General features: G+C 70.5%; 42 protein-coding genes and 4 pseudogenes. 17 read left to right on the top strand and 29 right to left on the bottom strand.

The annotated features are described in order from the left end of the window. Positions 1 to 36 precede the first annotated feature (36 nt). Entirely contained in the window at positions 37 to 1,026 is a 990-nt protein-coding gene (gene argF, locus ACFXMF_RS22025; RefSeq protein WP_360321974.1) for an ornithine carbamoyltransferase, read from the bottom strand. A 211-nt stretch (positions 1,027 to 1,237) separates the two neighbouring features. On the opposite strand from argF, the gene ACFXMF_RS22020 reads away from it, so the two are divergent. Beyond that, positions 1,238 to 2,398 carry a glutamate--cysteine ligase gene (locus ACFXMF_RS22020; RefSeq protein ID WP_379989920.1) on the top strand — a complete coding sequence of 387 codons (1,161 nt, stop codon included), beginning with the start codon at positions 1,238 to 1,240 and terminating at the stop codon, positions 2,396 to 2,398. Positions 2,399 to 2,460: 62 nt separating this feature from the next. Here ACFXMF_RS22020 and ACFXMF_RS22015 read toward each other — a convergent pair whose 3' ends face one another. The 4 genes from ACFXMF_RS22015 to ACFXMF_RS22000 form a co-directional block, all read right to left on the bottom strand. Then, positions 2,461 to 2,895, bottom strand: a complete 435-nt coding sequence (locus tag ACFXMF_RS22015) for a VOC family protein (protein WP_360321980.1) — start codon at positions 2,893 to 2,895, stop codon at positions 2,461 to 2,463. 344 nt (positions 2,896 to 3,239) lie between these two features. Continuing rightward, complete coding sequence (locus tag ACFXMF_RS22010) at positions 3,240 to 3,884, bottom strand: dihydrofolate reductase family protein (RefSeq protein ID WP_360321983.1); 645 nt, start codon at positions 3,882 to 3,884, stop codon at positions 3,240 to 3,242. Positions 3,885 to 4,222: 338 nt separating this feature from the next. Further along, the gene (locus ACFXMF_RS22005) at positions 4,223 to 4,879 is read right to left on the bottom strand and encodes a tetratricopeptide repeat protein (RefSeq protein ID WP_379991966.1); all 657 of its coding nucleotides are present in this window, start codon (positions 4,877 to 4,879) and stop codon (positions 4,223 to 4,225) included. 297 nt (positions 4,880 to 5,176) lie between these two features. Beyond that, positions 5,177 to 5,731, bottom strand: coding sequence for a peptidoglycan-binding domain-containing protein (locus ACFXMF_RS22000; RefSeq protein ID WP_360321989.1), 555 nt, complete (start codon positions 5,729 to 5,731; stop codon positions 5,177 to 5,179). A 430-nt stretch (positions 5,732 to 6,161) separates the two neighbouring features. On the opposite strand from ACFXMF_RS22000, the gene ACFXMF_RS21995 reads away from it, so the two are divergent. After that, complete coding sequence (locus tag ACFXMF_RS21995) at positions 6,162 to 7,982, top strand: sugar-binding protein (RefSeq protein WP_379991965.1); 1,821 nt, start codon at positions 6,162 to 6,164, stop codon at positions 7,980 to 7,982. 259 nt (positions 7,983 to 8,241) lie between these two features. Continuing rightward, positions 8,242 to 9,414: an ATP-binding protein gene (locus tag ACFXMF_RS21990; protein ID WP_379991964.1), complete on the top strand. Its 1,173-nt coding sequence runs from the start codon at positions 8,242 to 8,244 to the stop codon at positions 9,412 to 9,414. A gap of 100 nt (positions 9,415 to 9,514) precedes the next feature. Here ACFXMF_RS21990 and ACFXMF_RS21985 read toward each other — a convergent pair whose 3' ends face one another. The 12 genes from ACFXMF_RS21985 to ACFXMF_RS21930 form a co-directional block, all read right to left on the bottom strand. After that, positions 9,515 to 11,557: an acetoacetate--CoA ligase gene (locus ACFXMF_RS21985; RefSeq protein WP_379991963.1), complete on the bottom strand. Its 2,043-nt coding sequence runs from the start codon at positions 11,555 to 11,557 to the stop codon at positions 9,515 to 9,517. Next, positions 11,554 to 12,423, bottom strand: coding sequence for a fumarylacetoacetate hydrolase family protein (locus tag ACFXMF_RS21980; RefSeq protein WP_360322000.1), 870 nt, complete (start codon positions 12,421 to 12,423; stop codon positions 11,554 to 11,556). Before ACFXMF_RS21980 ends, ACFXMF_RS21985 begins: the two co-directional genes overlap by 4 nt. A gap of 10 nt (positions 12,424 to 12,433) precedes the next feature. Further along, entirely contained in the window at positions 12,434 to 12,817 is a 384-nt protein-coding gene (locus ACFXMF_RS21975) for a Dabb family protein (RefSeq protein ID WP_379991962.1), read from the bottom strand. Further along, positions 12,814 to 16,335: an indolepyruvate ferredoxin oxidoreductase family protein gene (locus ACFXMF_RS21970; protein WP_380017694.1), complete on the bottom strand. Its 3,522-nt coding sequence runs from the start codon at positions 16,333 to 16,335 to the stop codon at positions 12,814 to 12,816. The genes ACFXMF_RS21975 and ACFXMF_RS21970 overlap by 4 nt, the downstream gene beginning before the upstream one ends. 58 nt (positions 16,336 to 16,393) lie before the next feature. Next, positions 16,394 to 16,993 carry a VOC family protein gene (locus tag ACFXMF_RS21965; protein ID WP_360322009.1) on the bottom strand — a complete coding sequence of 200 codons (600 nt, stop codon included), beginning with the start codon at positions 16,991 to 16,993 and terminating at the stop codon, positions 16,394 to 16,396. A gap of 100 nt (positions 16,994 to 17,093) precedes the next feature. Next, a complete protein-coding gene (locus tag ACFXMF_RS21960) occupies positions 17,094 to 18,869 on the bottom strand; it encodes an FAD-dependent monooxygenase (RefSeq protein WP_379988820.1) in 1,776 nt (591 codons plus the stop codon). A gap of 303 nt (positions 18,870 to 19,172) precedes the next feature. Further along, positions 19,173 to 19,523: a tyrosine-type recombinase/integrase gene (locus ACFXMF_RS21955; protein WP_379988821.1), complete on the bottom strand. Its 351-nt coding sequence runs from the start codon at positions 19,521 to 19,523 to the stop codon at positions 19,173 to 19,175. A gap of 498 nt (positions 19,524 to 20,021) precedes the next feature. Continuing rightward, a complete protein-coding gene (locus ACFXMF_RS21950) occupies positions 20,022 to 21,788 on the bottom strand; it encodes an alpha-L-fucosidase (protein WP_379988822.1) in 1,767 nt (588 codons plus the stop codon). Positions 21,789 to 22,085: 297 nt separating this feature from the next. Then, positions 22,086 to 23,192, bottom strand: coding sequence for an acyl-CoA dehydrogenase (locus tag ACFXMF_RS21945; RefSeq protein ID WP_360322021.1), 1,107 nt, complete (start codon positions 23,190 to 23,192; stop codon positions 22,086 to 22,088). Between the two features lie 1,025 nt (positions 23,193 to 24,217). After that, positions 24,218 to 25,138, bottom strand: a complete 921-nt coding sequence (locus ACFXMF_RS21940) for a serine/threonine-protein kinase (protein WP_379988823.1) — start codon at positions 25,136 to 25,138, stop codon at positions 24,218 to 24,220. Between the two features lie 261 nt (positions 25,139 to 25,399). After that, complete coding sequence (locus ACFXMF_RS21935; RefSeq protein ID WP_379988824.1) at positions 25,400 to 25,963, bottom strand: hypothetical protein; 564 nt, start codon at positions 25,961 to 25,963, stop codon at positions 25,400 to 25,402. Then, complete coding sequence (locus tag ACFXMF_RS21930) at positions 25,927 to 26,430, bottom strand: hypothetical protein (protein WP_379988825.1); 504 nt, start codon at positions 26,428 to 26,430, stop codon at positions 25,927 to 25,929. Before ACFXMF_RS21930 ends, ACFXMF_RS21935 begins: the two co-directional genes overlap by 37 nt. Positions 26,431 to 26,798: 368 nt before the next feature. Here ACFXMF_RS21930 and ACFXMF_RS21925 point away from each other — a divergent pair, with 368 nt between their 5' ends. Further along, positions 26,799 to 27,791, top strand: coding sequence for a phosphotransferase (locus ACFXMF_RS21925; RefSeq protein ID WP_379988827.1), 993 nt, complete (start codon positions 26,799 to 26,801; stop codon positions 27,789 to 27,791). A gap of 313 nt (positions 27,792 to 28,104) precedes the next feature. After that, positions 28,105 to 28,674 (top strand): hypothetical protein, encoded by a 570-nt coding sequence (locus ACFXMF_RS21920; protein WP_379988840.1) that lies wholly within the window; start codon positions 28,105 to 28,107, stop codon positions 28,672 to 28,674. Between the two features lie 294 nt (positions 28,675 to 28,968). Here the strand turns inward: ACFXMF_RS21920 and ACFXMF_RS21915 are convergent. Continuing rightward, a pseudogene (locus ACFXMF_RS21915) lies at positions 28,969 to 29,214 on the bottom strand (DNA cytosine methyltransferase); the annotation flags it as partial. A gap of 616 nt (positions 29,215 to 29,830) precedes the next feature. On the opposite strand from ACFXMF_RS21915, the gene ACFXMF_RS21910 reads away from it, so the two are divergent. Beyond that, a complete protein-coding gene (locus ACFXMF_RS21910) occupies positions 29,831 to 31,003 on the top strand; it encodes an MFS transporter (protein ID WP_379988838.1) in 1,173 nt (390 codons plus the stop codon). Here ACFXMF_RS21910 and ACFXMF_RS21905 read toward each other — a convergent pair. Beyond that, a complete protein-coding gene (locus ACFXMF_RS21905) occupies positions 30,986 to 31,684 on the bottom strand; it encodes a tyrosine-type recombinase/integrase (protein WP_379988828.1) in 699 nt (232 codons plus the stop codon). The two genes, ACFXMF_RS21910 and ACFXMF_RS21905, sit on opposite strands and share 18 nt — an antisense overlap. A 915-nt stretch (positions 31,685 to 32,599) precedes the next feature. Here ACFXMF_RS21905 and ACFXMF_RS21900 point away from each other — a divergent pair. After that, complete coding sequence (locus ACFXMF_RS21900; protein WP_360314099.1) at positions 32,600 to 32,896, top strand: hypothetical protein; 297 nt, start codon at positions 32,600 to 32,602, stop codon at positions 32,894 to 32,896. A gap of 8 nt (positions 32,897 to 32,904) precedes the next feature. Beyond that, a complete protein-coding gene (locus ACFXMF_RS21895) occupies positions 32,905 to 33,057 on the top strand; it encodes a hypothetical protein (protein WP_360314301.1) in 153 nt (50 codons plus the stop codon). Positions 33,058 to 33,527: 470 nt separating this feature from the next. Here ACFXMF_RS21895 and ACFXMF_RS21890 read toward each other — a convergent pair whose 3' ends face one another. The 3 genes from ACFXMF_RS21890 to ACFXMF_RS21880 form a co-directional block, all read right to left on the bottom strand. Beyond that, the gene (locus ACFXMF_RS21890; protein ID WP_379988829.1) at positions 33,528 to 33,956 is read right to left on the bottom strand and encodes a nitroreductase family deazaflavin-dependent oxidoreductase; all 429 of its coding nucleotides are present in this window, start codon (positions 33,954 to 33,956) and stop codon (positions 33,528 to 33,530) included. Between the two features lie 150 nt (positions 33,957 to 34,106). Beyond that, complete coding sequence (locus ACFXMF_RS21885; protein ID WP_360314103.1) at positions 34,107 to 35,942, bottom strand: glycoside hydrolase family 15 protein; 1,836 nt, start codon at positions 35,940 to 35,942, stop codon at positions 34,107 to 34,109. A 568-nt stretch (positions 35,943 to 36,510) separates the two neighbouring features. Continuing rightward, positions 36,511 to 36,882: a MerR family transcriptional regulator gene (locus ACFXMF_RS21880; RefSeq protein WP_379988839.1), complete on the bottom strand. Its 372-nt coding sequence runs from the start codon at positions 36,880 to 36,882 to the stop codon at positions 36,511 to 36,513. A gap of 164 nt (positions 36,883 to 37,046) precedes the next feature. Between ACFXMF_RS21880 and ACFXMF_RS21875 the strand changes: the two genes are divergently transcribed. Beyond that, positions 37,047 to 37,994: a chlorophyllase gene (locus tag ACFXMF_RS21875; protein WP_360314289.1), complete on the top strand. Its 948-nt coding sequence runs from the start codon at positions 37,047 to 37,049 to the stop codon at positions 37,992 to 37,994. A gap of 550 nt (positions 37,995 to 38,544) precedes the next feature. Here the strand turns inward: ACFXMF_RS21875 and ACFXMF_RS21870 are convergent. Continuing rightward, a complete protein-coding gene (locus tag ACFXMF_RS21870) occupies positions 38,545 to 39,246 on the bottom strand; it encodes an SDR family NAD(P)-dependent oxidoreductase (RefSeq protein WP_379988830.1) in 702 nt (233 codons plus the stop codon). A 133-nt stretch (positions 39,247 to 39,379) separates the two neighbouring features. On the opposite strand from ACFXMF_RS21870, the gene ACFXMF_RS21865 reads away from it, so the two are divergent. Both ACFXMF_RS21865 and ACFXMF_RS21860 read left to right on the top strand, forming a co-directional pair. Next, a complete protein-coding gene (locus ACFXMF_RS21865; protein ID WP_379988831.1) occupies positions 39,380 to 39,736 on the top strand; it encodes a helix-turn-helix domain-containing protein in 357 nt (118 codons plus the stop codon). Between the two features lie 2 nt (positions 39,737 to 39,738). Continuing rightward, positions 39,739 to 40,235 (top strand): annotated as a pseudogene (locus tag ACFXMF_RS21860) (hypothetical protein). A 211-nt stretch (positions 40,236 to 40,446) separates the two neighbouring features. Here ACFXMF_RS21860 and ACFXMF_RS21855 read toward each other — a convergent pair. Further along, entirely contained in the window at positions 40,447 to 40,623 is a 177-nt protein-coding gene (locus ACFXMF_RS21855; protein WP_379988832.1) for a hypothetical protein, read from the bottom strand. Positions 40,624 to 41,123: 500 nt separating this feature from the next. Here ACFXMF_RS21855 and ACFXMF_RS21850 point away from each other — a divergent pair, with 500 nt between their 5' ends. The 6 genes and pseudogenes from ACFXMF_RS21850 (at position 41,124) to ACFXMF_RS21825 (ending at position 47,535) form a co-directional block, all read left to right on the top strand. Then, positions 41,124 to 42,947, top strand: coding sequence for an ATP-binding cassette domain-containing protein (locus ACFXMF_RS21850; protein ID WP_379988833.1), 1,824 nt, complete (start codon positions 41,124 to 41,126; stop codon positions 42,945 to 42,947). 110 nt (positions 42,948 to 43,057) lie between these two features. Next, the gene (locus ACFXMF_RS21845; RefSeq protein ID WP_360314115.1) at positions 43,058 to 43,261 is read left to right on the top strand and encodes a hypothetical protein; all 204 of its coding nucleotides are present in this window, start codon (positions 43,058 to 43,060) and stop codon (positions 43,259 to 43,261) included. Between the two features lie 2 nt (positions 43,262 to 43,263). Further along, entirely contained in the window at positions 43,264 to 44,652 is a 1,389-nt protein-coding gene (locus tag ACFXMF_RS21840; protein WP_379988835.1) for a hypothetical protein, read from the top strand. Between the two features lie 392 nt (positions 44,653 to 45,044). Beyond that, a pseudogene (locus ACFXMF_RS21835) lies at positions 45,045 to 45,203 on the top strand (ATP/GTP-binding protein); the annotation flags it as partial. Positions 45,204 to 45,834: 631 nt separating this feature from the next. Beyond that, positions 45,835 to 46,464 (top strand): annotated as a pseudogene (locus ACFXMF_RS21830) (helix-turn-helix domain-containing protein); the annotation flags it as partial. Positions 46,465 to 46,710: 246 nt separating this feature from the next. Continuing rightward, entirely contained in the window at positions 46,711 to 47,535 is an 825-nt protein-coding gene (locus tag ACFXMF_RS21825; RefSeq protein ID WP_379988836.1) for a TetR/AcrR family transcriptional regulator, read from the top strand. A 427-nt stretch (positions 47,536 to 47,962) separates the two neighbouring features. On the opposite strand, the gene ACFXMF_RS21820 is transcribed toward ACFXMF_RS21825, so the two are convergent. The 5 genes from ACFXMF_RS21820 to ACFXMF_RS21800 all read right to left on the bottom strand — a co-directional run. Continuing rightward, positions 47,963 to 48,985, bottom strand: a complete 1,023-nt coding sequence (locus tag ACFXMF_RS21820) for an ornithine cyclodeaminase family protein (protein ID WP_360314121.1) — start codon at positions 48,983 to 48,985, stop codon at positions 47,963 to 47,965. A gap of 96 nt (positions 48,986 to 49,081) precedes the next feature. Beyond that, positions 49,082 to 50,314, bottom strand: a complete 1,233-nt coding sequence (locus ACFXMF_RS21815) for a helix-turn-helix domain-containing protein (protein WP_360314123.1) — start codon at positions 50,312 to 50,314, stop codon at positions 49,082 to 49,084. Between the two features lie 583 nt (positions 50,315 to 50,897). Next, positions 50,898 to 52,154, bottom strand: a complete 1,257-nt coding sequence (locus ACFXMF_RS21810; RefSeq protein ID WP_380020735.1) for a hypothetical protein — start codon at positions 52,152 to 52,154, stop codon at positions 50,898 to 50,900. Next, positions 52,154 to 53,383 carry an amidohydrolase family protein gene (locus tag ACFXMF_RS21805; protein ID WP_360314127.1) on the bottom strand — a complete coding sequence of 410 codons (1,230 nt, stop codon included), beginning with the start codon at positions 53,381 to 53,383 and terminating at the stop codon, positions 52,154 to 52,156. Before ACFXMF_RS21805 ends, ACFXMF_RS21810 begins: the two co-directional genes overlap by 1 nt. Continuing rightward, the coding region (locus ACFXMF_RS21800; RefSeq protein ID WP_380020733.1) for an alpha/beta hydrolase family protein at positions 53,376 to 54,302 on the bottom strand (927 nt) is incomplete at its 5' end. The genes ACFXMF_RS21805 and ACFXMF_RS21800, both read right to left, overlap by 8 nt.

The raw sequence follows: 54,302 nt of genomic DNA, 5'->3' as shown, positions 1-54,302 counted from the left end.
GGCCCACCCCCGCGGAGCCGGGCGGGCCGGTTCACCTCACCCGCGCGCCCGGGAGCCCGTGACGAGGGTGTGGAGGACGGCTTGGCTGGTGGGGAGTCGGTTCGCGGCTTGGCGCCAGGCGAGGCATCGGGGGCCGTCGAGAACGTCGGAGGTGATCTCCTCGCCGCGTACCGCCGGCAGGCAGTGCAGGACGGTGGCCTCGGCGTCGGCGTGGGCAAGGAGTTCGCGGTCGACCCGGTAGGACGCGAACACCCGGGCGCGTAGCGCGCTTTCGTTCTTCCTGTCCATCGGGACCCACACCTCGGCGTAGACCGCGCGGGCGCCGCGGACCGCCTCCGCGGGCTCGATGACCACGTTGACGGAGCCGCCGGTCGTCCGCATCGTCGCGCGGGCCCGGGCCAGGACGTCCGGGTCGGGGTCGTACCCGGGCGGGTGGGCGATGTTCAGGTGCATTCCGGTGGCGGCGCACGCCTCCGTGAACGAGTTGCAGGTGTTGCCTCGGGCGTCGCCGACGAATGCCGCGGTCAGTCCGCGGAGGCTGCCGAAGTGCTCGGTGAGGGCCAGGAGATCGGCGAGCGACTGGCACGGGTGGTGCGTGTTCGACAGGGCGTTGACGACCGGGATCGAGGCGTGGTCGGCGAGTTCCTCGACCACGTCGTGCCCGTGGGTGCGCACGGTGACGGCGTCGAGGTAGGAGGAGAGCACCCGGGCGGTGTCCGCGACGGACTCACCGTGTCCGAGTTGCATCTCTTCTCGGCTCAGCAGCACGGCGGTCATGCCCAGCCGGTGGGCGGCGACGGCGAGCGAGACACGGGTACGGGTCGAGGGCTTCTCGAAGACGCAGCCCACGGCGCCGCCGCGCAGGGTGTCCTGCCAGCCGAGGGGGTCCTGTTTCATTCTCCGTGCCAGTTCCAGGATGTCGACCAGCGCGGTCGGCTCCAGGTCCGCGACCCGCAGCAGGTCCTTCGGCGTGGCGTCGCGGCCGGCGGGCTCGGACGGGCTCGTCGACGTGTGCACGTTCGTCATCGCACGCCTTCGGGTCGGGAAAGGGGTCGTCGCTCCGACCAGCATGCGATGCGGCCGTCGTCGGGGCATGCCGGCGGACGCGGTCGGGTGAACATGGGCCGGATCGGTGGTCTTCGTGTCGACCACGACGCCAGGGGGCACCGTCTCGCCGAACACGGGTCCGCGGCGCATGGCGCAGCGCGGGCGTCCGGGCGAAGGGACGGCACACGAGATGGCGGCAACCACGGACGGTCCCACGATGGGTGTCGAGGAGGAGTACTTCCTCGTCGACCCCGCCGACGGCACCGTCGCGACCGGCGGCTCGCGCGTCCTGGCCCGGGCCCGGGGCACGCTCGGCGACCTGGTCTCGGGCGAATTGACCGAGTACCAGATCGAGGCCAAGACCCCACCGTGCGCCGGTCTGGGCGAACTGGCGTTCCATCTGGCCCGGATGCGCGCCGCCGTGGTGCACGCGGCGGGCGCCGAGGGCTTGGCGGTGGCCGCGTCGGGCACCCCGATCCTGGGGGCGCGCGAGCCGGTACCCATTCGCCCCGATCCGCGCTACCGCGACGGTCTGGAGGAGTTTCGCGCGCTGAACGACACCTACGCGCTGTGCGCCCTGCACGTCCACGTCCACGTGCCCGACCGCGAGCACGCGGTGCTGGTCTCCAACCACCTGCGACCCTGGCTGCCGACCCTGGTGGCGATGGCGGCGAACTCGCCGTTCTGGGCGGGCCGGGACAGCGGATACGCGAGTTGGCGCACGATCGCGGGAGCGCGGTGGCCGGTGTCCGGGCCGCCGCCGTACTTCTTCTCGCTCGAACACCACGATCAGCTCGCCGACACACTGCGCGAGAGCGGGGCGGCCCTGGGCGAGCGCACGCTGTTCTGGGACGTGCGTCCGTGTGCGCACCTGCCGACCGTCGAGATCCGCGCGATGGACGTCACCGCCGATGTCGACGAGACCGCCGCACTGGCCGTGCTGGTCCGGGCCCTGGTCCTTCGCGCCCTGGAACGTGTACGGCGCGGGGACCCGGGCCCGCCGTTGGCGGAGCCGGTGCTGCGGGCCGCTTACTGGCGTTCCGCCCGGGACGGATGGTCCGGCCACGGCCTGGACCCGTGCAGCGGGCGACTGCTGCCCGCCGCGACCCTGGTCCGGCGACTGCGCGACCACGCCCTGCCGGTGATCGAGGCGCTCGGCGAACTCCCGACGGTGACTGCGGTCCTCGACCGTCAGGCGAGCGCGGGCGGCGGTGCCGAACGCCAACGCGCGGCCTTCGCCCGCCGCCGCGACCTGCGCCACGTGGCGGACCACCTCGTCGCCCACACCGCACGCCCCGGCGAGGCCCCCACGGCCCTGCCGCATCCCGACCTCGTGCCACGATCGGGGTGAGCGTCACCACGGACGCCGGGGGTGCGGTGCCGGTCGAGGCCCCGGGCATCCGGGCCGGGCGCTCAGTCGAGACAGAACTCGTTGCCCTCGATGTCCTGCATCACGAGGCACGACTCGTTGTGCTCATCGGCAACCAGTAGCTGCACCCGGACCGCGCCGAGCGGGACCAGTCGTGCGCACTCGGCCTCGAGTGCGGCCAGGCGCTCCGCACCCACGAGTCCGGTGCCGACCCGCACGTCGAGATGCACCCGATTCTTGACGACCTTGCCTTCGGGAACGCGCTGGAAGTACAACCGCGCACCCACACCCGAGGGGTCGGCACAGGAGAAGGACGAATCCCGCTGCTCGGGGGGCAGCGAGCGATTGAAATCGTCCCAAGTGGCAAACCCCTGCGGCGGCGACGGTACGACGTACCCCAACACCTCGCACCAGAAACGAGCGAGGCGCTCGGGTTCCGCGCAGTCGAAGGTGACCTGAAACTGCCTGATCGACGTCATCCGCCCACCGTATGGGCGCGGGCCGTGCACCGAACCCCCGGGGGGTGTCGTCGGGGTGTGGTCCCGTTCCATTCGGCCTGGTGCTGGTGGCCGCCGGTTGGTCCGAGGCGTCCGACCGACCCCGACAACGCATACTCCCAGGCGATCGACGGCCGCGAGGAGGACCACCCCGAACGCGCGCTGTGCCGCGCCGCGTTCACCTCCTCCGATGCAATATGGGTCCGACGACTCCGCGACGACGAAGCCCTCTTGATCGAAACCGGGCTATACCCCGAAGTGTCGAGCCGCGTACCGCCCGGGGCCGCGTCGCGGCTTCCGGGCGGTACGCGTGCAGGGGGGTTGTGTCACTTTCGCCAGAACAGGTGGTGAGAGACGCCGCTCGGGCTGGGCACGACCTCCAGATGGAACCGGTCGAGCAACTCGTCGGGGGATCCCCACAGGCGTAGTCCGGAGCCGAGTTTCACCGGCGAGACCACCACGTGCATGGTGTCGACGAGGTCGGCGTCGAGGAACTCCCGGATGACGGTGACCCCGCCGCCGAGTCGCACGTCCTTGCCCTGCGCCGCCTCCCGCGCCTGTTCGAGGACGGTGGCCGGGTCGGCGTCGACGAAGTGGAACGTGGTGTCGGAGAGCGAGAAGGACGGACGCGTATGGTGGGTCATGACGAACACCGGGGTACGGAAAGGGGGTTCGTCGCCCCACCAGCCACGCCACTCGTAGTCCTGCCAGGGCCCGCGCTGCGGCCCGAACTTGTTGCGGCCCATGATCTCGGCACCGATGTTGTGGTTGTAGTCCCGCGTGAGGTAGTCGTCCAGACCTCGACTGCCTCCCGGGTCGGTACGCATGGGCCAGCTCGCCGTGGCACCGGCCCAGGCGAACAGCCGTGCGGGATCGACGTGACCGAACGGATGCTCGAGGCTCTGATCCTCACCGGCACCGATGCCGTCCTGCGAGATGTTGAAATTCTGGACTTTCAGTAGCTGAGTCACGTGTTCCTCCTGTGCTGACGACAACGGTGGCGGGTCCCCGTCCGGAAGCGGTCGGCGCCCCGACGGATGCCCTTCCCGCTGCGGATCCGCGCGGCTCGGCTCGGCCGATGTCGTTCGAACAGGCTCGACCGGGCTCGCGCGCGTTGCTTTCACGGGTGGGTCGGAGTCGACTTCCCGTTCTCGACATCGGGTCACGCGTTTTCCCGAAGAATCTTTCGGGCCCGCTCTTCACCACGGCCCGCCCGGCGCGGATCGGCCCGGCGAGTCGGGTCCCGGGCAACGGGCGGCGCAGCGCAACGGCCCGACCCCGGCAACGCGTGGTCGGGCCGTTGCCCCGGTCAGCGGATGTTCGCCTGGGCCTCCTCGATCTGGAGCACGATGTTGTGTGCCCCGTGCGCCCGCGCCGGCGTGTGGGCCTCGGCCAGGATGGCCGCCGCGTCGTCGTGGCGCCCCTCGGCGGCGGCGATGTAGCCCAGGCCCACCATGTTCGACGCGACGCCGTCGAGCAGTCCGATCTCCCGGCGAATCTCGGACGACGCGGTCAGGTGTTCCCGAGCCGACACCAGGCGACCGGCGGCGTGGTCGGCGATGCCCAGGTGCCGAAGTGCCTCGGCCCGGGTCTCCTGGTCCCCGACCCTCGCCGCGAGTTCGCGGGCGCGTTCGAGCAGGGGTACGGCCGTGTCGTGGTCGCGTCGTACGACCTGATGCACGATATCGATCCAGAACAACGACTCGCCTTCACCACGCACATCGCCCAATCCCCGGAACAACTCCAACGCGCGCTCGAAGGCCGCCAGTTCGGCCGGATCCTCGGTCTCGTCCCCGGCCCGCCGCGCCAGGAACCGGCCGTGTCGGATACGTCCGCGCGCAAGGGCCAACTCGGCCTCCACCGCGTCCAGTTCACCATCGGCCTGGTCGAGCGCCGGGTGCTCTCCCCCCATCACACTGCGCCGATAGAGGTCCTGGGACCGTTCGATCCGAGCGTCCACAACCATGCTTCGCCCCCGCGTCATCCGACCGTCGACGCGGGAAGCGCCCACAGTTCGTATCGAATGGATCCACGGCCACCACCGTACCCACGGACCGGACCGACGTCCCGACCTCGCACACACCGAGTGTGGCCTTGTCGAGGGACGAACGCCCGCGTGGTGTCCAGCGGTTGGCGAGGTGGCCTCGCACCGTCCGGGTGCACGCCGCCGTCGTGGCGCGGCGTGCACCCGGGTGTTCCCGCGCGCTCGCCCGGCCGGGCGAGAGTGTCGCGGACCGTCACGGCCTCGGTGGGCCCGGTCGAGTCAGGTGCACTTGTCGAACGTGGACTTCTCGTACCAGACGGTCTTCCAGTCCCCGCTGATCGACATGTTCCACTTGCCGTTCGAGGACCGCGAGAAGCTGATGTACTTGCCGTCGACCCCGACGTAACGGAAGCCGCCCTGGACGCCGCGGAGGAAGGTGGCGGCCTTGGTGAAGGTCTCACGGCCGACCTTGCCGTCGTCGTCCACATTCCAGTGCCGCTGCCACTTCACCGTGGCGTCCCTGGTCTTGCTCCCGAAGTGGCAGTCGATGTCCCCCCAGTTGAGGAAACCGTCCGCCCACAGGATCTGCTGCCACATCGCGGCCACGTTGCTGTTCGCGTAGGAGTTGGTCGCGATGACGCCCTCGTTGTTCCAGTCGTCCTGCCAGGCGCCGCTGCCGCTGATGGCGTCCTCCGACCCCGCAAGCGCGACGGAGCCGTCCGCCGGCGCGGCCGACGCATCGGCGTGGGCCGCCGTCGTACCGGACAGCGCCAGCACCGTCGCGGTGAAGGCGGTCACCGCCGCCACCGACAACCTGGTCCTTGTGTTCCTCACGGATGTACCCCCGGTCGATCGTGAATTCCGCGCCGCGCGATTGCGGCGCCGACGTCAGGATCCCCCGGGCCGTCGGCCCCGAGCGTCAACCCCGGGTTCGAGAGTCGCCCCCGACTTCGGCGGTATCCGGGCGCGTCCCTACCGTTCGGGTACCGCGATCGGGCGGGCCGGTCCGGTTCACCGTCGCCGGCGGCTTACGACCCGTCGGGGAGTCGGGATGCAACCGCGGTTCGTGCGATGAGCGGGCAATTGCTCCGGGCGGGTGGTGTGCACGCGGCATCCCGGCGAATCGATACACGTGGTTGGCGGCAGTGGTTGAGTGGACTCCTTCGCTCGGCCCGACGGCCGGCCGCCGCAGCCCCATCCGGAGCCGGGGCCCGCGTGACGGTCCGGTCACCGTCCCGTCCGACCGATTCGTCAGGAACATCGCATGACCACGTCCCGTGCCCACCGCCCGTCACGGCGACCGCGCCGGGTGCGGGCCGCACTGCTCGCCGCCGCCACCGCATTGGGCGTGGGCGCCGCCCTGTCCGGTGCGGTGGTTCTCGCGGACGGGACGCCGCCGATCGAGGAACGGGCGCACCACGACGTGCTGTTCGTCGGCGCCCATCCGGACGACGAGTACCAGTCCCTGGCCGCGTTCGGGCAGTGGAACGAGGACGACCACGTCAGCGTCGGCGTCGCCACCATCACCCGCGGCGAAGGCGGCGGCAACGCCGCCGGCCCGGAGGAGGGTGCCGCCCTCGGCCTCGTCCGCGAGACGGAAGAACGCCGAGCCGTCGAGATCGCCGACGTCCGCAACGTCTTCCATCTCGACAAACCCGATTTCTGGTACACCCTGTCCGCGCCGCTGACCGCCCGCGTCTGGGACGGCCCGCCCCGCCTCCCCGACACCCTCGAACGGCTCGTCCGGCTGATCCGCGCCACCACCCCCACCACCGTGGTGACGATGGACCCGCGCCCGTTCGACCAGCACGGCGGCCACCAGCTCGCCGGCCGCCTGACCATCGAGGCGTTCCGCCTGGCCGGCGACCCCGCCGCGTTCCCCACCCAGGTCACCCACGAGCGATACCGGCCCTGGCAGCCGACCCGATTGCTCACCCAGAACTGGGGCTTCCGCGGACCCACGGGGCCCGGCTGCGCCGGCGCCGACGTGCGCGACCCGGCCACCGGCCTGCACCAACTCGGCGTGTGGGAGGGCACGTTGTCCCGCCGACACGGCACCACGTGGGCCCAACAGGAACGCAACGCCCAACGCGTCTACCGCACCCAGGGCTTCGCGTCGATCCCCGCCGAGGTCGACACGCCCCGCCACCGGCTGGGCTGCGACTGGTTCTCCGTCCTCGCCGAGAACGGTGAACCCCTCCCCGCCCCGGTCGAACAACAGGGCGAACTGCTGCCCCTGTACGACGATTTCCGCGCCTGGGCCACCCGGGTCGGCCTGCCCTGGCTCGCCAACCGCGCCCAACCCGCCTATCCGCTCCCGCCGACCACCACGGTCCCGACCACGGCGCGGCCACCCGCCGTCGACGGTGTCGCCACACCGGCGGAATACCCCGGCGAACCGCTCACCCTGACGCACTGGCAGGGCGAGGTGTGCGCGTCGCCCGCCGACTGCTCCACCGTCGCGCGGTTTTCCCGCCACGCCGACGACCTCCATGTCGCGGTCGAGGTCACCGACGACGCACAGGGGGCCGCGCTCCCGACCGCGGACTGCAAGCGGCACTGGCGCACCGACTCCGTCGAAATCGCCGTCGACCCGCGCGGCGACGCCGACGACACCTCCACCACCTTCAAGGCCGCGATCCTCCCCTTCACCGCCGAAGGCCCGGCCTGCGCCGCCCGGGACGCCGACCAACACCAGGGCCCCGCCGCCGACACCGCCCCCGGCCTGCACTGGGCCGCCGGCACGCACCCGCGCGGCTATACCGTCGAGGTGAGGATTCCACTGTCCGCCCTGCCCGGCACCGTGAACCCCGCCGCGCTGCGCGCGAACGTCCTGGTCTACGACTCCGACACCCCGGACCGAACCGGCCGGGCCCGGCTCGCCTGGTCCACCTTCGGCAGCGCCCAGGCCGACCCGCACACCTGGGGACACACCCCGCTCGACGGGCCGGTCCTCGGACCGTCCGGCCCCAGCGAAGCGGTGATCCCCCTCAAAGCCACCGACAGCGCCGACTCGCCGGCAGCCGTCGAACAAAGCCACCGCACCGGAATCCCACTCGCGGTCGGCCCGTCGGGTCGTCGGTGAAGCGGACGGACGCGACGCTGGGGACCGGTCTGCGATACCGCGAAATTGGTGACCCTGTGTCCGCCGGAAACAGTGCCGCACACGGTCTCGACGGCCCCTCGGCCGCCCTCCGAAGCCGATCGCGGCCGTGGGGGTCGACCGCCTCCCGGCAGGCGCCGACGAGCCGCTGCACACCTCCGGCAAACAGCCTCCGACCTGGTCCTTTCCTGGGATTCGCCTACGCTGGGGACTTCCGCCGCACACCCTGGGAGGGAACATCGTGAGTGGGGAAGCCATCAGGTACGACGCCGCCGGTATTCAGGTGCTGGAGGGGTGGGAAGCCGTTCGGAAACGGCCCGGGATGTACATCGGCTCGACGGATGAACGCGGCCTGCACCACTTGGTGTTCGAGGTGGCCGATCGGGCGGTGAACGAGATCCTGGCCGCTCGTTCCGGCTCCATCGACATCACTCTCACGCCCGACGGGGGCGTGTGTGTCGCCGACGACGGGCCGGGCGTTCCCCTCGACCGAGCGGAGGGCTCCGGCAGTCCCGGGCTCGAAGCCCTGCTCACCGGCATGCATGTCGGGGCGAGACCCGGCGACCGCCGCGACGTGGCGCTCGGCTTCTGCGGCGTGGGGCCCGCCGTCGTCAATGCCCTGTCGCGCCGAATGACGGCCGAGGTACGGCGCGAGGGAGTGCGCTGGGTCCAGGAGTACGCGCGCGGCGTGGCCGTCACCCCGCTCACCGAGGCGGGGGCAACAACCGGTAGCGGGACTGCCATTGCCTTCCGGCCCGACACCGATATCTTCGGGACCGCAGCGTACTCGTTCGATCGGCTGGCCGAGCGCTTCAGGGAACTGGCCTTCCTGAACCGGAGTTTGGACATCTCGCTGACCGATCGGCGCGACCCGGCCGCGTCCCGGTCGGAGCGGTTCCGATTCCCGGGCGGGGCACGGGACTTCGTTGTCTTCCTCGACGGCCACCCGACCGAGCCCGCGCCCACGGACGTCATCGCCTTCGAGCACGAGGACCCGCGGATGGCGGGGGTGCTGGAGGTGGCCTTCCGTTGGCACGGCTCCCGCGAGGGACAGGTCCGGAGCTTCGTCAACAGTCGGCCCACCATCGACGGCACGCACGCGGGGGGCTTCCGCCACGGGGTGGTGGCCGCAGTCGACGCGTACGCACGGAAGCGACGGCTGCTCAAGGCAACGGACCCCGGCCTCGACACCGACCGGATCTGCGCCGGCCTGACGGCCGTCGTATCGGTGAAACTGGACCGTGTCGAGTTCGAGGGCGCCACGCTCGGCATGCTCGGCAATCCGGAAGTACACGGCTGCGTCGAACAGGCCGTCCGGGAACACCTCGGCAGGTGGCTGGAGGAACACCCGGAACGGGCCGCAGCCGTGCTCGACCGGATCATCCGGACGGACCACGGCGCCGACGACGATTGACCGACCGCGGACCGCCCCGCCGGTGTCCACCTTTGGGCGGGACCGACGGGGCGACCGACGACGCCGGTGCCCCGGCCGGGTCGTCGGGGAATGGCCGGGGTCAGTCGGTGTCGGGGTGGCCGGTGTGTCGACCGGCCAGGCCGAGGTACCAGGCCAGGAGTGTGGGCTCGTCCACGCCGGCGGGGTCCACGGCCTCGTCGACGGGTGTGCCCTGAAGGATGCGCTTGATCGGGATTTCGAGCTTCTTTCCGGTGCGGGTGTGCGGGATGCCGGGGACGGCGTGGATGTCGTCGGGCAGGTGACGGGAGGAGACCTCGTCGCGGATCACCGCGTGGATGCGGGCCCGCAGGGCGGAGTCGAGCCGGGCGCCCGCGGCGAGGGTGACGAAGAGCGGCATCCAGTAGGCGCCGTCCGGACCGTCCACGCCGACCACGAGCGCCTCGACGATCTCGGGGAGTGCTTCGACGGCCTGGTAGATGTCGGCGCTGCCCATGCGCACGCCGTTGCGATTCAAGGTGGCGTCGGAGCGGCCGTGGACGAGGATGCCGCCGTGGGCGGTGACGGTGATCCGGTCCCCGTGCGTCCACACGCCCGGGTGGGTCGCGAAGTAGGCGCGGTGGTACCGGGATCCGTCGGGGTCGGCCCAGAAGGACACCGGCATCGAGGGCATCGGTTTGGTGATCACGAGTTCGCCGGGTCGATCCAGCACGGCCTGCCCGGACCCGTCCCACGCCGCCAGGGCCACGCCCAGACACGGCGCCGAGATCTCGCCGGCGCGGACGGGTACGGTCGGCACGCCGCCCGCGAAGCCGGTCACCACGTCGGTGCCGCCCGTGGTGGAGACCACCCGCACACGCGGCGAGACGTGTTCGGCCACCCAGTGGTGCGCCGAGGCGGGCAGGATCGCCCCGGTGGACCCCAGCAGCCGCAGCCGGGACAGGTCGTGGTCGATACCGGGACGGGTGTCGGCCCGGGCGCAGGCGAGCAGGTACGCCGGGCTGGTGCCCAGGACCGTGACGCCCAGGTCGGCCGCCACCGCCCAGAGCCCGTCGGCACTCGGCCGAGTCGGACTGCCGTCGTGGCACACCGTCGTCGCACCCGTGAGCAACGCGGAGACCTTGAGGTTCCACATCATCCAACTCGGCGTGGTGTACCAGAGGAAGCGGTCGCCCGGACGCAGGTCGAAGTGCAGCGAAAGGGTTTTGAGGTGCTCCAGCAGGACTCCTCCGTGGCCGTGCACGATGCCTTTGGGCAGACCCGTGGTGCCGGAGGAGAACAGGATCCACAGGGGGTGCTCGAACGGAACGGCCACGGGCCGCAGGACGTGCTCGCCGGCACTCGCCTCGGCCCAGGTCAGGGTCTGCTCGGAGACCGGGCGATCCGCGGGATCCGCGGCTTCCCCCGAGTCCGCGAGTCGCTCGACCACGATGGTGGCACGCAGGTTCGGCAGGCCCGCGCGCAGCCGGGCCACCGCCGAGCGCCGATCCTGCGTCCTGCCCCCGTGGCGGTATCCGTCCGCGGTGACCAGGACGACCGGGTCGAGCTGCGCGAAGCGGTCGCGGGCGGCGGTCGGAGCGTAGTCCTGGCCGCACACCGACCAGGTCGCGCCCAGGCTCGCGGTGGCCAGGAACGCGATCACCGTCTCGGCGATGTCGGGCAGGTAGCCGACCACGCGGTCGCCGCGGCCGACGCCGAGCCCGTGCAGGGTCGCCGCGACGGCCGCCACCTGGCGACGCAGCTCCGCCCAGGAGAGTTCGCGGCGCACGGCGGTGCCGCCGTGGTCGGGCCCCGGCTCGCCCGTCTCGACGACGGCGGGCGTGTCGGGCGTGGCGTACCGGAAGACGTGGTCCACGTAATTGAGCGTGGCGCCGGGGAACCAACGCGCGTACGGCATCGGGTCGTCGGTGAGCACCTCGGCACCGACGCTCGCCGCCCGGATGTCGAACCAGGCCCAGACCGCGGCCCAGAATTCCGACAGATGCTCCGTCGACCAGGTCTGTAGCGACCTGTAGTCGGACATCGGTTCGGCGTATCCCTCGGCCGTGAGCCACCGGGCGAACGCGGTGATGTTCGCGGCCTCGACGCTTTCCCGGTCCGGCGACGGGCGGGCGGTGGTCGGCTCGGGGTATCGGTCGAGGGTCATCGGGCCGGCTGCCGGGCGATCAGTGGATTGCGTAGCTCGCCGATGCCCTCGATGCGGCTGACCAGGGTCTCCCCCGGGCGCAGGAACCTGGGTGGGGTCCGGGCCGCGCCCACCCCGGCGGGGGTGCCGGTGAAGATCAGGTCGCCGGGGAGCAGCGGGCAGAACATCGAGAGCCTGGAGACGAGTTCGGCGACCGGGAAGATCATCCGGGCCGTCCGGTCGGCCTGGAGCACCTCGTCGCCGATCGAGCAAGCGATGCCGAGGTCGTCGGGATCGTCGAACTCGTCGGGAGTCACCAGCACGGGGCCGATCGGGCCGAATCCCGGATACGACTTGGCCAGGGCGAGTTGCAGCACCGGCAGGCTGAACTGCACGGCCCGCTCGGACAGATCCTGCCCGACCGTCAGGCCCGCGACATGGGCCCAGCCGTCCGCGACCGCGACGTGGTCGGCGCGTCGGCCGATCACCACGACCAGTTCCACCTCCCAGTCCACCGCCTCGCTCGGCAGCGTCACCGGGTCGTGCGGGCCGGTCAGGCAGCCGACGAACTTGCCGAACACCAGCGGGTCGGCCGGTGCCTCGATGCCCGCCTCGTCGGCGTGTTCGTGGTAGTTGGCCCCGATCGCGAACACCTGCCGAGGACGCGCCACCGGCGGCCCGACCCGGCGGTCGCCCAGGGGCACCGCGCTCGCGGGGTCGACCGTGTCCGCCCAGGCGCGAAACGTGTCCCACTGTTCGAAGAGCGAATCCGGTTCGGCCGGAAACCGGCCCGCGCTTGCCGTGTGCACGTCGATCGTCGCGTCGCCGGCGCCTTCGTGGGCCGGGACGAGGAGGCTTGCTCGTCCGTCGAGTGTGATCATCCGCATGATGCCCTCCTCAACCCACGGGTTCGGCGCCGGCGAGCGGGAACTGGATCCGGTGGACCGAGGCCACCAGCGGAGCCAGCCGCGCGGACACCCGGACGTGGGCCGGGTGTTCGACGAAGCGGTCCAGCGCATCGACGTCGGCGAAGACCGCGGTCATCGCGAAGTCGGCGTTGTCCTCGCGCAGTCCCAGGTCGGCGCCCGCCCGAACATCGCGGATCCCGGGAATCTCCTCGGCGAACCGCTCGACGGCGGTCCGGATCCCGGCGATGTCCGACGCGCTCACGTCGGGCTTCCAGGTGGCGAGCACCACGTGCATCAACATGGTCTTCCTCGTCTCGTTCTCGCGATGGTCGGTCTCGAACAGGGCGGTTCCGTGGCCATCGATGCCGCTCACGCGTCACCTGCGGACAGTTGCTCGCGCAGCGCGCGAGCGCGGTCCCGGAAGCGTTCGACGCCCGCGAGCTTGATCTGCTCGTAACCACGCACCACGTCGGGCAGATCGCAGAGTTCGGCGACCAGTTCGCGCGACCGCGGGGTGAGCACCCGCAGCCCTTCCTCGACGTGGTCGAGGTATTCGCCGATCAGCGCCCGCTCGGTGCGCCGGACCGGGCCGAGGCCCATCGGATCGAACCTGCTGCCGCGCAACCGCCGTGCGCCGTACAGGACTCGAAACAGGGGTGTGCTCCACGGGCCGAGCTTGATCTTGCGTTGCATGCCCATCGCGCGCAACACCGGCGGGTGCAGGTGGACGGCGAAGCGCGAGCCCGCGGGCAGCGTCTCGATCATCCGCAGATGCAGCCGGGCGACCTCGTACTCGTCCTTGTAGGCCATCAGCTTGAACAGGCCCCGCGCCACGGCTTCGCCGACGGCGGTGGAACCGGGCACGCGCCGCGACTCGATCTCGTGGGCGTGCGCGACGAATTCGAGGTATCGACGGGCGTATCCGGCGTCCTGATAGGCGATCAGTTCCGGAACTCGAATCTCCAGAAGCCGGCGCAGCTCGCCACCCTCGGCGGCGACTCGGTCGATCATGGCCGCGACGACCGGATCCGGGACCATGCCCGGATCGGCCGGATCCAGGGCCCGCCGCACGACCTCCGGCATGGCCACCACCGCGCGACCCCACGCGAACGCGGCCAGGTTCTGCTCGACGGCGGTGCCGTTGACCCGGAACGCCTCCCGCATCGAGTCCAGCGAGATCGGCAACATGCCGTGCTGCCAGGCGACGCCCAGCATGATCACGTTGGTCGGCATGTGGTCGCCGAACACCCGCTCGGCGAGCGCCCGGGCGTCGCAGTAGAGGTTGTCCGCGCGGCGCGTGCACGCGTCGACCACGGCCCTGGCAGCCGCCGGATCGGGGGCCGGCGCGCTCACGTCCACGGCCATCCGGCCGGTGGGCACGATGCTGTCGCAGACCACGGCGATCGTGTGTTCGGCGCTCGCGTTGGCCAGGTTCGCGGCGGACGCGGTGCCGAGCAGGTCGAGCCCGAGCAGCAGGTCGACCGCGCCGATCGACACGGTCGCCGACTCGGTCACCGGGCCGGCGGCGATCCGCAGGTCCGACACCACCGGTCCGGCCTTTTGGCTGAGCCCGGTCTGGTCGAGGCCGCCGGTGTGCAGGCCGTCGAGGATCGCGGCGGCGCCGAGCACCTGGGCGACGGTGACCACGCCGGTGCCGCCGATGCCGACCATCCGGACCCGGACGTCGGCGGCGGGCAGTCGAAACCGCGGCAGCGGCAGGTCCGCGTCGTCGGGTCGCGTCGGCCGCGGCTCGGCCGGTGCCGTGCCCGCGTTTCGGCCCGGCGTCACCGTCAGGAAGGACGGGCAGTCGCCCCGCAGGCAGGAGAAGTCCTTGGTGCACGACGACTGGTGGATCCGGGTCTTGCGGCCGAACTCCGTGTCCACCGGCTCCACCGACAGGCAGCCCGAGACGTCGCCGCAGTCGCCGCAGCCCTCGCAGATGCGCTCGTTGACGAGCACCCGCTCGGCCGGGTCCGGGAGTTCGCCGCGCTTGCGCTTGCGGCGCTTCTCGATCGCGCACAGTTGGTCGTGGATGAGCACGGTCACACCGGGGATCTCGGCGAGTTCGCGCTGTACGTCGGCCAGTTGCTCACGCGGACGCACCCGCGCGATCCGGGCCAGGCGTACCCGGCGGTAGCGCCTGGTGTCCTCGGTAGTGATCACGATCCGCCGTACGCCCTCGGCTTCGAGCAGGCGGGTGATCGCGGGTACGGACAACTTGCCCGGCGCGCTCTGCCCGCCGGTCATCGCGACGGCGTCGTTGTACAGGAGCTTGTAGGTGATGTCGACGCCCGCCGCGACGGCGGCCCGGATGGCCAGCGAGCCGGAGTGGGCGAAGGTGCCGTCGCCGAGGTTTTGGATCAGGTGCCGACGGCTGACGAAGGGGGCCATCCCGATCCACTGCGCGCCCTCCCCGCCCATCTGGGTGACACCGGTGATCTCGCCGTGGCCGGCCTGGTTGACCATGACCATGCCGTGGCAGCCGATGCCCGCGCCCACCAGTGCGTCGTCGGGGGTCTTGGTCGAGGTGTTGTGTGGGCAGCCGGAGCAGAAGAACGGCGTGCGTTGGTCGATCAGCGGCAGGGTGCGCCGCCGGACCGTCTCCGCCTGTGCCAGGCGCGGATGCGGCAACGGCACGTCGGTGTGCACCGCCAGCCGGGCCGCGACCACCCGGCCGACGGAGGTCGCGTCCAGCACGCCGGCCCCGGGCACCAGCGGCGCCCCGCGCTCGTCGCGCCGGCCGGTCACCCTGGGCGGCGTCGGCGTCGCGTACAGCGCCTCCTTGACCGACCGTTCCAGGAACGGCCCCTTCTCCTCCAGGACGAGCACCTCGGCCAGGCCGGCGGCGAAGTCGCGGACCGCGTCCTCGTCGAACGGGTGGATCAGCTCGACCTTGAGGATCCGCACCAGCCCCTCGTCGATGCCCAGATGCCCGATCGCCTGCATCAGGTCGTAGTAGGCGGTGCCGGCCGTGACGATGCCCAGCTTGGCGTCCGGCGCCGGGTGGGTGAGGCGGCTCAGGCCGTGGCGTCGGCCGTAGGCGCGGGCACGTTCGAGGCGGGTCTCGACCAGGTCGCGTTCCAGTTCCACGAGCCTGGGCCCGATCATCAGCGCGTCGGGTCGATGCGGCTTGCCCGCCGGCGGCTCCGGGTGGAAACGGTCGGCGCCCACGGCCACCGTCGCGGTGGCGTCGGCGACGCGGGTGACCACCTTCAACGCGGTCCACAGGCCCGAGTCGCGCGAGCACGCGATGGCGTGCCGGCCGAGGTCGATCAGCTCCTGCACGTTGCCCGGGTGCAGGACCGGCACGCCCAGCGCGGCCAACATCGCCTCGGAGGCCCCGGGGACGGTGGAGGACTTGGCGGCCGGGTCGTCGCCGACCAGCATGAGTACGCCGCCGGCCCCGGCGCCGACCAGATTGCCGTGCCGGATCGCGTCGGACGCTCGATCCAGCCCCGGCGACTTGCCGTACCAGACCCCCAACACACCCTCGACCGTGTGCGAGGGAAGCGTCGCCGCCAACTGGCTGCCGGCCACCGCGGTCGCGGCGAGCTCCTCGTTGACCGCGGGGCGGAAGACCACGCCCAGGTCCGCGACCAGCGCGCGTTGTCGGTCGAATTCCAGGTCGACGGTGCCCAGCGGGGAGCCCTGGTATCCGGACACGAACGCGCCCAGCCCGGCTCCCGGCACGGCGTCGGCGCGGCCCAGGTCCGCTCGGCGTTGGTCCAGGATCAGCCGGACGAGCGCCTGTACGCCGGAGAGGAACACCTGCCCCTCGGGCTCGGTGTAACGGCCCGTCAGGCCGGCGCGGCGGACGACCGTCGCCGTCGGCTCCGCGGCCGTCACGTCCGCGGCCGTGGCTTCCGTGGCCGTCGCATCTGTGGCCGTCACTTCGATCCTTCCCGAATCTCGCGGACGAATCGCCGCCCGCACCCGTGGTTCCGGCGCATCAGTCGGCCGACACCGGGTGGGCGGGGCGGTCGGAGCCCAGCGCCGCCAGCGGGTGGCTCATCTCGGGGCCGGCCAACGCCCAGGTGCGGCCGGTGAGCACCGTGGTGGGGGTCCCGCCGGCGTAGTCCGTCAGGAGTCGCTCGGGGTCGAACGCCGGTCCGATCGGGTCGGCGGTGAACTCCGGCCCGGCCAGGTACTCGTTCACCTGCGCCGTGGTCGCGAAGACGTCGATCTGCAACTCGACCAGGTTGCCGTCCGGGTCGCGGTAGTACAGCGAGGTCGTGGGGCCGTGCGCGACGCACACGTGCGGACGGATGCCCGCCTCGCGCAACTCCACGTAGCGGTCCAGCAGATCGGTGAGCGAACCGAACGTGTAGGCGGCGTGTTGCATGCCCACGGTCAGCGGGGTGCGCTCGGTGAGCTCGATCGGCGCGCCGATCAGCGCGAGCCGGTGGTGCTCCTCGTCGAAGGTCAGGAACGTCACCTGGTCGGTGCGGTGCACGACATGGGCGCCGAGAACCCGGCAGTACCACGCGCACATCTCGTCCTTGCGATTGGTTTGCAGCACCACGTGCGCGAGGCGTTGGTTGGCGGCCACGATCGAACTCCCTGCTGTGCGAATGAAGAACGGACGAAAACGAACGAAAAGCTGGGCGGACCCGCCGTATTCGCGGCGGGGTCCAACGGCCGGCGGAGCTTCACCCCCGGCTCGGCCGGGGGCTCTTCGCGAGTACTCGGGAGAGCACCGAGACGAGGTCGGCCCGCGTCCCGGGGTCGGCGTGCGCGCTCCGGAAGGCCACGTGGCCGTCGGGGCGCACCAGGACGCAGCCGGTGGGGCCGACCCCGTACAACTCCTGCCAACCACCGCCCTCGTCCTCCAGTTCGGCGCCGGGGCCCACCCGGTAGGCGGCGATCTCCACGCCCAGGCACGACTCCGCCTGCCGGGCGGCGGCCAACCAGTCCTGCCCCAACGGGCCCGCCAGCAACAGGAATCCGCCCCGCACCAGGTCGACCGAGGCCAACCGCGTGCCGTCGGGGGTGCGGAACCACGTGTGCGGCGCGAGCGCGCCGGGGCGGGCGTTCGCGACGTAGTCGGTGATCGTGGAGCGCCGCGCGAGCGTGCCGTCGGCGACCACGCCCGCCGACGAGTAGGTGTAGCCGAACACCTGCCCGCGGAAGAAGAAGTGCTCCCGTTGCGCGGGGATCCCGGCGGCCAGCCGGGCCCGCAACGCGTCGCCGTCCGGCTGCCCTTCGGGCTCCTCGATGGCGGACAGCGCCGCCGCGTCGGTGAACATCGCGCCGGTGGCCGCCATCCGCTCGGCGTTGCGCATGCTCTGCGCGGCATTGAACTCGGCGACCTCCATCCGCTCCGCCTCGTAGGTGTCCAACAGGCCGTCGCCGGCGTGTCCGCGCAGCACCGCGGCGAGTTTCCAGGCGAGGTTGTGCGCGTCCTGTACACCGGTGTTCATCCCGAAGCCGCCGGTGGGCGGGAACCGGTGCGCCGCGTCGCCCGCGAGGAACACCCGCCCCGCGCGGAACCGTTCGGCGATCGCGATCTCCAGCGTCCACGGCAGCGTGCTGCGCACGTCGACCTTCAGGTCGGGCACGCCGACCGCGCGACGCACGATCTCCGCGCAGCGCTCGGGGGTGTACGTGTCGCGGTGTTCCCGCTCGGGGTCGAAGGCGAAGTTGTAGGTCCAGCGGCCGATGCCGTCCAGGGTGATGAAGGCGCCCTGGGTGTCTCCGTTGAGGATCCACCAGACCAGGTAAGGCCGTTCGCGGGCGAACTCGGTCAGGTCGGCATGGAAGTAGACGTTGATCAGGTGGCCGGCCGGCGCGAGCGCGGCGGCGCGGATGCCCAGATGCTCGCGGACGGGGCTGCGGGCGCCGTCGGCGGCGACCACGTAGCGGGCCCGGAGCGTTTCCACCGACTCGCGGGCGGCTTCCCCGCGGGCCTGCCGGAGTGTGGGCTCGGGCGCCGGCTCGGCGGTGCCCGGTCGACGGCGCACCGTCACGTCCACGCCGGTCTCGTCCTGTTCGACGCCGATCGCCTCGACGCCGAAGTCCACCCGGATCCCCAGTTCGCGCACGGCGGCGAGCAGGATCGGTTCGAGGTCGTCCTGCGGACACGAGAGCGCCGGCTCGCTGGAGTCGGCGGAGCCCCCCGCGGGTTCGCCGGGCTGCTCGTCCGCCATGATCCGGCCCAGTTCGAGGCCGGCCATCCGCGTCATCCAGCCGATGCCCACGGCCCGCTCCACCGGCAGCGCGGCGGCGCGCACACGCTCCGATACGCCCCAGTCGCGAAAGAGCTCCATCGTCCGCGCGTTGACCACGTGTGCCTTCGGGTGCGTCGAGGTCGACCCGCGGCGCTCGACGACCCGGGTCGTGACCCCGAGCCGCCCCAGTTGCAGGGCGGTGGCGAGACCGACCGGTCCGGCACCGATCACGAGTACTTCCACCTCTGGACTGTCCATCGTTGCGCTCCCCGGAGTTCGCCGTGTGAGGACTTCACGGTCACATGACTTTGACTTCGAGTCAATGATTCTTTGACTTGGAATCAAAGTCGCGGAAACATACCTCGGGTAGTGCTGCGGCGGACCCGCCCCGGAGCGGGCACAGGCCGCTCACCTGCGACGGAGCAGGTGGGCCCGGTCGCGATGGGGCATGCCTTGACTTGGAGCCGAGGGGGCGCAGATTCGAATCCTGACCCCGACAGTGCTCAAGAGGCGCCGACAAGAGCAAAAGCCCAGGTCAGCGCCTCTTGTAGGTTTGAACACTTACCGGTTGGACGCATCACCCGAGACCTCTTGGGGACCATGTGGGGACCAGCCCGGGTCCGGATGCACCTGAAGCGCCTCCGAAGCGTCGGCAACCTGCCGGAGTTCGGGGTGCCGATACCGCTGCGTCGTCGACAACGATCCATGCCCGGCGATCTTTTGCAGCACGTGCACGGGGACGCCCGCGTCGGCCATCCAGGTCAGCCCGGTGTGCCACAATCCGTGCCGTACCAGGAACTCGCAGCCCCGGGCGGCGACAACCTCGTCCCAGTGCGTGGCGTCCCGCAGGATTGCCGTGGTGATCCGCCCTCCCCTCGGCCCGGTGAACAACCGCATCATCGGGTCGGGCATCCACGAACACCCCGGCGGGCGGGGGCCGCTGGGGGAGATCACCGCGGACGACCACCGAGGCGACGACCGGGTCCAGACCTTCGAGGACACCACTCCGGTCGAGTTGGTCCACGCGTTCGTAGCCGCCCGTGCGGGAACCCCGGCTGCGCGGGCAGGACTCGAGCCGTACACGCGAACAGCGTGTGCGGCTCTCGCCGTTCCGGTCAACGCTACGACGAGAAGGGCCCGCCTCCCGACGCCCTACCAACGAACCATCGCGAGAAGTCCTCGAAGCGCTCGCATCCCGCGAACGAACGCGGTCTGCAATACGCTCCGCCGTTCGCCTCACGTCGCCCCGGTCCGGGGCCGCCGACGCCGGCCCCGACTGTTCGGGGTGGGCAGGGAGCAGTCGGCGGGGTCGGGTGTGTCCGGGGTCGAGCGGGCGAACCGGAAGGTATTCGTGGGCCCGGATCGCCGAATCGACCCGTTGCCGGGCCGGTTGGGCGCCGTTCGCCCGGTTCAGTCGATGACGTGGCCGAGGGGGCCCTCCAGAACGTAGCGACTCGGATCCTCGCAGCCTGGATCGGTGGTGACCAGGTGTTGGCGGGTGCCGGGGCTGAAGCACCGGTAGAGGGGAACCATGCCCGTGACCCGGTCGCGGTAGACGTGGCCGAGGAGGCCCTCGAAGGAGTAGTGGCTGGGGTCCTCGCAACCGGATTCGGTGGTCACCAGGTGATCGTTGGTGCCGGGGCTGAAGCAGCGGTAGAGGGGAACCGTGCCTGCGGCCTGGTTGCGGTGGACGTAGCCGAGGGGGCCTTCCAGGGAGTAGCGGCTGGGGTCCTCGCAGCCGGATTCGGTGGTCACCAGGTGGTCTTGGGTGGCGGGGTTGAAGCAGCGATAGAGGGCGACGGGTCCGGAGCGGTCGGCGACGGTGAGTTCGATCGCGGTGTCGTTGGCGTCCCAGGTTCCCGGGATCGTCAGGGTCACCCGGTTGATGTCCCGGTCGAGCGTCACCGGTGTGCCGTCCTTGACGAGGGAGGCCGCGGAAAAGACCTTGCCGTCGCGGGGCAGCGGGAGGACGAGGGTGCGTCCGGCGGGCGGGTTGAGGACGTGGAGGTATTCGGTGCGGTCGTCGGGTGATCTGGTGGCCACACCCCAGGGCAGGTCGGTGATGCGGGTTCCGGGTTTGGTGGGGTAGGAGGTGCTGGGTCGGGTGCCGAGGACGGACTTCTTGATCGGGTCGATCCAGGCACCGACTTGCCGGAGTGCGGGCATGACGCCGGGTTCCCAGCCGCCGCCGGCGTAGGGGCCGGCCGCCCAGGCCGTGCCGCCGCCGTCGGTGTTGGTGGCGGCCTCCAGGACGGTGTAGCGGAACAGGCTCCGCGGCCCGTACTTCACGGAGCCGCCGGTCTCCGACGCCCACCACGAGGTCCCGGTTCCACGCAAGGTCGCCGCCACCGGCTCGGCGCGGCCGGGCCACAGGTCACCGTCGGACTGCGCGAACTCGTCCTGGCCGAAGTACTCCTTCATGCCCTTGTCCAGGCCGTACAGGTTGCCGTAGTCATTCTGGATGAGGACGGCGCGCGGATTGACCGCCTTGATCGTGGCGCGCAGTCGGGGGTAGTCGATGACGGTCTGGCTGTCGCCCTGGGGGCTTCCCTCGTCCATGTACAGGCCGTCGATGCGCGCGCCGTAGCGTTGCATCAGCTCCTGGTAGACGTCGTTGACGAACGCGTTCCAGGTGGGGCGGTCGAAGTCCGCTCCCGGGTTCCAGGGCTGGTCGGGCGGGTGGGGTTGGGTGCCCCAGCCGGTCCTCTGCCTGTCCGCGGCGGTGAACTCCATGCCGTCGCGCGGATGGGTGTAGAGGTAGACGTGGATGCCCTTGGCCTTGACCGCGGTGATCATGTCCGCGATGAGGTCGCGGTCGACGCGGTGGTCGGGCAGGCCCCAGTCCAGCATCTTCCGGCTCGGATACAGGGCGACCATTCGGGAGTGCCAGGCGGTGAAGACGATGTACTGCACCTTCGCGGCGGCCAGATCGTCGGCGAACCCGGTCGCGTCGAAGCCGTTCGCCAGGGCGTCGGGGTCGGCGACGACCGCGCCGCCGGGATTCACCGTGAGGCCGGGCACGTAGTGAACGAAGAGACCGTACTTGTGATCGAGAATGTTGGTCGTTCCGTCGTCCGCATAAGCCCGTTGCGTCGGGAAGGGCCCCACGAGGAGGGCCGTCAGCAGGGCCAGGGCGATGAACAGGCCCGTCGTCCTCCGCCTGCCGGATAAGTACACGAGCAAATCCCTTCGTGTGGTTGCAGGGCTTGCGGGAGCAGCAGGAGGCGGTTACCCACGCGACGGCAAACGGTGCACGGCGAGGGTGACATGGATCCGCCGGCGTCCCGCCCCGGTCGCCGATCCGTGGGCGCCACGGGTCCGCGTCCGTGCGGTACGCAACGCCGGGAATCGACGGCCGGCCGGGGACGCACGCAACGACTCGGAGCGTGGCGACGGACTCGGGCAGCGTTCACGGTCCGTCGTCGGGTGCGGTGCGCGACGGCCGGTCGGGGCCCGCGCCGGGGCTGCTCGCGATCAGGTGAGGGTCAGGGGCGCGTCGAGCAGGTACGCCGCCAACGGGCCGGTCATCCGGGATCGGGTCGGCGCGCACAGGGCGAGCGCGTCGGCGACACCGGCGAGGTGGGCGACCTCGTCGGCGTCGGCGGTGTCGAGGCGGCCGAGAAGTTCGACCGCGCGCGGGACGATCCGGGCCAGGGCGTCCTGGACGCCGTAGCGCACGTACAGCGCGTGGGCGAGTGTCGCGTCGTCCGGGTCGCCGCCGTCGATCCGCAGGGCGACACCCTCCACCGCGGACATCGCGCCTTCCGTTTCCACCAGCAGGGCGATGCGTTCGGACTCGGGCACCCCGCCGTCGCGCAGCACCCGTTCGACCAGCGCGTCGACGGCCCCGACGTGGGCGACCGTGGCCAGCAGCTGGTACAGGGCGAAGCCGGCCGTCAACACGGAGTCCAGGGGTTTGTCCAGGGCCGAGGCCCGCACCAGGAACTCCGGGGCCACCACGACGTCGTCGAGGGTGACCCGCTCCCCGTCCGTCCCGTCGACGTTCACGCCCTCGCTCTCCGCGGGCACCAGCACCACCGCCGACTCCCGGCCCCCACCGTCGGTGCGCTCGATCGTGACACCGGCAACGAGCATGTCCATCGACCGGGCCAGGGCGCCCACGCACGTGGCACCGGTCACTCGTACCCCGTCCGGTGTCACCTCGGCGGTCATCGACGGCGCCAGGACTGCGCCGTCGGGACCCTCGTAGGGGAAGTCGCACGCCACGAGGCTGTTGCCACCGGCCAGACCCTGGACGAGATACGACTCCACGCCCCCGTCGTCGACGGCGGCCAGGCCGAGCAGGACCGCCACCGAGAAGTGATGCACGGCGCAGGTCGCCGCCAGCGACGGCGACCTGCCGGCCAGCGCGCGCTGCACCCGCACCGCCTCCACCGCGCTCGCCCCGCGCCCCCCGTAGGAGGCCGGAACCACCAGCCCGGGGCCACCGCCGTCGCGAAAGAGTCCGATACCCGGTCCCGCCGGATCCTCCAACTCCCCCGCCGGCACCGCCTGCAGACTCTCGTCCAGCCCCGGCAACAACTTCGCCGCGGCGGCCCGCTCCCGCTCCAGAAAACGCATGTCCCCCACTCTCCCCCGCGGCGGCCGGTCGGCCGGCGGCTCGAACCGTCCACGACGCCCGTGCGGCGCGCGGCAGTTGCCACACCTACCGGGGCCGCACCGACCCCCGGAGGGCAATGTACCCAGGCGGCGTCCACGGACACCGCCCGTTCCGAGCCGGCCACCCCGGAAGCCGTGGTCCACGCCCCTGCCGCCTGGCACGGATGCGATCGGGTGGCACTCGACGGCCTGGCTCGCGGAGCCGGGGCGGCGGCGCCCACCCCGCCGGTCCCGCAAGCGCGGTCGCGGTCGCGGTCGCCGAAGTCGTCCGCCGCGGCGCGGTGTACGCGACGGTGTGACCGGGGTCGATGCCGAAGCGGTCACGTCTACCGCGACCGGGTCACGGGCACCGATCCCCGTTGCCTCGGCCCCGGCACCCGCCAACACCTGGCGACCACCGATCCCGGCTGAAAGACCCCGGCCGCTACACCCTCGAGGGCCCCTCGGCACGTCATCGACTGAACCGGGTCTTTGACCTCCGACGCGTCGCACGACGCCTTCGGCCCCTGGCCCGTCGTCCACGCCCGCGCGTGCAGCCGCGCCGTCGATTCGTCGGCGACCGCCCCGAAGTCCCGCCGTTCGTCGTTCCGCCGGCTCTCCCCGGTGTGGGTGCGTGTCGTTGCGTCCCGCCCGCCGTACCCGGCGATGCGGACAGGACCGCGGTGCCCGACTCCGCCCTGCGGTCCATCGTGGGCCGGGTTCGTTCACGGGGCCGCGCGGCGTCGCATGGCCTGGATGTCCGACCTTGTGTCAGCCAACCTTTTGGCGCGGCTGTGGCGTCGAAAACGCCTTCCGATACTGGCACTTGGCCACCGCGAAGCACTCACCGATCGCATGTCCGTGACGCTCCCGGAGGAGACGCCATGCCGCTTCCCGATCAAGAAGGGCCATGGCCCGTTGTTCGAGTTGTCATGTGCGGCCAGGGCGATCGGTCGCGCGGTGCCTTCGCCGTACGACCGTTCCGCGTCTCGTTGCCCTTGCAGCGATCAGGATGCGACTGTCAGGGCAGCTTCCACATTCGGTTCACGAGGGGGTTGACGGCGCGTGCGCGTGGCGGTGGCGTCGAGTCCTTGGGTGCCGGTGTCGTGTAGGGCGAGCGTCGCGCGCAGGAGCCGGGCTGCGGTCGCCGCGTCCGGGCGTGCGGAAGGAAGCTTGGCCAACAGGGCGGCCAGGAGTTCGCCCAACGGTCCCGCGTGCGGTGCCGACGGCGGCGGACTCGTACGGAGGGCCTCGTTGATCTCGATCCATGTCCGGCCGGGGTAGGGCGGATGTCCCTCCACGGCGGCGTACAGCGTCGCACCGAGGGCCCACAGGTCGGCCGGCGCCTCCACCGGGTCGCCGGCCAATTGTTCCGGGGCCATGTACTGCAGGGTTCCCATGATGACGCCGACACTGGTCAACGGACCCGAGGCATCGAGGATCCGGGCTATGCCGAAGTCCGTGATGACGGCGCGGTCCCCGTCCATCAGGACGTTGTCGGGCTTGAGATCTCGGTGGACGATCCCGGCGGCGTGCGCGTGCGCAAGCGCGTCTGCGACATCCGCGCCGAACGCGGCGACCCGCCCCCGATCGAGCCGGCCCTCGTGGGCGATGAGTGCGGCGAGGGATGGCCCGGGCAGTAACTCCATGACGATCCACGGCACCCCCTCGTGCAGCGTCACGTCGTGGACGGTGACGATGCCGGGGTGACGCAGTCGGGCCGCAGCCCGTGCCTCGCGCATGGTCCGGGCGATCTGCCGCTCGCGCGCCGTGCTCGGCAGGTCGTCCGACAACAGGACTTCCTTTACCGCGACTTCGCGGTCGAGGCGCTCGTCGCGACCGCGCCAGACCCGGCCCATCGCGCCCGCTCCGACTGCTTCGAGCAGTCGGTAGCGTCCATCCACCAGCAACCCCGTGACTCCCGTCATGGCGATCACCGTACGACAACGCACCCCAACCGACGGTCGACAATGACCTGCAGCCTGGGGCCGGCCGTCTGTCGACTGGCACGTGCCCAGAGGTCCAAGTCGGCCCACCACTCTGGCAGGGAGTCGGTCCGTGACGGGACCGACTCCCGTGGCCGGTCGTTATACCGGTGGAGATCACGTATTGCTCGGTGTCGTATTCCTGGGCGCGACCGGCCCTGAAATCGCTGTCATTCCCCGCTGAGACAAAGGAATATCGCGCAGTCACCTCGGAGGAGTGGGGCGGGGGTCTCGGACCGTCGGGTGCGACCCGAATCCTTGGCGTTTGCCGCTGAGATCGACGGTGAGGTCGAGGCGTTCGCAGGGTTGGCCCCGGTCGGGCTCGCAGTCGTCGGGGCAGAGGTAGAGGCCCGGTTCTCCCGAAGCTACGGCGAAGTGACAAGTAGCAGGCGGGGTCGGGGACTTCGCCGGCTTGGAGGGCGGCGAAGTCGGCGGGGCCTTCTCGGCAGCTTCGGGGGACGCCTCGCGTTTGGCGTACTCGGCCAGTGCCCGGTGGATGCCGGCCACCGAGGGGTTGTGCCCCTTGCGCTTGCCGGTGGGGATGATCAGGTCGGGCCGGATCTGCTCGGCGGACTCGCCGTTCGCGCGGCGCCGCAGCACGGTGTGCGGCATGTCGTCGGTGACGACCGGCGGTCGGCCGCCGTGCCCGCCCTTGCGAGAGGCGGTGTCGAGCCCTTCCGGTGTGGACTCGCGGATGTTCTCCCGCTCGGCACCCCGTGGGACCTGGCAGCTCAGCCGGCGCGCGCGGTCCACCGCGGCGGCGTCCACAACCGGGCACCGGCGCCGCCGACCTGGATCAGCGTTCCGGTATGTCGATCCTGACGCGCCGGGCGGAACCCGTCGATCGCGAACACCCGCTGTCCGCCGGTGATGTCGACGCCCTGCAGACCGGCCTCGTCGGCGATCAGCAGATGCTCTCCGTCGGTGAAAAAGCCGAAATCGCCGACCGACCAGGGGAACGTCGCGACCGCCTTGATCCACCGGACGCCCGCCGAGCGCAGTTCGATCGAGGTGGGGTCGAGGACGTGGACGGTACCGCTGCCGGCATCGCCCCGGTCGTACACCGCGATCCGCCCGTCGTCGATCCACACCACCGGCCGGTTCCACTCCGAGACCTCGGGATACACCGCACGACTGGGCCCGTCCTCGGACTCGTACGGGTTCTCGCGCAGCCAGGCGGTCAGGCTCCACACCGCCGGCATCCCCCACGGCTGCCACAGCGGTGAGGTCGGCACGGATCCGGTCCATGTCGGGCTCATTCTCGCGCAGGTCCGCCTCGGTATCGTCCAGCGAGAAGCCCCCTCCGGTCGTCGGCACCGGACCAACCTCACCGAGCACGCCCCCGACAGACCCAGAAGATCCAAACCGCTGACCCGCTGAGCCGGCAGGCTGTTGACCTGTGCGTTTGTGTTGCGGTCGTTGTCCGTGACGTAGCTGGTGAGGGCATTGGGGGCCTTTCGGCACAGGCCGATCGTTACCGACCCGGGATTGCTCGTCGACGGTCTCTCGGAGGGTCTCCCGGGCGTCGGCCACGTCGGCAGTCGGAGGCTGCGGAAGAGGTATCCAGTGGCACGCGCGGCGGCCTCTTCAGTAGGTTCTGCGGATGCGGCATTTCGCGGACATCGAAGACCTGTCGAGGCTCGTGCGTGACGCACTGGGAGCGGGACGCCACGTTGTCGCGGTGGACCGGTTGCGCGGGGGAAGCAAGAAAGGGGTGTACCGGGTCCGCCTGGATGGAAGCCACCCGGCGAGTGTGATCATCTACAGCTGGGCCGAAGCTGAGAACTTCTGGCCAGGCGCGCACGAAGCCGACCCGGCCGACCCGTTCGCGCCCGCCTCCGGGCTGGTACCGTTCCTGACCGCGCAGCGGAGCTTGAACAGCCTCGGGGTGCGGGTTCCGCAGGTGCTTCTGGCGGATGACAGCCGTCGCCGGTATCCGGCGGACGTCGCCGTGGTCGAGGATGGCTCCGGTGGCACGCTCGAAGCACTCTTCAAAACCGATCCCACGCGCGCCGCGGGAGCCCTGGGCGACCTCGCTGAGATGCTTGAGGTGATGCACCGGCACCAGGCCCAGCACTACGGCAGGGTGGACCTGTTGGAGCGGGACGGCTCCGCATCCGAGATCTCGTGCGAGCGAAGGGTCCTCGACCGCGCCATGCGGGACCTTGAGGAGGCGGCGAGGCGTGACGGCAGGATCGCGGCAGCCGGCACGGCATTGTGCGACCGCCTGCAGGAACTGGCTGATCGGGTGAGCCCTCGCGCGCAATACGGACTGATCCACGGTGAACTCGGACCCGACCACGTCCTGGTCGACGCCGAAGGTCACCCTGTCCTGATCGACATCGAGGGCCTGATGTACTTCGACGTCGAGTGGGAGCACGTCTTCCTCCAGCTCCGCTTCGGCGAGTGGTACCCCGCACTGGCCCGGCCCGGCCTCGATCCGCAGCGCCTCGACCTCTATATGCTCGCGATGCGTCTGTCGCTGGTGGCCGGTCCATTGCGTCTCCTCGACGGCGACTTCCCCGACCGGGCGTTCATGCAGGGGATCGCTGAGCACAACCTGAAAAAGGCGCTGGCGCTCCTGCCGTTGACGTAACCGGATACACAGGGCCGCGCCGAGCACCCGCCTACTCGACACGATCAGCTCGAACGGGTGGGCGGGGAAGCTGACGCCGGCGGTGGGGCACCGGGTGACCGTCGACAGGGTTGCTTGCGCCTGCCCGTGGTGAGTTGGTACGGGTCGTCGCGGCGCGTTGTTCGCCGAGGGGCACGGGCGAGTTGCTCGCGGAGTTGTTGGTTCTCTTCGGTGAGCCGCCGGATGCGCGCGTAGGCGGCTTCGAGCCGTCGCAGCAGCGAAGCATCCGAAGTGCGCTGACGTGCGGGAACCGGCGATATGGGTTCCCGACGGTGTGCTGCCCGTAGTCGCTCGATCTCTGCTCGCAGACCCGGCTGGGCATGGACCGGGACCGGGATACTCCGGCCTGCTTCGCGACGGTCTCGAATGTGACCGGGCGACGCCGCTCAATGCGGCACTGGGCGAGGAAGGCGGCACCCGCTCCTGGGACGACGCCCGCACGTTCGGGTTCGTCTCCGCCGGCGGCGGCAAGTGGTTCTCCCAGGGCCTGCGTCGACCGCAACCGGGTCATCGGATCAACGTCTACATCCCCAAGGTCGGGTACGTCGGGATCGGCGAAGTGTGCGGAGAACGAGCACCCTTCGCGGACGCGATGGTGGGCGACGGCCCGGTCCGCCTGGCCGAACAGCAGCTCGTCGGAAGCTACCGCCACCAGGGAGACGAGAACGATCCCGACGTGGCCGAGTACGTACTCCCCGTCCGCCGGCTCAAGACGGTCGACCGAGCCGACGCCGTGACGGCCAAGGGCATATTCGCCCTCCAACTCCCGATCTGCCGCCTCACCAACGCCGCCACACTCGCGGTCCTCAACACCGAGTTCTTCCCGGAGCAGGCCGGCCGCTGATCGCGGCCAAGTGACGTTGGCACCGACCCCGATGACACTGTCCCGAAGTCGCGGCTGTCCTCGATCCGTTCGATCGTGGCGGTTACCGCCGGCACGGACGCGCTCGAGAAGGATGACGCCGGATACATCCTCTCCTTCATGTTCGCCGCCCTCGCCGTCTGGTTGGCCGGCACGCGGGAAAACGGCTGGGCACCGAAGGAGCACGGGCCGCCCTCGAGTGGGTCCGCACCGAACTGGGCCCGGACACGGCCGAGTCCGCGATGGTGGTGGCCGGCATGATCGGCCATCCCGACGCACCCGACCCAACCGTTTGCCTGCGGTGCTCCATGCCTGGCACGGAGGGCCGGCGATCAGCCCGCTCACAGCGGTCACGAAGGGGCGGACCGGGTGGACGGCGATGTCCGTGCGCAACGTCGCGTGTCCGGCGACGAGTCGTGTCGCGCAGGCCGACTCGTCCCATTCGAGCCCGAGATCGATCGCTCCGAGTTCGCGCAGTCCCTGGCTCCAGCCACCCGGTCCGGCGAACAGGTCCAGGATCATGCGGCCTTCCCGTAGTCGGCCTGAACGGGGGTGCCGGATCGGCAGGCCCAGGGTGAGCAGCCGTCCGGGTCACCGGACTCGAGTTCCGCGTCGGCAACAGCGCCGAACACGTCGCCCTGCCGAGAGCGCCACTCGTGTCCGGTGACCCGGTCGATCGGTGCGATCGACAGCGGTGGCAGGGACCGGTGCAGATACGCCTGCCCGAGGAGCGGACTGCCCTCGGCGGTGGGGCGCGCGTTGCCCGAGCGTATGGCGGCGTCGAATGCAACGACGTCGTCCCACTCCTGTCGGGGATTCGTCGCGCAACGCTCGCCATTGCTGGTTTCCGTGGAACGGGCATGTTATTGAGACGGTCAGCTGCCTGAGGCCGTTGGGGCCAGACGACCTTTGATCGAGCCAACTGCCGCCACGGGCCACGACCCCGAAGGCCACGCTTGATGCTTTGAGCCCACGCACACACGTCGGATGAATTCGGTTGCGGTGGTGCCGGTGGGCCCGATGAGGTAACTCCATGGGAGATACCACGGAGCAGGAGCAGCGGGCGAGGGCAGAAGAAGAGCGTGTGGTCGCGGGGCAACCGGCTCCATGGCGGGGGCCGGCTGTGCTCGTGGCCCTGATGCTGGCCGCCTTCACCTTCAACACTGCGGAGAATCTGCCGGTCGGCCTCCTGGAACTCATCTCCGAAAGCCTGTCGGTATCGGTGTCGGCAGTCGGTCTGTTGGTGACCGGATACGGTGTGACGGTGGCCGTGGCGTCCGTGCCACTCGCCCACCTCGTGCGGGCCGTGCCTCGACGTCATGTGCTCACGGGAGTGCTTGCCGCGCTCGTTGTGTCCAGCCTCATTGCGGCCCTGGCGACCTCCTATTGGCTGCTCCTTGTGGCGCGACTGCTGACCGCGCTCGGCCAGGCGTTGTTCTGGGCCGTGATGGGGCCGGTCGCGGTGGGCCTGTTCGCGCCCGAGGTCCGTGGACGTGTGGTCGGGGCGCTGTCCGTCGCCGGTTCGCTCGCCCTCGTGCTCGGTGTTCCCGCCGGGACCTGGCTGGGCCGGCAGGGCGGCTGGGAGGTACCCGTCGCCGTGTTGGCGGCTCTGGGGCTCGTTTCTTTGGTGACGATCGCCGTTCTGCTGCCGACCTCGCGTCCGGAGGAAGGGCGCGCCGCCTACGGAACCAGTCCCGACGCCCGCCGGTTCAAGACCGTGTTGGTGGCCGGGGCCCTGTCCGCCACGGGGGCGTTCGCGGGATTCACCTACATCGGGAAGTTCCTGGGCGACGTGAGCGGGTTCTCCCCAGGGACGGTTGGCATCCTGTTCGTGGTCTTCGGTGTTGCGTGTCTGACCGGGGTGGGCATCACTGGGGCACTGCTGGACCGCTTTCCGCGGTCTGCGTTGGCCACAGCCGTGGCCACGCAGGCGGTGGGCATGCTCGGCCTGTACGCGGCCGGCACCGATCCGGTGGCCGCGGTGGTCTTCTTGGCGCTGATGGGCGGTGCGCTCGGGCCGGTGTTCATGACGACCCAGAACGAGATGTTGCATTGCGCGCCGGGTCGCACGGATATCGCACTCGCGGCGAACTCCGGTGCCTACAACGCCGGCATCGCGGCGGGCGCCGCGCTCGGGGCACTGATCCTGCCGCTCGCCGACGTGCGGGGCGCCTTCCTCGCCGGCGGGCTGCTGACCGTCGGGGCCTGCGCAGTGCTACTCGGGGGCGGGCTTCCGCCCGGCCGTGACGACGGACGGAACAACGGGGACGGCGACCCGACGTCTCCTGGCGGACTACGAATGGTTGCCTGATTGATGCCCGCGTGGCGTGATCGTCTCCACGAGTTGCGTCAGTGGGATGAAGCTGCCGACGGTGCCGAGTTCTTGCGGTGTCGGGCCGGCCGGTGTGGGAACGTCGGCAAGGCGCCCGGCAAGTGCGACGACTGCTTCACAGTCGCCTTCCAGCGCTTCTCGCTCGTCCTCGGTGAGGGTGAGTTGTTCGAGCATCTGGTCGATTCCGTCTTTGAGGGCCCTGGGTCGGCCCTTGCTCGATTCCTTGGGAACGTAGAACGGGCAGCGTGCGCAGGCGAGTCGATGTGGGCATTGGGCGAAGAATTCATGGCTGCAGTATCCGTCGCCGAGGTCGTAGTACTTCCATGGCCGTTCACCTCCCGCCGCAGCTCCGGTGAGGATGCTTTCGCGGTCGACCAGGACCTGGATCGTGTGCAGGTTGCGGGTGAAGCAGTCAGCCTTCCGGTAAGCGGCCGTCAAGGTCCGTTGGAGAATTTCCGCGTAGTGCCGGGTGCCGGCCGGATGCTTGTGACCGAGCCATTGTTGAAGGTCAGCCAACGTCAACGGCTCGCCGGCGTTGAGGAGTTGGGTCGCGATGGTTGTGCGTGCGCGGTGGCTGGTCAGGGCGCCGCGCGAGTCGGTCTGCGGTACTCCGGCCTTCGCACAGAGGGCGGGATGCTCGGCGCCGGCGCCGTCCAACACCGTCTACGCCTCGAGGGAGGTCTCCGGTGACGACGAGGTCGTCGTGGGCCAGGCCCCCGACGGCGAGCCTTTCCCGGCCGGGGTGGGGTGGCCAGGGGGCGGATCAGGGCAAGGTGGGTGACCGCTTGGCGGCGGGCGTCCGGTCGGCGCCTCGGCGAGTATCGTCTCCAACTCCTTGTGGCGCGTGGAGAGTTCCTCGGGCTCGTGTTCAGCCTCACGCACGGTTCCCGTACCGACGACGCCATCCGGCGGCTGCCTCGCTCACCCTCGCCGCAGGCGCGGCGATCCGCGCCCGGGATGCGCAATGATGACCCGCCCGGACAACCCGTACGCGCGAAACGCCCGCCTTCGGGACGATCCCTGTCCGAACCCGGCCGAGCGGACTGCCCCAGGCGGGTCGAGAGGGTGGTGGCGACGGTGCTCGGCCCGGGTGGGGGCGCAGGGCGCGGCCGGTGCCCGAGGGGCGGGGCGGCCGGCCGCGACGTGTCGACGGGGACGTTCGGGCCCACACGCGAACACTCCGCGACCCGGCCCACGATCCCGCCCGCCCGACCACCCGGCCGGGGTGCCGCGCCGGACCGGGGTCGTGTGTTCACCCGATCCGCCGTGCCAACCGCTCTTGGCGGCGGTGTCCGACGGCCTGCCGGGCCTGCTTGAGGACGCCGCCACGTGTCCGGTCGAGGTCGGGCCAACGCTCGGTTCCGGGGGATCTTCAAGACCGTCCAACATCGGTCGATGTTCGCCCAGTTGCCAGCCGACCGCCGGCGCCACCCGGCTGCCCGCGGCCATCCGGGATGATTTGTTCGAGTTCGCCGACACTCGCGGCTTAACGACTGGAACTTCCGGCCGCGTGTACTAGGATCCGCCGCTAGCATCACTCGATCGACCGTTTCACCCAATCGATGAGGAGGCCCGATGATCGGCGTGCTCGTGACTTTCACACAGACCGACAAGTTCGATCGTTCAACCCTCGCAAGGATTGCCGACGAACTCCGAGGGCCGTTCGAAGGCATGGCCGGCCTTCGCTTCAAGAGCTTCACGCTCGACGAAGACGGCGTTCAGGCAAGGAACTTCTACGTGTGGGATGACGAGGAGAAAGCCCGGGCCTTCTTTACGGAGGAGATCGTCGAAAAGGTGACGGAAATCTACGGCGTCCCGCCTAAAATCGAATACCTCGATATCCTGGGGTTCGTCGACAACTCCGGCACCTGATTCTCAAGGTGGAGAAGCGCCACCCGGAGATCCGCATCGTGTGGTCGGACGCGGCGAACATGACGCTCAACGTGCAGGACGATGCGTGTGGTCACGACGCCTCCTTCTTGCGCCGGCGCTCGGCAGCGCTGGTCAGGAGCCTGGTGTGCATCGCGCAGTGAACGTCACGGCGCCCAACAGCAGGACATGGCCTTCGCGTTGGGCCCGCAGGTGCACAATCGCGGTCCGGCCGCGGCCGGTGGCGAGCGGTCGGCGTGACGTTGACCCTGCCGGCGGAGTCTGTCGGCGACGCCGGATGCATCGAGCAGACCTGCCACCGCAAGTTCCCCGGCACCCAGTCGGCGCCGGCCGCGGAGCCGAGCATGATCTCGGGTATGAATCGCTTGCCGTAATCATGACGCAGCCGCGGTCCGGGACACGCCGAAACATGCCAGGTCGCCCCCGTGCGGATGACCGCCTCACCGGGGTTGATGCCGGCCGCTTTCACCCAAACGAGGACCTGCCCGTCCCCGGGAACCGGGCGTTCCACCTTGTCGACCCGCAACACGTCAATGCCGCCGAACTCGTCGTACCTGACCGCCATGGGCACGATCTCTCTCAGCCGACTCGCTGAAGCTGACAGGGGTGTGGGCTACGCCCGCCGGAGTTCGAGCACGGGAATGATGCGGATTCCGGCAGTCTGACGTGCGTACTCGGCAAAGCCGGGGTAACGCCGCGCCTGCTCGGCGTAGATGCGGTCGCGTTCGGCGCCGCTCAGGTCGCGGACGGTCACCTGGTAGGTCGCACTGCCGCGTTCGATGGTGCCCTCACCGGCGGCGGTCAGGTTGCGGTACCAATCCGGGTTGGTGGGTGCTCCGCCCTTGGTTGCGAAGACGTAGACGATGTCCGGCGCGGTGTCGTGCGGCAGGTACATCGTCGGGCTGACGTGCTCCTGCCCGCTCTTGCGGCCGCGGTGATGGACAAGGACCAGCGGAGCGCCCTCGAAGACCCCGCCGACCCTGCCCTTGTTCGCTCGGAACTCTGCGATGATCCTCGCGTTCCGGTCGAGTGCTTCACTCATGTCGAACTCCTGTCGTTCACGATCCGGATGGAGGACATGGACTTGTCCACTGCCCCCTGCGACGTCACCCCCGCCCCGTGCGACATCGCCGACCCGGTCCTCTCCTGCCTGACAAACTCCGGGCACCGCCGTCCCGGCGGTGATACCGCGTCAGCCCAGCGCGCGGTCGAGGTTGAAGGCGGCGCTGATCAGCGAGAGGTGGGTGAAGGCCTGGGGGAAGTTGCCCAGCTGTTCTCCGGTCGGGCCGATCTCCTCTGCGAACAGACCGAGGTGGTTGGCGTAGGTGAGCATCTTCTCGAAGGCGAGCCGAGCCTCCTCCAGCCGGCCTGCGCGGGCCAGCGCCTCCACGTACCAGAAGGAGCAGATCGAGAAGGTGCCCTCGGGGCCGTGCAGGCCGTCCGGGCTGGCGGCGGGGTCGTAGCGGTATACCAGCGAGTCGGAGACCAGGTCCGTGGTGAGCGCGTCCAGGGTGGAGAGCCACTTGGGGTCGGTGGGCGAGACGAACTTGGCCATCGGCATCATCAGCAGCGAGGCGTCCAGCACGTGGTCGTCCAGCCCCTGGACGAACGCCCCTCGCTCGGCCGACCAGCCGCGCCGCATGATTTGCCGGTAGATCGCGTCCCGGGACTCCCGCCAACGGGGCAGGTCCGCCGGCAGACCGCGGCGGTTCGCCATGCGCATCGCGCGCTCAAGCGCCACCCAGCACATCAGCCGCGAGTACACGAAGTTCCGCCGGCCCGCCCTGGTCTCCCACACCCCTTCGTCGGGCTGGTCCCAGTGCTCGCACAGCCAGTCCACCACGGCACCGACCTCGTCCCAGCGGTCACTGCTGATCGGCTGCCCCCACTTGTCGTAGAGGTAGATCGAGTCGATCAGCGCCCCGTAGATGTCCAACTGGAGCTGGCCGGTGGCGGCGTTGCCCACCCGGACCGGTGCGGAGCCGAGGTATCCCTCCAGGTGCGGGAGCTCGTATTCGGGCAACTCGACGCGGCCGTCGATGCCGTACATGATCTGCAATGGACCGCTCTCCCCCGTGCCCCGCAGGATGCCCCGCTCGGAGATGAACCCCATGAACGCCTCGGCCTCCGAGGTGAACCCCAGGCGCAGCATCGCGTAGACGCAGAAGGCGGCGTCACGGACCCAGACGTACCGGTAGTCCCAGTTGCGCTCGCCGCCGATCTGCTCGGGCAGGCTCGTGGTCGGTGCGGCGACGATCGCACCGGTCGGCGCGTAGGTGAGCAGCTTCAGCACCAGTGCGGAGCGGTTCACCATCTCCCGCCACCGCCCGTGGTAGCGCGAACCGGCGAGCCAGTGGCGCCAGAACCGGACGGTGGCCTCGGCCTGCTCCTGCGCCTCGGCGCGTGGGCACGACCGGGCCGGGACGCCGTCGCCGATCTGGTCGAGGGCGAACACGTTGGACTCGCCCTCAAGGAGCTTGAAGTGCGACCACACGTCCAGGCCGTCGCTCTCCAGGGGTGCGGTGGCGGTCAGCGCGAGCGTCAGTGACGGGGAGCGGAACACCGCCGTGTGGCCTTCGAGGTGCGTGGTATGCGCTTCGGCGCCGTAGCCGAAACGAGGGGCGATCCGCGCCCTGAACGGGAGGGTTCCGCGGACGCAGATCACCCGCCGGATCAGCCGGTGCCGGGCCGCCTCGCGCGACTCGTCGACCACGGGCATGAAGTCCTGGATCTCCGCCACCCCGTCCGTGGCGAAGAACCGCGTGATCAGCACGTTCGTGTCGGGGAAGTAGAACTGCCTGGTGCGGGTCGGGACCTCGGCGGCCAACTCGAACGACCCGCCCCGGTCGGCGTCGAGGATGGACCCGAAGACGCTGGGCGCATCGAAGCGCGGGCAGCAGTACCAGTCGATGGTGCCGTTCGTACCGACCAGGGCGGTCGTACGAAGATCACCGATCAGGCCGTGCTCGGAAATCGGGAGGTAACGGGAGCCGTCCGCCTGCTCGAAACCAGTCGTGTCGAACGCCATACCGGCCTCCCTGCCACTGTGGCCTGGGCCTGGGCCTGGAGATGAATCCTTGCTTTTCATGCTAGCCCGCCACGTGAGGCGGGGGCCTGACGGAGCCCGTGCCGCAGGACTCGGCAGCCGCCTCGCTCACCGCATTCGTGAGCAGAGATGATCGGTAGCAGGGTCGCAGTGGCCGGGACGCCGATCTCACGGGGTATGGCGCCGGCCGGGGTGGGAACGTCGACGAGCCGTTCCGGCAGTTGGTCGAGCGCGGCTCGGCCGTCGTCGACTGCGGCCTGCTCGTCGTCGCCGAGGGCCCCGGCAACGACGGGTGCGGGCATTTCCAGTACGTGTTGTCGGATCGCGGCTGTGCGGCCGGCGGTGGTGGGAACGCCAATGTCGTTGATGAGTCCCGCAAGGACGTCGGGGTGCATCGGCTGTCCGGCTCGGCGACCGGGGAACTTTCTGACACCGTTTTATGGGCATGGTCCGGCGCAGATCCGGCCGCGAAGCTCCGCCAAGCGATCTTGCTTATTAATCGGTCGGTTGCTGGGCATCTCCGTCCCAGTCGCGGAGCCCGGCATGCTGATTACCGGGGTCGGCAGTGTTCGCCTGTTCGCCAGTTCGCGGTGGCGGCGGCCATGACGGTGCTGAGCCTGTCCCGGGCGCTCACCAGATCGCCGATCCGGCTGTCGATGCGATCCCGTTCCGCCGAAAGCCGGTCGAGCAGCTCCGGCGTGGCCTCGCCGTTCACGACACACGGCAGCAGGTCCGCGATCGACTTGCTCGGCAACCCGGCGGCGTACAACTGCTGGATCAGCCGGACACGGTCGACCGCGCTGTCCGGGTACTGCCGCTGACCGCCGGGGCTGCGTTCCGAGGCGAGCAGGTTCCGTTCCTCGTAGTAGCGCAGCGCCCGAACGCTGACTCCTGCCCTGGTGGCGAGGTCACCGATACGCATCATGTCTCTCCGATGTGAGCCGGACCACACTTCTTGCCTCTGACGTCAGCGTCAGGTCTTAGCGTATCCCGCGACGGCTCGCCCCCTCCGCCCAGACGGAGGACGAGACCGTGACCAGCCTGTTCGACAGCTTCCCCATCGGAAATGCGAAGGAAGATCCGCCCATGACCGCATCACACGCGCCGGCCACCGACGTGGCCGTCACCGCCCCCGCCCCCATCGTCTCGGTGAAGCCGGTGGTACTGGAAGCTCCGGGCCGTGGCGAGGGCCTGCAGGTGAGAATCTCCGCGCCGACAACGGGGAGCGAACTGCCGATCATCGTCTTCTCGCACGGCTTCGGGTCGTCCTTGAACGGCTACGGTCCCCTGGTCGACTTCTGGGCCGCTCACGGTTTCGTGGTGATTCAGCCCACCCATCTCGACTCCAGGACCGTGGGTCTTCCCCAGGACGATCCCCGCACACCGCGACTCTGGCGCTTCCGCGTCCAGGACATGAAGCGCATCCTCGACCGGCTCGACCTGCTGGAGGCCGCCGTTCCCGGTCTCGGCGGGCGCCTGGATCGAAGCCGCATCGCCGCGGCCGGACACTCCTTCGGTGGCCAGACGGCGGGCAATCTGCTGGGCCTGCGCGTCCTCGATCCGGTGAGCCAAAAGGCGGAAGACCTGTCCGACCCGCGGATCAAGGCGGGCGTGTTGCTTGCCACGGCCGGCAGGGGCGGAGCCGACCTGACCCCCTTCGCGGCCGAGAACCTCCCGTGGTTGAAGCGACCGGACTTCGCACACATGACCACGCCGACCCTCGTGGTCGCGGGAGACAAGGACGAGTCACCGCTGTCCGTCAGAGGGCCGGAGTGGCTCGCCGACCCCTACCACCTGAGCCCGGGGCGCAAGAGCCTGCTCACCCTGTTCGGGGCAGAACACTCCCTCGGCGGAATCGCCGGCTACGAAGTCCGGGAGACAACGGACGAGAACCCCGCGCGCGTGTCCCTGATCCAACGGGTCACCCGGGCCTACCTTCGCCACGCGCTGGGCATCGAGGACGCCGGCTGGACGACGGCGCAGAACGCTTTGTCGCAGAGCGTCGCCCCCATGGGGCGGATCGAATCCAAGTGAAACTCCGCAAAACGAACCACCTCCGGGGCGCCGCGGGCGGCGAAGGTGGCGTTCGCGATGTTCACGGCGATGGCGCGGGCCGCCTCCGCCGACGGGTACCGCCGCCGTACGTGGCGCAGTCTCGCCTGACCCGGGCTTTCGCCGAGCGGATCACATCCTCCACCATGGCCGCACTGCGAGATCGAGGCGCGCGGCATGTTCAGGTCGACCTCGCCGTATGGGCGCATGCCACGGCGGACATTCCGCCGGCAGATCCCGCCAGACCAGGTTGTTGCGTTACCGGCCATCGGTCGGCCCCCACGAACATCCACATCACATCGAACGACCATCCCATCCTTCGGACACGGCCTGGCTCGCCTCGCGTACCCCACTCGCGATGTATGGGACGCGCGTTGGTGGCGACGCGAACCGCCGGCGAGCGACGTCCCCGTGGCGCGTCGAAGACCGGGACAAGGGCCGCTACTTCCGCGCCTCACCGTTTGAAATCGTCCGGCTTGTCGGCGTCGGGGGCCTGAGTGCTCCGAGATGGGCCGGATCGGCGGTCGCAGCGCTACCAGACGACCGGGCCGTTCGTGTCGAAGAAGCCGCCGGTGGGGCCGTCGGCGCCGATCATGGCCATGCGGACGACGATCTCCGCTCCTTCCTCGACGCTTTGGGTGCCTCGGTGGCCGTTGAGGTCGGTGGCGGTGTAGCCGGGGTCGACGGCGTTGAACCGGATGGCGGGGAGAGCCTTGGCGTACTGCGCGGTGACCATGACCAGCGCGGTCTTGGAGGAGTTGTAGTCCAGGACCGTCACCTGGGACTCCACCCGGTCGGGGTCGGCGCAGGCCGCCAGGGAGCCCAGGCCGCTGCTGACGTTGACCACGACTGGGGCGTCGCTCGCTTCCAGCAGCGGCAGGAAGGCGTGCGTGACGCGCACGACGCCGAAGACGTTCGTGTCGTACGTGGTCATCATGTCGGCCCCAGTGACCTCGCCGACCCGGCCCAGCTTGCCCGCGCCGACGATCCCGGCGTTGTTGACCAGGACGTCGAGGCCATCGGCATCGGCCCGGACGAACGCGGCGGCAGCCTTGACGGAGTCCTCGTCGGTGACGTCGAGTCGGACGAAGCGGGCACCGAGCGTCGCGGCCGCGGTGCGACCCCGGTGGGCGTCGCGGCACCCGACGTAGATGGTGTGCCCGGCCTCGACCAGACGGCGTGCGGTCTCGAAACCGAGGCCCTTGTTCGCTCCGGTGATCAGTGTGGTGGTCATGTGCTCACTCCTTGCTCGGCGGCGTGGGTACGCCTCCACCTTCGGCGCATCGCAGAGCGACAGGCAGTGCCCGCTTCAGCCGGTGGACTGGCAGTACCAGGCCGGCCGGCCACGGCGTCGCGATACTGGGACGATGAGCGAATCCAGAGAGCTGGGCAGAGCCTTGCACGGTTGGCGGGACCGGATCACCCCCGCGACGGTCGGCCTTCCCGCCGGCGGGGTACGTCGGGCCGCCGGACTGCGCAGGGAGGAACTGGCCCAACTCGCCGGCCTGTCGGTGGACTACATCACCCGCCTGGAACAGAGCCGGGCCACCTCCCCGTCGGTCCAGGTGCTGAGCGCGCCGGCCCGCGCCCTGCGGCTGTCGGCAGCCGAGCGTGAATACCTGTTTCTCCTGGCCGGCCAGCCGGTGGCGGGCCCCGGACAGGTGTCGGCGCACACCCACCCGGGGTCCGCAGGTTGCTCGACCAACTGGAGGGCTCACCGCTGAGCGTGTATGACGTCGCCTGGAATCTGATCCTGTGGAACCCGCTGTGTGCCGCCCTGTTCGGGGACGGATCAGCGCTTCGCGGACGCGAACGCAACATCGTCTGGCGGCACTTCGCCGGTCTGTCGAGCCGGGTGAGCCACACCCCCGAGCAGGAAGCGCGCTTCGAGGCAGCCGTGGTCGCCGACCTCAGGGCAGCGACCGCCCGCTACTCCGCGGATTCGGGACTGCGCTCCCTGATCAAGGACTTGCGAGATGTCAGCACCGAGTTCGCGCGCCTATGGGACACGGCATCGTGGGCGTCCACGAGTCGGACACCAAGACCGTGCATCACCCCGATGTCGGCACATTCACCTTCGACTGCGACGTACTGAACGCTCCCGGGAGCGATCTGCGCATCGTCGTCTACACCGCCGCTCCCGGCAGCGACACCGCCGACCGGCTCAGGCTCCTCAACGTCATCGGTACCCAGGTCATGACCGAAGACAGCATCACCGGATGACAGTCGGCGAGCGCACGCCGTCCCGTCGGCCGCCAACGCGCCGGCGCCACGCCCGCGAACGATGCGTCACAAAGGACGCCGACGCGAAAGGCGACCGGAAGTTCGCCGGTCTTGAACCGTGCCGCCGTACCCCTCACGCCGCGCCCCTGCCGCTCCGGAATTCGCGACTTCGGAGAGTGACAGCGGTCGGGCGCAGCAAGCCCTCCTGGTATCAGGTGGCCACCGCGTCGACGCGTTCATCGCCCACGTCAACACCACCGCCCACCACACCGGCCTCGAACCCATCCCGGTGTCCCCGGTGAGGCCGCACATGTTCCGCCGCACCATGAGCATGCTCGCCGCGCGCGAACCCGACGCCGAAATCGCCCTGGGCCTGCAACTCGAACACGCCGCCCACCGCGCCCTGGCCAACCGCCTCCACGGCTACGCCCAGGCGGATCCGGCGTGGGCCCGCGAGTTCGACAACGACCTCACCGACGCCGCAGCCGGCCGCCTGAGCCGACCGCCGCCACGAGGGCCTGGATCGGGTGAACGCCCTCCTCGACACCCCACCCGCCCCATCCGGCGGGGCCCTACGAGGCCACGTCGCCGACGCGCACACCGTCGTCCACCTGTGGCGTGACGCGTTCCCGAACCGGCACTGGGGCACCCTCAACCACTGCCTGTTCGACCCCGAACAGGCCGAATGCCACCGGCCCCTACCCAAGAGCGACCGCAGCGCCGGTCCGGTCATCGGCGCCTGCCATCCCGCCCGCAGAGCGTGGACGGGGGACTGCGATCGGAATCGGAGCGGCTCGTCCGATCGGGTGATCCGAGGTCGAAAGGGGCGACCGTTCGTCGAGAATGATGCCCGGGCATCGGCGGCGAAGCCTGGGGAAGGGGTCGGTGGTGGCTGAACGGCGTGTGGGTGTCCTGTTCTCCTCGGCGGCGTTCGCCGTCCGTCTTGCCTGGCTGGCCGATCGGCGGGCGCTGATCCATGTGGTCCTGGTGCAGGTTCTCCTGGCGGGCGCGATGGCCGGGGGGCTGGTTGTGGTGCAGGCGGTGCTCGGGTCGGTGCTGGCGCACGGTCCCGCGGCGGCCGGGCGGTCGCCCGTGCTGGTGCCCGCCGTCGTCGTGCTGCTGGTGGCGGGTGCCGCGGTGGGTGCCCTGCGGTTGTCCGGGGCGGCGCGGATGGCGGTGCTGACGGTGAAAGTGGACCGCCTGGTGGCGGGGATGGTGCTGGAGGCCGCGGCGGCGGCCGAGCTGCCGCGATTCGAGGAGCCGGACTTCCACGACCGGCTACAGCGGGCGGTGTTCGCCTCGCGCCGCCAACCCGCGATGGCCGTCGTCCTCCTCGTCACCGCCTTCCAGGCGGCCTTGACCGTGGTGGCGGTGGGCGGAGCCTTCGTGGTCATGGCGTGGTGGCTGCTCCCGCTCGTGCTGCTCGGCGCCCTTCCCGCGATCAGGGCGGCCGGCAACGAGCACAGCGCCCACCACGACCTGCACCACGGACTGTCGGAGAATCGGCGGCTGCGGGAGTACCTCGAACGTCTGCTCACCGGCCGGAACGAAGCCAGGGAGATCCGGGCCCTGGACCTCGCGGGAGTCCTGACCGGGCGCTGGCAGGACCAGTACGAGCGCGAGATCCGGGACACCGAGGCCCTGCTGAAGGCTCACGCCCGGCGCCGGATGGCCGCCCAGGCCACCGGAGCGACGTTGACCTGCCTGGCGGTCGGCGGTTTGTGGTGGATGGCCGTGCGTCACCTGCTGCCCGTGCCCGTGGCCGGTGCTGCCGTGGCTGGAGTGTGGCTGCTCTCGGTACGGCTCAACGCGTTCGCGGGCATGCTCACCGGTATCGGCGAGAACCTGCTCCGCCTCACCGATCTGAGCAGCTTCACCACCCCCACCTCCGACTTCTCGACCGCGGCGACGGCGCCGACATCACGGCGGAAACCTTCCACGAGGACGGAACTGGGGCTGTTGCGCGCCGAGCGCCTGAGCTACACCTACCCCGGCGCGGGTGTCCCCGCGGTGCGGGAGGTGAGTCTGGAGCTGCGGCCGGGGCAGGTCGTGGCCCTGGTGGGGGTGAACGGTTCGGGCAAGACGACGCTCGCCAATCTCCTGGCCGGGCTCCACCCGCCGGACGGCGGCCGGCTGCTGCACGACGGGGAACCGGTCACGGACCTCGCGGCCCATCGCGAGCGGACCGCGGTGGTCTTCCAGGACTTCACCCGCTACAGGCTCCCGGCCCTGGACAACATCGCCTTCGGCCGCCCCCACGCCGCCGCCGACCCCCGGCGAGCACGGGAAGCGGCCCGGCAGGCCGGGGCACTGGACTTCCTCGAAGGACTCCCGGACAGCCTGCACACCCCGCTGGGCAAGGAGTTCACCGGAGGCGCGGACCTGTCCGGCGGGCAGTGGCAACGCCTGGCCCTGGCCCGAGCCTTCTATCGCGACGCCCCCCTCGTCATCCTCGACGAACCCACCGCCGCCCTCGACGTCCAAGCCGAGGAGCAGCTCTTCACCCGCCTGCGCCGGCTGTTCGCCGGCCGCACGGTGGTCCTGATCTCGCATCGGCTGCGCAGCGTCCGCCATGCCGACCGCATCTACGTCCTGCAGGCCGGCCGCGTGATCGAGGAGGGCAGTCACGAGACGTTGCTGCGGGCGGGCGACCACTACGCGACCCTCTTCCGCACCCAGGCCGACGCCTACCGGGACACCGTCACCCCGTGACCCGCCGGCCACGGCCGCCATCACCCGATCGGAGATTCCCAGGTCGCGTCACCGGATTCGACACGAATGGGTGATGGACTCCTGCGCCGCCGACCCCGCATGGTGTTCGCATGATTACTTATCCGCAGGAGACGCGCCCGCTCACCCCCGACCCGGAGACGGTCGCGGAGATCGAGGAGATCTTCACCGACGCCTTCATCGCCCCCACCGCCTGCCGAATCCAAGGAGAAGGCTGCACCGGGTCCACCGGCTGTTGCCCCGGACTCGTGTGCGTGTCCACCAACGGCTTCAGCGGCTTCTGCCAGCAGCCGTAGCGATGCTGTCGCCCGGGGTGGTCGTGGCCGAGTTGGACGGCGGCGGGGTCCTGCTGGACACCGGCAGGCCCGCCGCGGCCTACCTCGGCCCGACCGCCCTCGGCTGGCTCCGCGGCCGCCCTCCCGCCGCCGAGCACCACGTCCAGCACGCACGCTGTCTCACCCAATGGCGCGCCGCCGGCCTCATCGCACCGGGCGGCGAGCCCGCCGCACCCGCGGTGCACGGCGACCTGGAGGCGGAGGCCGCCGACTGCGCCGCGTGGGTGCCGCATCCCGTGCTCGTGGTGGCGATGGCCGTCGACTGCGGCTTCTGCACCCAACTGACCGCCGATCTGGCGGCGAACGCCCACAGCCTCACGCGTTCGCACGCTTCCGTGCTTGTGGTCGAGGCCGACGGCACCCGGTCGCTCGGCCGGCGCCCGGTCGAACCCGTACCCCGGCGCCTGACCCGCCTCGGTCGACTCGCAGCGCACCGGGGCACGCCCACCGCCGTGCTCCTGGCCCCGGATCAACCGGCCCGGGTCTCGACCGGATTCGACGAGGTCAGCCACGCCCTGGTCGCGCTCAGCGGCGCGGATCCGCAGGTCACGGTCGTCGAGGCACCCACCAGCTGTTCGGTGGACCTCGCCGCCCGGCCCGTCGACGCGGTCCTCACCGCCCGGGTCGACGGCACACGTGTGGGCATCGCGGTACGCGGCCACGAGCCCCGCCGGATCACCGAAACCGCCACCGGCGGCATCGTCGACGACGGCTACACGCCCGTCACCCTCACCGTCGAACGCCCCGACACCTTCTACCTCCTCTTCCGCGGCGGCGAACTCCTCACCCGAGCCCGCACCCCCGTCGCCCTACGGCAGACCCTCGCCGCCGTCCTCGCCGGCTACGCCGACCACGCCCGTGCGCTGCCGGGCAGGATCCCGCTGCTGTGCGGGGCCGCCGTGCACGCCGACGGGCACGCGATCCTCTTCCCCCGTACCTGGATGTCCGACCTCGTCAAACGCACCCGACGACTGGAACAGGCCGGCTGGCAGGTGCGACCCGAGCCCTACACCACGCTGCGGACCGCCCCCGGCACCGGCATCCCCCACCTGACCACGCCGACCCGACCCGACCAAGGAGGCCCGGCGGTCACCGCGGTCCTGACCGGGGCACCCCAGGCCGGCGGCCCGCCGACACGGGCCTGGCTGCTGGCATCCATCGTCAACTGGATCGCCCGCCCCGCCACCACCGACGCCGTCCACGCCCTGGCGGCATCCCTGCGGCCCCTGCCCGTACTCACCGGCACCTGGCAAGAAGCCCTCACCCACCTGACACACCGAGACCACGCCCGCGAAGACCACCCGCGCGCCGGGCACGTCCCCCCGGGCGGCTCGGGCAGGCGGGAACGGTAGCCGCAAACGGGCATGCCCGGCGTGCGAAATCGCGGCAGCGTCGCGTCCGAGCCGTGCCGCGCGAACACGTCGAACGGTCGGGGCCGACGACGTGGCGCACGATTCGGGCTCGGTGTCGTGCCCGCCGACTCCCGGCAGAGGCAGGGTACTCGGCCGGCGAGGCGGGTCCGGGCGCGGGCCGTGTCGGGGATGCGGTGGGCGTGGTCGGTCTCGTTCGGTGAACCGCCCGCGGCCTCGGGCCGGGCGCCGGCAAGGTGCGCGGGTTGTGAGTGCCGGAAACCCCATCCGCGCCGGTCGGGCGGCATGTCGGTATTCATGGATGGTGCCGCCGAGCCGGTCCCGTCTGCGGATGCGCAACCGCTCGAGTTCGTCGGGGTCGGTGATCGGCTTCGCACCGCGCGGGCACACTCCCCCGTCTCGCGTCCCACCTCCATCAGCGCGCCGTCGGACGGATCGGCAGCCTCACCCGTCTGATCCGCCAAGCCGCGATCATCGCCATCCTCGACGGCACCGAACGCATCACCAAAACCAGCCTCGACCGGATCCGCCTCACCCAACAGCCGCACCGAGGGCGTCCCGTCGGGGCGGACGGCGCGGGCCGGGCGGACCGGTTCCGCACACTGCCCTCGCGGGTCGGCCGCCTCGTCCAGGGCGTCCACGACGAGTTGTGGGAGCCGTTCGAGCGAGTGGTACCCCAGGCGCCTTCACAGCGCAACACGGCCACCGATCCACGAGGAAAGGCCCAACTCATGAGCTGGAGTGTCAAGCGGCGAGTGCGTGGGCTCGGTGGGACCAGGCTGTCGCCTCGTCGTACGGTGTGCCGGTTTTCAGGCAGCCGCGCAGGATGCCGACGAGCGGGTTGGCGAGTTGGCACAGGGCCGGATCGAATTCGATGCCACGAGCTCGTTGCGGGCCGTTCACGAGTGAGGTTGACGAGCGGGAACGGGTCGAACCGATGCTCGGTTTCCCGTGTGTTCAGTGATCGCCTCCCACCGGCCGTGAGCCTGCTCAGAGTCCGCGAAGTGCATTCCAGAGGTCGTCGTATGCGCTCCAGCACTCGACGGTGCCGTCGCTGTTGAGAGTGCCCATGTACCAGTCGTCATCGTCGACGGCCTTCACGACGCAGAGGCCGTGGAAGCCCAGGACGATCTCCGGCTGTAGGACCTCGTCCGGACCATGTGGCCGGGGCTCGGCGTAGGCATCGCCGTGCACCCGGCCGACGTCGCCGAAGTCCTGTTCCAGGCCCGCCCCGTCGATCTGCCGAAGATCCTCGACGGCACACCGCCGGGACTGGCCGTCGGCGCCGCCCCGCTGCTGCTCCTCGACGCCGTCGTCCGGTTGTTGCGGTTGCTCGACCGGCCCCAGGACATCGGTGTACTCGCACCGATGACCAAACGAGAGATCCTGTGGCGGCTCATCACCGGCGAACAGGGCGCCATCGTCCGCCAATTCGGCCTGCCCGACAGCAGCCTCAACCACATCGCACGGGCAGTGCAGTGGATTCGCGCCAACTACGCGGAGCCCTTCCGCGTCGAGGACGTGGCGCACCTGGCGGGTATGAGCGTGTCCGCGTTCCACCGCAGCTTTCAGACGGCCACGGCAATGAGTCCCATCCAGTTCCGGAAGCAGATCCGGCTCCAGCAGGCCCGGCTGCTCCTGGTCTCCGACGCGCACGACATCGCCGGAGTCAGCCGCCGGGTCGGCTACGACAGCGCCTCGCAGTTCAGCCGGGAATACCGGCGGCAGTTCGGCGCACCGCCCAGTCGGGACGCCACACGTCTGCGCGCCTTCGCGTCGACGTCCGCGCCTTGACTCCCGGCCGGGATCCGTTCCGGCCGCTCGGCGAGCACACGCCGGGGAAGGTGGCCCGCCTGAGCCTCCATGGCCCCAATGAGGCAGTGCGTCCTGGGGACCGATTGGGGACCACACGCCATGCACGAAACGGCACAATACGATGGAGTTCGAACGTCGTATCGTGCAGCAAGGTGCCCCTGACCTGCAGAAGCACCTCATCTCCTTGACTTGGAGTCGAGGCGCTCGGCTCGCTAGGGTCGGGGGATGGTCGAGGGCAAGCAGGCGCCGAAGCGCAAGAGCCGGGCGAAGCCCGAGGCGATCGAGGAGCAGCCGATCGGAACACCGCGCGAAGCGCCGCTCGCCGCATCGGCCGACGCATCGACCGACGCATCGACCGAAGCGACGGCCGGGGCCGGGCGCGGCCGGGTCGCGAAGGCGCGTCCCTCGAACCGGCGCGGCACCGGCACCGGACCGGGCACCGCGGCCCGGGGCGAACGCCGACGGCAGTTGCTCACGGCGGCGATCAAGCTCTTCTCCGAGCGCCCGTACGAGGACATCTTCATCGCCGACATCGCCGACGCGGCGGGCGTCGCACACGGCCTGCTCTTCTACTACTTCAAGGACAAGCGCGGCATCTACCTCGAAGCCCTCAAGCAGGTGATGAGCGACCTCCAGGAGTTCCAACGCCCGCGTCCGGACGAACTCACCACCCAAGAACGCCTGCGCGGCACCATCCGACGCCACTTCGACTACCTGGGCCGGCACCACCACACCTTCATCGGCCTACGCGGCCTGGACGATCCCGACGTCCGCCGAATCTCCGAGTCGGCGCACACCGCCGGCGTGGGCCTGATCCTGCAACTCTTCGACCTCGACCCCACCCCGCCCCCGATCGTGCGCGCCGCGCTGCGCGGCTGGGTCGGCTTCCTGGACGAGATCACCCTCGACTGGCTGGCCCACGACGACGTGTCCCTGGACGACATCGTCCGCATCACCATCGAGGTACTCACCGCCGCCCTGAGCAGCGTCGAGGACCACCACCCCGGCATCGCCGCGGTCCTCGCCGAGATGCGCTCCTCGCCGAACTGAAACCGGCAACACCTCCCGGCAACGCGGCCGATGTGCACGGCAGTCGGCCACGCCTCAGGGCAACTCGACCTCCACGAGACCGACTTCGGCGCCTGCGTCGACGCCCTTCGCATCACGACCGTCGCGAGCAGCCGGACAAGCGACAACGGGTGAGCCCTTCGCCCGGCCGTACAGCAATGGGCACGATCGAACGATGACCACACACACCCCGGACCCCGCCGTTCACCGGCCCCCTCCACCGAGGCCGGCGCCACCCGCGGTCCCAGTGGTACTCGCCGAAAAAGCAACGAAGTAGCCCCTGACCTGCCGGCATTCCCCGCTCCTGTTCAGATGCCGCTGCCGAGGGCGTTGCCGCGGTCCTTCGCCGGACCACGACCGAGGGCGTCCACCGTCGGATCGGGCGCGGTGGTGTGAAGGGGCGGCTCGTTCACAGGGGTAGCCGCGCGCCGACGCCGTACTCGAGCGCATGATGCATGATCGCGTGACCCACCGCGATATCGCAGACGGCCATGCCGATGTTGCTGTTGACGATGATCTCGTCGGCGTTCTCCCGACCGGGCTTCACACCGGCCAGCACCTCGCCGGTCTCGGCGACGACCTCGGGCAGGCCGTCGGGGAAGTACCCCATCGACGCGAACAGTTCGTGTTCCTCGATGCTGTCGACGATGTACTTGTCGGCGCGGTGGGCGGTGCGCGGGTCCCAGAAGGTGTTCAGGTCGCACGGCAGGATCGTCTGACCGGCGGTCACCCACTCGTCCTTCACCACCGCGAGCGGCTGATGCAGGATGACCGTCGCCGAGCTCAGCACCTGCGCGCTCTTGACGATCGCTTCGGGCGATTCACCCTTGACGATCCGCAGGCCCAGTTCGGGCCGCAGCTTCGCGATCAGCGCGTCGGCGGCCGCCTCGTTGGTGTCGTAGACGTGGATGGTCTCCAGTTCGGGCATCGCCAGGGCCGCGTAGCGGACATGCTCGATGCCCTGCACGCCGCAGCCGAACATCGCGAACGTGGTGGCGTCGGGGTGCAACGCAGCGGCGGCCAGAACCGTCACCGCCGGGGTGCGCATCGCGGTCAGCCACGCCGAGTCCATGACGGCCAGCGGCACACCGCTGTCCACGTCGTTGAGGACGAGCAACCCGGTGGTCTGCGGGAGGTCGAACGTGCGCGGGTTGTCCGGGTAGCACTCGATCCACTTCATGCCCACGATCCCCGGCCCCGGCAGGTAGGCGGGCATGGCGTGGTAGAAGACGTTGTCGTACGGGTGGACGCCGATCTTGGCCGGCATCTCGTAGCGACGACTGCCGTGCTCGACCAGGGCTTGGCGGGTCAGCTCCAGGATGGTGTCCCGCGTCAGGTGCAGGCGTTCGACGTCCTGCCGGGACAGGTAGAGCAGCTCCGAGCCGATCTGCAACCGGCTTGCGACACGCTCTCGGTCGGTGGGGAGGGTCATCTGTGGGTTTCCTTCGGGCTCGATCCTCACCCGGCGGCCACCGGCCGGGGTCCGTACAGCCTCCAGCCACTGGGCCCCCACCGGCATCGGCACCGATCAGGAACCTCCCCGGCGTTGTTCCTCTCCCCGTAGCAAAGCCGGGATGCCGCTGTCGAGGAGGCGCTGCATCTTCAGTCCCAGGTGCAAGGTCAACCGATCACGGCCGTTCTTCAGGTTCCACCCGGTCTTGTTCTCGATCCGGGCCAGCCGGTAGTACAGCGTCGTCCGGTGGATCATCAGCCGCGCCGATGCCGTCGCGGTGTCCCCCGCGGCATCCAGGAACACCTCGGCGGTGTGGGCCAGCGAGTCGGCGCGTCCACCGGTACCGAGATCGGCGATCCGGGGCGGCACGACCGGCTCGGGAGATGCCACGGCGGCGAGCATGAGCGGACCGTATACACCGGTGTCCCGCCAGGAGGAAACCGGTGCCAACTCCGGGAACTCGGCGGCGGCGAAAGCCGCCAGGACGGCTTGGCGCAGGAGATCCGGAGCCTGACCGAGCGAGCCGGTGTTGCTCACACCGACGAAGACGCCATCGCCTCGCGCGTCGCGCCGCCGCACACCTTTCCGGATCGCCTCGGCCAGCCGTGCCGCGGTGCGTTCCACCTGGGTCCGGCCGGTGACCAGGACCGCACCGCGATCGCCCGGCGCGGCCGTGAGCGGGCTGATGGCCGGCCCGTCGTGGCCGGCCCGACCGGTGGACTCCGTGATCACGGCCGCGACCGTCTCGGGGTCGGTGGTGGCGTCGGTGGCGATGACCACGATCTCGTCCCGGGCGTCGACGAGCCCTTGGTCGACCAGGTCCTTCGCGGCGCGAGCGGAGTCCTCGCCCCCGCGCAGGAGGTCGGCCACCAGGGTCCGGCGTCGCCTTTCCTCCTCGGCCACCTGGAGCATGCGCTCGCGCATCCGTGCGGAAAGCCGAACCACGCACGCGCCGACCACCTCGTCGAAGCGCTCCGCGCCTTCATCGATCAGCCACAGATAGCCGAGCAGCCGTCCGTGATCACGGATCGGATAGCACCGTCGGGACTCGAGGCCGAGGGTCGGACTGCCGGGTATCGACAGGGGCTTGTCGGAGGTGGAGATGCCGAAGCTGTCGAGGTATTCGGCGACGCGGGCCGGCAGGTGCCGGGACAGCACCACGTCGATACGGAGCCTGTCCTCGTCGCCGTAGTGACGGCTGGACACGATGAGGCTGCCGCGCTGGTCGTCGACGGCGACCGAATGCCGGATCCGCGCGGCGAGCGAGTCGACCAGTTGCTGGATCGCGTCCGTGTAGGGAGGGATCACCGCGGCACCGCCGGCACAACGCTGCGGAGCGATCGCGCCGACCGATCTCGGACCATCACGAAGTCAGCCTCCATTCGGATGAGTTCGACGGTTTCGGACGCCGCGGAATCCAGTGACGCCGAGGAATCGTGGGGCAGCCACCACCACCGGTGGTTGCTGCCGGCGGATGCCATGCGCGATGCTTCGTGAAGCGGGCACCGGCGTGGGCCGGTTCGGACACGACGAGCCGCTGGTGTGTCGTGTCCGTCCGCAGCGTCGATGACGGCAACTCGACGTCGCGCACTTCCCGTGGTGAGATCCGACCGGCCCTCGCCCCCGACGTGTTCGGCCTCGGCCCGCGCTCCGCTGTGCTCCGTCATCGACCGCGGGTGACGGCACGGTTCGGCGCGGCCCGGCGAACGGTGTCCGACACCCGTGAGAACGCGCCGCGGGCGAGCCGGCGTTCGGCGACGCCCGCGGCGACGGCGAGTCGTCGACCGTCCTGCACCTTGACCGGACCGGCGCCCGGCCCGGGTTGCCCGGCCCGGCTCGCAGGGCTGCCGTGGACAGGGCTGCCGTGGACGGGGCTCGGTGGGCAATACAGCTAGGTCCCCGGATGTGTCGGGGGGGTCGTGTGCGCGAGGGCCCATGCCCGGACGGGGGCGAGGTCGATCGGTGTGACCTCCGGGAACTCGGCCATCTGCGGTTGCGGGAAGCGGTTGTCGATGCCGAGCAGTACCGCGTCGAAGTAGGCGCGGATGAAGGCGTTCACGAGGTCGATCGTGCGTTGCGGTTCGGCCTTTCCGCCGCCGGGCAGGACCGCCGCGCGGTCGTGGGCCGGGATCAGCACGAGATCCGTCAGTTCGAGGTGGGTCACATCGGTCATGAGCAATCGGTGCACGTCCTGTCTCGTGCCGGCGGTGCGAAGGGGTTCGAAGAAGAACTCGTTGGCGTCGATCGCGGTGACGGGCGGGAAGCCCATGGTCTCCAGTTGCACGCGCATGTCGGTCGCGAGGTGGAGCAACGGGACGCGGATGTCGGTGTCGAGCAGGTCGGACAGGAATTGCCCGCCGTCGAGGTTGACCACCGCCTTCACCCGGGGATCCTGTTGCGCCGTCGAGGTGGCCGCCGCGGCGCCGAAGGACATGCCGAACACACCCACTCGGGCGGTGTCGCCGGCGCCGGCGAGGTCGGCGGCGGCGCCGGCGACCGTACCCGTCTCGAGCGCGTCGATCACCGCGCGCATGTCGTCGACCCAACGCTGCGACCACGGGCCCACGGTGTGGTCGTCCAGGAACGCCGGCGTCACGTCGAAGCGCGTCGCGACGTCACCTGTGATCTTGTCCCGGTAGTGCGGGTCCGCGACCGTACCGAGGAACGTTTCGTTGAACACATCGTCGTATCTGACCGTGTCGCCGTTGGGATAGCGCACGCCGCACGCCTCTCCCGGGTGCGCGACACTCCACACGACGTATCCGTGGCTCGCGAGGTGTTCCATCAACGGCGTGTTCTGGGACACCCAGCCGACGGCGCCGTGCGAGTACACGAGTGTCGGGAAGCCGCGGCCGGCCGGCTTCGCGTCGGCGAAGCCGTGGGTCCTCACGTCGGTGAGCCGGTCCACCCATTCCTCGGGCGCGCCCGTCGCCTCGGTGAGCCACCGCAGTGACTGCGCCTCGTCGTCCACGAGGTAGGGGCGGCGGGTCCGGCCGTCGGTCTGTGCCGGGTACCAGACGCGAACCATGAGGCGGCGGCCGTTCGCGTCCTGGGGCCGCAGAGTGGGATGTGTCGTGTCCAGGACCTCGCCGTCCCGGACTCCGACGGGGTAGGGGCCCGTGGGCGCGGCGTAGGTGAGCGCGGCCATCAGCAGGCGTCCTTGACGACGCGGCCGCCCTGGATCACCAGTGCCGCCTTGTCGGGTTCGCCGAATACCTCGGGGTGGTCCAGGGGGTCGCTCGCCCATGCGGTGAGGTCGGCGAGCTTGCCGACCTCGATGGTCCCCACCTGGTCGGCGATACCCAGGATCTCGGCGTTGACGCGGGTGGCTGCCTCCAGCGCGAGCATCGGGTTCTCGATGTCCGAGCGCAGGGTCAACTCGCGGCCGCGGCCGCGCTGGTCGGCGCCGATGAGGTCGGAGCCCAGGCCGATCCTGACGCCGGCGGCCCGGGCGGCCCGCAGTCCGTCGATCTGGCCCTGCAGGACGGGGCCGACCCGGTCGGCGATCCCCGCCGGCAGGCCGGCCCGTGTGGGGTCCTGGAGAAGTGCGTGCATCGTCGCCAGTGTGGGCACCAGAGCCACTCCCTTCGCCGCCATCAGGCCGGCGGTCTCCTCGTCGATCTCGGAACCGTGTTCCACGCAGGCGACACCGGCGTGGATCGCGTTGCGGATGCCGGCGTTGTTGTGCGCGTGCACGGTGACGTACGTGCCGCGAGCCTTCGCCTCGGTCACGGCGACCGCGATCTCCTCGGTGGTGAACTGGGTGTCGCCGAGCTTGTCGTGGGTCGACATGACACCGCCGGTCACGCACAGTTTGAGGAAGTCGGCGCCGCGGCGAAACGTCTCGCGGACGTTCCTGCGCATCTGCTCGGGCCCGTCGGACAGGAGCGATATCGATCGCAACCCGGGGATGTCGTGGTCGTACCAGTCCGCCGTCGGTTCCCACTCGGCGGCGAAGTGCCCGTGGCCGCCGGTCTGGCACTGGACCGGCCCGCACTGCAGAATCCGCGGCCCGCGTACCTTTCCGCCCGACACCACCCGGGCCAGCCCGGCGTCGATGCCTCCGGTGTCTCGTACGGTGGTGAAACCGGCGTCCAGGGTTCGGCCGCAGTTGTCGAACATGTCCGCCGCCAGTTCGGCGACCGACAACTCCCGGCGCAGGCTCGGGTCGATGTCACTGGACAGCCCGAGGTGGACGTGCGCGTCGATCAGCCCCGGCGTGATCGTCAGTCCCCGGGCGTCGAGCGTCCGCGCACCGGCGATCGGCCTGCCCAGCGCCGTGATGCGGTCGCCCTCGACGTGGATCGCCGGCCCGTGGACGGGATCCCTGCCGGTGCCGTCGACGATCCGCGCTCCCACGATCCAGTAGTCAGGCACTCGTTCGCTCCGTCTCCCGGTGCGTCGCGCGGGCGCCCTCGCCGGGCATGTAGCGCTCGAACCAGTCCAACATGCGGGTCATGAAGTCGATCTGCGCGGGGTAGGCCCGCACTCCGTGCCCCTCCTGCGGGTAGATCACCAGCACCGAGGGCACCCCGTGTGCCCGAAGCGCGTGGTGGAACTCCTGTGCCTGGGTCGGCGGGGTGCAGTTGTCCAGGGCGCCGGCGATGTTCAGACACGGCGTGCGCGCCTTCGCGGCGTGCAGCACCGGGCTGCGTGTGTGCACGCGGGATCCGGGCTGCGTGGGGTCGGCGTCGAGGAACCGGTTGCCCCACGCGGCGATGTTGCTGGTGAAGCCCTGGCTGTACCAGTCGGTCACCGGGGAGATGGGCACGGCCGCCGCGAACCGCGGATCCTGGGTGACGAGCCACGACGACATGTAGCCTCCGTAACTCGCCCCGATCAGACCGACCCTGGACCCGTCGACGACGCCGCGTTCGACGAGCGCGTCGATCCCCGACAGGTAGTCCAGGGTGTCGGCGCCGCCCATGTCGCCCACGACCAGGCCCGCGAAGGCCTGTCCGCGACCGCTGCTGCCGCGGGGGTTGGGGTTGAGCACCGCGTATCCCCGCGACACCAGCAGCGGCACCCACGGGTATTTCATCGACCACATGTCGCGGAACTGCCAGATCGGGCCGCCGTGGATGTTCACGACCAAGGGGAAGGGCCCATCGCCTGCCGGCCTGCACAGGATGCCGTCGATCTCCAGGCCGTCGGGGGCGCTCCAGGTCACCGCTTCCGCGGTGCCGGCCACCGACCGCAGGTAGTCGGTGCCCTCGTGGGCGGTGGACGCGAGTACTCGGTCGCCGTCCCTTCCGGACAACACCAGTTGTTGTGGAAGCCGGTAGGACTCCTGGAT

The sequence above is a fragment of the Embleya sp. NPDC059213 genome (assembly GCF_042754445.1).
Classification (GTDB): domain Bacteria; phylum Actinomycetota; class Actinomycetes; order Streptomycetales; family Streptomycetaceae; genus Embleya.
The sequence above is the reverse complement of the archived record's forward strand: the minus strand, read 5'-3'. Positions and strand labels throughout refer to the sequence as shown.

Excerpts from the sequence above, each read along its gene's own strand:
- argF (WP_360321974.1), bottom strand. The coding sequence starts at position 1,026 with ATGACGAACGTGCACACGTCGACGAGCCCGTCCGAGCCCGCCGGCCGC.
- ACFXMF_RS22020 (WP_379989920.1), top strand. The coding sequence starts at position 1,238 with ATGGCGGCAACCACGGACGGTCCCACGATGGGTGTCGAGGAGGAGTAC.
- ACFXMF_RS22015 (WP_360321980.1), bottom strand. The coding sequence starts at position 2,895 with ATGACGTCGATCAGGCAGTTTCAGGTCACCTTCGACTGCGCGGAACCC.
- ACFXMF_RS22005 (WP_379991966.1), bottom strand. The coding sequence starts at position 4,879 with ATGGTTGTGGACGCTCGGATCGAACGGTCCCAGGACCTCTATCGGCGC.
- ACFXMF_RS21995 (WP_379991965.1), top strand. The coding sequence starts at position 6,162 with ATGACCACGTCCCGTGCCCACCGCCCGTCACGGCGACCGCGCCGGGTG.
- ACFXMF_RS21985 (WP_379991963.1), bottom strand. The coding sequence starts at position 11,557 with ATGACCCTCGACCGATACCCCGAGCCGACCACCGCCCGCCCGTCGCCG.
- ACFXMF_RS21980 (WP_360322000.1), bottom strand. The coding sequence starts at position 12,423 with ATGCGGATGATCACACTCGACGGACGAGCAAGCCTCCTCGTCCCGGCC.
- ACFXMF_RS21960 (WP_379988820.1), bottom strand. The coding sequence starts at position 18,869 with ATGGACAGTCCAGAGGTGGAAGTACTCGTGATCGGTGCCGGACCGGTC.
- ACFXMF_RS21955 (WP_379988821.1), bottom strand. The coding sequence starts at position 19,523 with ATGCCCGACCCGATGATGCGGTTGTTCACCGGGCCGAGGGGAGGGCGG.
- ACFXMF_RS21945 (WP_360322021.1), bottom strand. The coding sequence starts at position 23,192 with ATGCGTTTTCTGGAGCGGGAGCGGGCCGCCGCGGCGAAGTTGTTGCCG.
- ACFXMF_RS21940 (WP_379988823.1), bottom strand. The coding sequence starts at position 25,138 with ATGACGGGAGTCACGGGGTTGCTGGTGGATGGACGCTACCGACTGCTC.
- ACFXMF_RS21925 (WP_379988827.1), top strand. The coding sequence starts at position 26,799 with ATGCGGCATTTCGCGGACATCGAAGACCTGTCGAGGCTCGTGCGTGAC.
- ACFXMF_RS21910 (WP_379988838.1), top strand. The coding sequence starts at position 29,831 with ATGCTGGCCGCCTTCACCTTCAACACTGCGGAGAATCTGCCGGTCGGC.
- ACFXMF_RS21900 (WP_360314099.1), top strand. The coding sequence starts at position 32,600 with ATGATCGGCGTGCTCGTGACTTTCACACAGACCGACAAGTTCGATCGT.
- ACFXMF_RS21890 (WP_379988829.1), bottom strand. The coding sequence starts at position 33,956 with ATGAGTGAAGCACTCGACCGGAACGCGAGGATCATCGCAGAGTTCCGA.
- ACFXMF_RS21885 (WP_360314103.1), bottom strand. The coding sequence starts at position 35,942 with ATGGCGTTCGACACGACTGGTTTCGAGCAGGCGGACGGCTCCCGTTAC.
- ACFXMF_RS21880 (WP_379988839.1), bottom strand. The coding sequence starts at position 36,882 with ATGCGTATCGGTGACCTCGCCACCAGGGCAGGAGTCAGCGTTCGGGCG.
- ACFXMF_RS21875 (WP_360314289.1), top strand. The coding sequence starts at position 37,047 with ATGACCGCATCACACGCGCCGGCCACCGACGTGGCCGTCACCGCCCCC.
- ACFXMF_RS21870 (WP_379988830.1), bottom strand. The coding sequence starts at position 39,246 with ATGACCACCACACTGATCACCGGAGCGAACAAGGGCCTCGGTTTCGAG.
- ACFXMF_RS21865 (WP_379988831.1), top strand. The coding sequence starts at position 39,380 with ATGAGCGAATCCAGAGAGCTGGGCAGAGCCTTGCACGGTTGGCGGGAC.
- ACFXMF_RS21845 (WP_360314115.1), top strand. The coding sequence starts at position 43,058 with ATGATTACTTATCCGCAGGAGACGCGCCCGCTCACCCCCGACCCGGAG.
- ACFXMF_RS21840 (WP_379988835.1), top strand. The coding sequence starts at position 43,264 with ATGCTGTCGCCCGGGGTGGTCGTGGCCGAGTTGGACGGCGGCGGGGTC.
- ACFXMF_RS21825 (WP_379988836.1), top strand. The coding sequence starts at position 46,711 with ATGGTCGAGGGCAAGCAGGCGCCGAAGCGCAAGAGCCGGGCGAAGCCC.
- ACFXMF_RS21820 (WP_360314121.1), bottom strand. The coding sequence starts at position 48,985 with ATGACCCTCCCCACCGACCGAGAGCGTGTCGCAAGCCGGTTGCAGATC.
- ACFXMF_RS21810 (WP_380020735.1), bottom strand. The coding sequence starts at position 52,154 with ATGGCCGCGCTCACCTACGCCGCGCCCACGGGCCCCTACCCCGTCGGA.